Here is a 57,671-nt window from a genome sequence, read left to right as displayed (position 1 = left end):
AGCAACAAGCAGATCGGGCTGCATTACATCAGGGTCTTTGAAACCTTCTTTCCGGAAATGTACATCGAAAGGGGCATAAAATACCTTACATCCTTTCCCTTTGAGATACTCCTTGAATCCAACATATAAGTTTCCCGAGATTTCTTGATGGATAATGCTTGGCGAGCTTAATAGCACAATTTCACCGTTGATGAATTCCATGCGCATATCGCTTTTTTCGTAGATTTCCCTAAATTCCTCATAGGAGACTTTTTTTCCTCCATACTGGTAGTCCAAAGCCTTCTCCTTTATCAGAAAATAGCGATCGCTATCTGTGAGGTAAGGTGTGAGTCTCACCGCTTTTTTACCGTTTTTGGTAATTACCACTTCATTATTATCGATTACATAATCCAAATATGTCCCGAGATTGCTTTTAAGCTCCGTGGCTGTAATTATATTGTTCGATTTTTGATGACCTTCATTATCTATATCGTTCATAATTCTAATCACCTCGCACGATAATTATATAATATCGTGCGATAATTATCAATCTTTTAGCTCACTGCGACCTTTGGGGCAAGCTTAAGCATAGTCCTTTCTTTGATCCCAATCTCGATGATACTCTGCACTAAACAGATAAAACGTATGTGATAATTATTTTACAGTGCAAATTTTAAAGCTGTAATATATTCTTTTCGAGCTCGTTGGCTGATTTCAGCCGTAGGAATCATACAAAACAAAAACCTTCCCTAACAATTAAGTTCGGAAAGGTTATAAATATCACTATAAGAGTCCGCTCTCATCAGTTACAAGGTGGCAGGGTACATTCTCCACGATCTGTTGGAAAGCTTCAAGATACTTTTCTTTTGCTAAATGTGGGTTGCAACGGCGAACTCTTTCTAATACTGTCTTTTCAGTTTCATGGCTATCATTCTAAACCCTCTGCTTACTCACCTTCGGCGGGACAACAATGATGATGTTGATGTTTGTGGTGCCCATGACCTTGGTGCATACCTTTTTTCCGGCACGAACCATGATGCCCTGAGCCATGTCCGCGGTGCATCCCCCCTCCATGAGAATCCTCTGCCGCTTCCAAATTTGCGCACAATTTCTCCGTAAGGATAAGGAGTTGTTCTCGTTCATCCTCTGTTAAAGCCTTGAAAAAGGATTCTACGAAGGCATCTTTGCTTTCAGCAATTTTCTCAACCGCTTTTTTCCCCTCCTCGGTTAAATAGATGCGCATTACCCGCTGATCCTTATCATCTTGTTTTCTCAGAATCAGGCCACTCTGCTCCAGCTTTGTCAGCATCTCTGTCATTGAAGACGGACGTACATCCAGTTGCTCTGCCAAATCTCTTTGGCTGGCACCGTCATTTTGCAAGATTATGCGCAGCAAGTTTGCCTGTCCATGATAAAGTCCACCTTTTCCGTGTCCTTCTCGATGGTACGAGCGGTGCATCTGCCGATTTAAGCGATGCAAAGCCTGATATAACTTATTTGTATTTGTTTTTGACATATCTTTTCCTCCTAAAATTCCAAATAATACTTAGGTACCTAACTTATATTTAATATACTAGGATTTTTTATCAATGTCAACAGAAATATTTAGGTTCCTAATCATTCTCCTGTCCCCCCGTTTCTCACTCCTATGTAAAAAAACACTCTTCCTTTTTCAGTATAGTGTGTCGTACCCCAGGTCATAAAGCTGGGGCACTCACACAGGATTCATGGGAATGGGAATCTGTCCGCTTCCTCCTGCGTGAAAAGCTAAACGACGAATTCCCACTCTACTGTTCAAAGTATCCCTCGTCATGGAAAGTTTACTTGACACAAGTGCGTTTATATGCTATTTTATGTCTACGGAAAGCTCACTTTCCATTACAAGTATAAGAGGTGGTCATTTGAAAAACAAGCTTGAGGAAATACGCAAATCACATGGAATCAAACAGGAAGAGCTGGCAGCAGCTTTGGAGGTATCCAGGCAAACCATCGGCTCCTTGGAAAACGGAAGATACAATCCCTCAATTCTCTTAGCCTTTAAAATTGCCCGTTATTTCAACATGAGTATTGAAGACATTTTCATCTACGAAGAGGAGGTCAACAATGAACAAAAGCAAATCCGATAAGTATGCAGTGTTTTCAGTAATTGGCTTAATAATTTTTGTAACAGGCCTTGTACTGATAAAATCAATACCGGGCGCACAGGGTATGGTGCGTGTATTACCATATCTTTGTGTAGGGATTGGAACTGGCTTATTTGGGCAAAACTTAGGCGAAATACTGAAAAACGCCGCCTTAAAAAAGGAACCACAAGCCGCAAAGCAAATTGAAGTAGAGGCAAAAGACGAACGGAATATAGCCATAAGCAATAAAGCAAAAGCAAAATCCTATGACTTGATGCTAATGGTATTTGCAGCACTGATGCTGGCCTTTGCTTTAATGCAGGTGGATATGTCTATGATCCTGACCTTTGTAGCCGCCTATCTGTTTATTGTTTTCTCAAACATTTACTATCTGAATAAATACCAGAAAGAAATGTAGATTTATTCATGGTCGGGTCATCTTCAGTTAAAATATACACTTAAGACATTCGAAGGCAATACAGAAGGTGCGGCTCATCCCTCAGGATTGCCGCACCTTCTGTATTAACCCGATTTTTTTCAACAGCCCCTGCCCAGATTCACTGATCCCCAGCTCATTATGCACCCCGCCCCACCTCCTCGGTATCTCCGTCGATCAGCCGGGTCAGCTCGCCGGAGCAGGTCAATGTAGAGAAGGCTGCGGTCATAATTGCTGGCGTAAGTCTTGCTGTTGGCCGCAGGGATAATGACCTCGTCAAATTCCAGTCCCTTCGTCTTCATAACTTGTGAGTCTTGTCCCTAAAATTCATCTTACTTTTTTCCTGTTAATTCCTTCTGGTACGCTTTCCAGCCTGGGCACCATCGAGTATGCCAGCGCCAGAATTTCGCTAAAAATGAATTTGGCTTCTGTTCTGCTTTGATACGCATCTTACAATTTTCGCAGTTCGAACTCATTTCCGACCCTCCTATAAACTTCCCATGTTAACTTCCCCATAAACTACCGGATTCTCTTATTCCTATTAACCTATTCGTCTCAGTTGCTGTCCTCTGGCCGCGTGCTTAAACAGTTCCGGAATAGAATATATGGGCGAATTTTCAATGACTGCCGCATAACGATCATCAACGCTGGCACATAACTTGTTACTCATCCAACAATGATTTCATTTTTGTAGCAGTATCTGATTCCGATAAAGGTATATGAACAATCAATTTTAAGCCAGAATTGTCTGAAACGTCAAAATTACTAACCTCGAAATCTAATATTCCCGCAACAGGATGATTCAATTGCTTGTAAATTTCTTTATTACTCTCAATTTCATGTAAAGACCACCATAAATTAAATTCAGTGCTTTGCATTTTAAGATCATCGATAAACTGAGCAAGCCATGAATCTTCAATATATTGCCCACACATTGAACGGAATCGGCCCACCAGACCCTTGGCATACAGATTCCAGTCGGCATATAACTGTTTATATTTATTATCTGTGAACATCGCCCATACTATATTTCGTTCGCGAAGGTTCATTTCATTGAAATCACCAAAAATTAAACATGCTGCTTTATTCCAAGCAATAACATTCCACTTCTGATCCATGACAAGAGATGGGCAGAGTATTAAACTATCCAGAACATGCTGAAGTATCGGACTTACTGATCCTTGATAGCCCGGTATATCTGCCGGAAGGGGCTGATTCGCTAAAAGGTACAAATGAATGCGTTCTTGTTTATCAAGCAATAAAACTCTAGCTAAGCTTTCTATTACTTGAGTTGAAACATGAATAGGTCTTCCTTGTTCAAGCCATGTATACCAAGTCAACCCAATACCAGCTAACTGGGCGACTTCCTCTCTTCTCAAACCAGGAGTACGGCGGCGGGTTGCTGATGAAAGTCCCACTTGTGAGGGTAAAGTTCTGGCTCTTCGGGTTTTTAAAAAATCCCCTAGCTCTTTATATCGATGTTTCTCATTATTCAAACTCGTCATCAATCCTATCTAGTATAATTTATACCATTATAATCTCACTCCTAGTAACATTATAAGATTTGTATTACTGTAATTCATGAAGAATTTGTAAAACGAATAAAAATGCTTTTTAACTGCAGAAAGTCTAAAGATTTAAAGGAGGGCATCTAATGAAAATACAATCACTAAAGCTGGTTTGTTTTTCACCGACGGGGACAACAAAAGCGATTATTCAAGGTATTGCTCGCGGAATTAATCACAACACTGTAGAACTAATAGATATTACCCAACCAGCTGCGAGAAAACACCCATTACAAACATCAGAAAATGAATTACTTGTTGTTGCTGTGCCAGTTTATATGGGAAGAGTGCCTTTACTTTTAATTGAATGGCTACATGAGATTAAAGCTCGTAATACACCTGCTGTATGTGTCGTCGTTTATGGTAATCGTGCGTATGACGATGCCCTACTTGAGCTTAAAGATATTCTGACAGTACGCGGATGTATACCGATCGCCTGTGCAGCCTATATTGGAGAACACTCCTTTTCTAGTTCCGAAACACCGATAGCAGAAGCCAGTCCTGATGCAAGTGACTTAAATCACGCAGAATTATTCGGACGTAAAATAAAGGAAAAACTACTATCTGTTTCATCAGTCGATCACATTTCTGATCTAAATATACCTGGCAACTATCCCTATAGAGGAGATTCGAAGCTATGGAGTGTTGATTTCATCGCAATTAGTAATGAGTGTACGCAATGCGGAATTTGTGCAGAAGGGTGTCCTGTAGGAGCTATCGATTCAGAGAATAGTCATTTGGTTGATCAGGAAAAATGCATCACGTGTTGTGCCTGCATAAAGAACTGTCCTCAAAACGCCCGAACTATGAAAACCGGTCTAGTCAAAGACGCTGCAATCCGACTAAATAAACTGTATAAAGAGCGAAAGGAGCCGGTATTCTTTTTTTCCGACATTGAATCAGCATGATTAAATTGACGGGACAACAAATGACAGCAATTCATTTAAGCTGCTGATTGTTCCGGAAAAAATCGTTCCAAGGGTCATTACCACCGATCCTCCGGAGGGCCTCCGCCATATTGACACCATTAGGAGCCACTATGTCCAGTTCATCCCACCCAATGGGCATGGACACCCCGGCCCCGTTTCGCGCTCTCAGGGAATAGGGGGCAATGCTGGTAGCACCTCTGCCGTTGCGAATCCAGTCAATGAAGATCTTGTTGGTGCGCTTAGCCTTTCTCACATTGCTTGTATAGCGCTCAGGCCACTTCTGCTCCATTACTTGGGCGACGCGCCTGGCAAAATCGTGAAAAACATTCCAGGTAACGGCAGGTTTTAAAGGGACGACCACATGGTACCCTTTGCCGCCGCTGGTCTTGAGATAGGAGTTCAGGGAAAGCTCGGCAAGAATAGCTTTCACATCCCGCACCCCTTGGCGCACCCTGCTCAGATCCATTCCCTCATCCGGATCCAGATCAAAGACCATCAGATCAGGCTTTTCCAGCTCGTCGACACGGCTCCCCCAGATATGAAATTCCAGGGTGCCCATTTGTGCTTCGGCGATCAGTCCGGCTGGGTTCTCAATATAGAAGTAGTCTTCCTTTTCTCCGCCACCGGTGGAAATAGGGATAGTGACAATCCCAATGCTTCCCGGACCGGGATGCTTCTTATAGAAGCAGGTCTGGGAGATGCCCTTGGGACAGCGCACAATGCTGAGAACCCTGTGGCTCACATAGGGCAGCATGCGCTCTGCCACCTGGGCATAATACCGGATCACATCCCCTTTGGTGATTTCCGGGTCGGCAAAGATCACTTTGTCCGGGTTGCTGATCTTAATTCCTTCGATGATGATACCGTTGGTGTTTGTTTCCACGACGCTCACCGTTTCTTTAGCGGCTGATGGAGGCTGTACTTCCTCATCGGCTTTATCCTCAGCCGCTTTTTCCTTTTTAATATCCTTGGGATTCTTATCCCTCCGCAGGCCTTTGAAGCTGGCCTGCCTTAAGAGATGATCTGCGGTCCACTCGGCAAATTTGATTTCCGCTACCAGCTCAGGTTCAAGCCAAGTGATCTTTTCAGTGGATCTGGGCTTGGGCGCGAGTTGGAAAGGGGGCTCCCTTCTCAGTAGGCCCGCAAATTTTCCCTCCAGCTCTTTCATGTCGGCTTCGCTTAGGCCGGTACCGGCCCGGCCGGCATAGACTAATGTCCCGCCTGCATAGACACCCAGGAGCAGGGAACTTACCCCGCTGGTTTTTTTATCGGAAAGGGTATAACCTCCGATGACAAATTCCTGCCTTTGATCGCATTTAAGTTTGATCCAGTCACCGTTTCTTGCTCCACTGTAGACGGAATCGGCTTTTTTGCCGACGATCCCTTCCATACCTGCCTCACAGGCCGTGCGGAAACTTTCCTTGCCCTTTCCTTTCACATGCCGGCTGTAATGAAGGTTTTCTGGGGCATCCTTCAGCAAGGCTTCCAGGGTTTCTTTTCTGTCAATCAGGCGCTGGCCGCGGAGGTCCGCTCCATCTAAGGCCAGAAGATCAAAGACGATATAGGTTAGGCTTTTGGCCTGGGGATTTTTCAGATAGCTCTGAAGGGCCTGAAAATCCGTCTTACCTGCTGCATCCGTGATGGCCATTTCGCCGTCCAGAATCATCGCCCTACCAACCGCCAATTCAATGAGGGAAGCGGCGACATCTTGAAAGCGCTTTGTATAATCATGGCCGTTCCTGGTGATCAGCCGAAGGCTGTTGCCTTCAATATAGGCCAGTATCCTGTAACCGTCGTATTTCAACTCATAAAGCCAATCCTCACCCTTTGGAGCTGTATGGACTAATTGGGCCAGCTGTACGCCGGTAATATTGAAGGGGTTCTTCGTGATCCTTTCCTCTTCCCCTTCTTTAATTTCCGTCATGGTGCGTCCGGTTCGGATGCTGGTGGTAAATTTCGAAATCCCCTCGCCAGTTTTGGCATACTCATCTTTTTCTTTAAGTAACAGCCAATTTTCCTGCTTCTCCCCCACTTTCCCTTTCAAGCGCACCAGAGCCCACTTGCCCTTAAGCCTGCGTCCTTGAAGAACAAACTTCAGCATCCCTGCACGAAGTCCCTCAGCCACATCCCCAGAGGGTTCCCAGCACCCTTCGTCCCAGAGCATGACCACACCGCCGCCATATTCCCCTTGGGGAATCGTCCCCTCAAAGTTCCTGTATTCCAGGGGATGCTCCTCCACCCGTATGGCAAGTCTCTTGTCCCGAGTATCGTAGGAAGGGCCCTTGGGCACTGCCCAGCTCAATAGAGCTCCCTCCCATTCCAGGCGGAAATCGTAGTGATCTCTGCGGGCTATATGGTGTTGGACCACATACCTCAGGCCCTCTTGGGCCATTTCTGTTATCCCTTCCGGTTCTGCGGTTCTGGCAAAATTCCTTTTTTGGTTGTACTCCGTGAGTTTTGCAGTCATATAATCACGCTGGTTCCTTCTCTTTTTTATTTTCTCAATACGCTATTGTTTCCAATTGAATTATAAGTATCCAGTCGTTCAGGATAGTGAAAAAGGAGCATATCAATTCCCTTAATTTCGCTCCCTCTATTAGTTATCCGCTCTACTGAAACTCTCTTGAAAATTTCTATCTTCAATCTTTTTTAAACGTCATTTGCGTTGCGTTTAAATCCTCTTTAATTTCAACGATAAGCCTTTTATATTGTGCTCTTTTTTTCTTTGCTTGTCATATTCTCACTCATCCCTCACAATGCGTTCTCTCATAGACTTCTGCGCAAATTCGAATTGAATGAAGTCAATAGGAATCGGTTCTGCATTATCTTCGGCAATCCGATACGCCTTGAAATAATGCTCCTCAAGTAATCCTTTGACAGCTATGTCAATATCAGACTCCAATTCAAACCGATCTGTCGTCAGTGAGCCAAAGAGATAAACCTCAATATTAGGGAATGAATATCGTAAGGCATTTGCAACTTTCTCCGCTTTTTCGCGAGCTTCTTTATAAAAATCTAAACGTCTTCGTTCCTCTTGTTCAATTTTGAGTTTATTTCCTTCGACGTATGAGGATATATCCATAGCCTTTTCCCCCATGATTTCCATTCCCTATAAATTCCATATCACAAGTATCACTAACGGACAATAGGTTATTTAGCTACTTTCCTCTGTGGACAAGGTTAACTTCATCCAACTTCGCACGAACGATGGTTGACTAGCATGATCGCCTTACCCCTATTCCCACTCAAATTCGATCTGCCGTTTTTTGCGCAGCTCCTCTTCTAAAGGATCAATCTGATAGAACCCGCGCTCGATCTTCGAGGTCATATAGTCCTTGCCCATGAATGGTCGGAGACGCAAGCTGTAGACCGCTGGAAAGTACGAGAAAATCGTGTCTTCAGTGAGGGCGGTGAGACAAATCATCTGGATATTGTTACTTTCCGCCATCTGGAAAATGAGGTTCAAGACGTGTGGAGAGGAGGCGGCTCCAAAGGGATTATCCGCTAACATAACTTTATAGGGGTTATGGAGGCTACTTAGTTTGCTCCTCGTATAACTGAGAATTGCCATAAACATGGCCATATATCCTGCAAACCGTTCTCCCCCAGACCATTTTTGAACATCGTCCCAGCGATCAAAATATGGGCTCGTTGGGTGCTGTTCTGGCTTAAGGACTCGGATCGTAGCTTGCTCAAGGTTAGCTAGGACATTTAACAGCTGACGAGAAGCCATCTTTTTGTCAATAAACTTCTCTTGTTTCTCCTCCGGTTCCCCTTGTTCAGCCAGGCGCTTTAACTCCTTGATCAAATCGTCAATATAGGCATTCATCAGAGCATGAGCTTTATCAGGTTCCCACTCTTTAAGCTTGATCTGGACGGCATTAACTCGCTTGCCGGCATAGTCAACTTTCACGTAACGGTCGATCATCTGCATTTCTTGAGCGATTCTCTGCGCTTGATTGATCGACAGCTCTACGAGCTCTTGTTTGTTTCGCTCGGCTTCGATAAGCTCAAACGACACTTTTTCTTCAAATTTGGCAATCATCTCAAAGCTCTTGGTAAAGGCTTGTTCCATTACTTCAAGTTGAAAACGCCTCTCTTCATCGGCCAGCAGGTGACTCACAAAGCGGTCAACAACGCTGTTCCCTTGACGACGCAGGATGTCCGCATACCCCCGAAAGGACTTTTCACCAGCCTCGCGTAGCTTCTGTACTAATTTTTGTACCCGGCCTAACTCTTGAGTTAAGGTCTCGATCGAACTCGCGAGCTTAGCGCGGATCAGCTGCCATTCTTCCTGGGGCAGCGTTTCTTCGCTCGGTGGAACTTCGAAAAGGTTCAGACTGGTGGCCAAGCTCTTCTGTCCATCTGCCAGGATTCGTTCCTGCTCCACTGTATCTTTTTGGATCAAGGTCCATTCCAGTTCTTGGCGCTGAAGGGCGTGCTTCTCTCTTTCTAGTTTAGCGAGCGCGAGCTCTAAGTCATTAAACCCCGTTTCCGGTGGTCTTCCATAGATCTTGTTGATTTGAGTTTCTTTTTCCGTCAGTTGGCCCGAGAGTCGTTCGACTTCTTTGTCTTTGGAGTGCACCGTCTTTTGACTGGATTCAATTTTCGTTTTCCAAGCGAGGCTTTCCGCTTCCAACCGATCGAGTTCCTCCTCGGAGGTCTTATACTTAGCGTCTTCAACTTCGGCAAGTGACAATTTCAAATCCCGTTCAATCCGTTTTTGCAAGCGTTCGATTTCGTTCAGGTTCCGCTTAATGTTTTCCTCACAGTACTTTAATTCTGAATGAACCTCAGCAACCGCGTTTTCACTTTCCCGCCAGCACCTTTTCGCTTCCTCGTACTGGGCTTCACGAGGAGTTAAGTCTTGCCGATTGGGTAACGGAACGTCTCTGAGCTCAAGTCTTCGAGTATTCCTTAAACCTTCGACCTCTTTAAGCCTACTAGCTCCAGTGAGGCGGTCTCGATTAAGTTGCCCTTCCTCACCCTCACCTTGAAGTAGGCGGCGAGTAATCTCGGCCTGTTTCTCTCGTAGTCCCCTATGTTCTTCTAAATGCCGAGTGTGCGCGAGTGCTTCTTTCTGCCACTCTGTAAACGTTTCTACGTCCTTACCTCGCAAATGCTCTGCTTTGTTTAGATCTTCACTTAATAACCTAATCTCTTCAGCTTCAAGTTCTGCTTGAGTTTTCTCCGTTTCTAGACTTTCCTTTTCGCCTAGGTCCAACGACAACTGCTGCTCAACATTCTGGAGATGTTTTTCGAGGATGGGGAGATAATCCGAAGGATATCGACTGAAAAAAGAGCTTTCCAGATCACCAAGTTTTCTAAGCTGCTCTTCATTTGCGCTTAAGGTCTGAAGGTTTCTGGTCGCCCAATCCAGCTCAAGCTCCAATTCCGTTACCACATTTTCTAACGACTCAGGAGATAAGGCATAGTCATACCCTTTGTGCCAGAGAAGATACGCCGGACCTCCACTCACGGACATCAGCTTTTCGGGGGGCAATTCTTCCGGAGGGACAAGATCCGGTCGACGTACCAGCAACGGAACCGGGCAACTAAGTACTCCAGTTTGAAACGATTTGTTGGTTTGCAGGCGCTTAAAGTCTTCTTCGGCTAGGATCAAAGCATAGGGAAGCAAAGGGTTATGCCGTACATAGCCAAGACGTTCTTGTTCGCTTACCCCTTGCTCTTCCAGCCACTTGCTCCCAAGTTGGGCCGGAATCTGCAACTCGTCCAAAAGCTTTTGCACCTTCACAATTTCTCGGTTTGGGACATACGCTCCCGATTCACGGATGAGACTTAATTGATCCTTAAGTTGTTCTATTCTTACACTCTCGAACCGGATCTTATCTTGAAACTCCATTTTCTTAGCGCTGATTTCCGCCTTGATCCTACTTTCTTCAGTATAAGGGACAACACAGCGGATCGAATAACGCCCCAAAAACTCCTGCAGTTCCAACAACGCCTCCTCAGCTTGGCGTTTGTCCGACTGGTGCGCTTTGAGAGTCGTTTGATTTCCACTGAGCCGAACTGCTAAATCTTGAATTCTCTGGGCACGGGTTTTTTGCTCTGCGAATAACGCCAAGCGCCGTTCTTCCAGGGCCTTAATTTTTTCCTGGAGGCCAGTAAGTATCGCCGTCAGCTCACGTAACGCCAGGGCTGGATCTTCTAACCAAACCATATTTTGATAGATTTGGTACAATTCGTCCCACTTCGTTTGGTAATGGTCCAGGGTGGTTTCGAGGGTCGCCACCCTCGTTGCTAAGTTTTTATCCATTTGACGTAGCGTTGTTAACTCGGCCGAGAGGTCGCTTAAACGTTTGTCCATGGCCATATTTGCTTCACTGCACTGGGTATACTCTTCTTCGAGTTTTGAACATAATCGTGCGAGGATAGCTCGGAAGCTTACCCTAGAGAGATCTAATTCCAGGAGCTGTTCCTCCTGCCCTAGGCTAGCGAGTTCTCTCCTTTTATTCAGAGCGGCATTTTCCCCGAAGAGTTCTGCCCGCTCCAAATAGTCATTATACCCACGACTTTGGCGCCAGACGAAGTCTGCTTCTAAATACTGCTCAGTAGCTGAGTTGAGCTTCTCTTCTGCCTCTCGCTTCCCGTGTTCTGCAAACTCTTTTTGCTGCAACAAGCGTACATAGGGAATACTGTCCGCCTTGAAGGACAGCTCAATGCGCTGATTTTTCCAGATGACTAATTGTTCCTCAATCTTGGCTAAATCTTGCTTGATCTCCCCCATATCTCGATCAGCACTGTTATAAAGCTTCCTCAAACGGCTTTTCTCTCGAATTAGCTTACCTTGACTCTGCTCAAAACTCCGAACCGCTTCTAAAACACGCTCCCCTTCCGTGCGCAGCACCTGAAAATCGTGCAGATTCTTTTGTAATTCCGGCAGACGAACCAAGTTCTGATGGACTTGAGCAAAGGCCTGGGACAAACGTTTCGCATCCTGCTCTCCCGCGAATATGGCCTCTTCAACAGCTGGAATGAGGACAGTTTCTAAGAGTTGCTTAGAGGTCTTGGCCGCCGCAAAGAATTCCCCGACTCCACCTTCTACATTGTTGGTTACTTTAATGTTTTTCCAATCTTTTTCAAAGATGTTGTAGCTGGCAAGGTGGGCCAGATAGGCACGTTTTTTGTCATCTCGGTCAAAGATCGTGACACGGGAATCTTGATGACGAGCTCCACGCAACAGGAGCAGTAATTCCGTATAGTCCAGCGGAGTTTTCTGCTGGACTAACGGTAAATTCATGATATCAAACTCGTTTGGTTCCCGGTAATGGAGGGTGTACAGAAAGTACTTTAAGCGATCCCCCTCGTCATTGCCGCGCGTAAAACAAAAGCCAGTCGTCAGGAAGGTTGGCTCTGGGTTATCCAGTTTCCATTCGACTAAGATATGCCCGGTATACTTCTTGCTCCCGAGGAGATCGGCTAAAGGACGCTTGTTGAGAGTTTCATTGGGCAGCACTACTTGCAAAAGCAGCTGAATCAACAGCGTTTTCCCACCCCCATTGGCCAAATTAATGAGGGTATTTTGGCTATTGAAACGAAACAGCTCGTCCGCATAGACTTTCTTACCGGAATCATATTCAATATTGGTCAAACGCGCTCGCCAAATTTGTGGCATTTAGAGGGTCTCCTTTCGCGCACAGAGTAAGGTGAGCAATTTTTCCTGACGACCCCGGTCAGAATAATATTTTCGCACCATTTGTTCCGTTTTCTCTGTAGCATAAAGTTCCCTGTCCTGCTCGACATGGGCAAGCCCCTCAGCTTCTAGAAACATGGCCACTTTAAGAATAAAGCTGATCCTGTTTTTCGTACTGCGACGCAACGCTTTGAGGTCGGGATCATATTCCGGCATATCTTGCCAAAGTTCCACCGAACTCAGCAAATTAATCTCCAGTTCTTTTTCGAGGTCCGGAAGGTCCGGGTTGGCCCCTAAATCCTGAAGTCTCGTACTCACAAACTGTTCTAAGTCACTTACGGTAACGTAGGAACGGCTTACTTCACTCAAGCTGTCTTCACCGTAAAACATCGCTAACAGGGACAGAATCACGAAATAGGCCAGATAAAGTTCCCGGTTTGTAGCCAACTTCATTTTATCTCTGAGTTCCTCATTGGTATAGCCAAAGAAGCGGTTATCCACATTCGGGGAAAGGTAAAGCACGTATAACGACTCCAAGACCTTAACATCGGCTAGAGGTTCAATAATATTTGTGAACAGCCCCTGTACCTCTTGATCAGTTTTATACGCTTGAACCATTTCCGGATAATCTTCTTTGTGAAGCTGACCAAGCCGCGCCAGCTCCAAGAAGATCTTCAGAGCAGTTTCGACCGTCTCGACTTTGTAGGACTCAAACATCCTGACCCCTCCCCTCTAAGCTAACAGAGAATCGATAATCCGTGACTCTGCTGAGATTTTCAAAAACAAGCTCATCATTCCCGGCCTGCACCTCAAGGGCCATGTATTGACTCACCTCGGGATGGTCATCGAGGTATTTCAAGAGTAAAAACGGTAAATTGCCGCTTTCGGAATCGATAATCTTGGCACGCATTTCCTCATCCACCACCAGCGGTATCTCACCCATTTGGTGAAGTTGAACCAAGAAAGCGTAGAATTCCACTTCAGAAATAACTTGCACGTAGCTTTCTACAGGAAGTTCAGCAAGAATCTCCTGCAGAGTTTGTTCCGATTGAGACTTAAAGGAACCTAGAATAATGCCTAAATAGTTTAAGGTCCGTGAATCCCGTTGTTTTTTCAAGAGACGTTCACGTTCTACTGCTCTGGCAAGATCCTCTTCAGAAGGACCCCGGAACTCCTCTTGTTGCTCGGCTTCATCGCTTTTAACACTTTGCGCTTCCAGCACGCGCAGAATATTAAAGAAGGGATTTCGCTTAAATTTAAAGAGGGGGTTCAGTACTTGGCGCAAAGCATCTAACGGCGTGTTATTGTTAATCACTTGATCCACAAACTCATGCTCGAAATTGACTTTCACGCGAAAGGTATTGGCTAAGCTGTCCAACATCGCTTCCTCGAGTAAGGAGCCCAAGCTTAATTTACTGGTAAATAAACGGTTATGTTCATTAACGACTAAGTCAAGACGGGTGGATACCCTGATCAATTGGTCAAAGCTCTCCCGTTCTTTAACATTTAACTCACGGAACCGATAGGTGTCGACCGTTTCCCGAAGTAAGGTTTGTAGGGAGGCGAAAACTTCCTTTTCCCGACGAAGTTGCTCAGTCACTTCTTCCATCAGAGCAATATAGTTGGCCACGGAGACGTCCGAGACATTGCGCAAGACGAGTTTTCGGATTCTCTCGATTTTTCCATGCACATCTTGAACCTGCACATATAGATCATCAATCGTGCGCAGTGCTTCGTGAAAGACCCCTTTTTCGATCTGTTGGCGCAAATAAAGCTGCGAGATGCTGATGCGAAGTTCCTTATATATTTCCTTAGTTTTAAACAACAAATCCAACCCGGCATCAGTGAGCTTAAAGCGCATTTTCCCATGAATTTCGTAATTAGCCACTTCAATCAGGGCAAACTTACAGCGCACATCCCCACCAGTTTCCAAATCTTTAAATTCGAGATCAAACGGCCGACCGTTGTTACGCAGGGCATCGAGGAAGTAATAGGCCATCTCAGTGCTTTCATTCTCGCTGAGATTGACCTGATAACTTTCCGCCATCATTTGACGCACATAAACAGCGATTTCCTGGTGATCGCAATGCTCTCGTCCAATCAGCATATTTTCCAGCGTAAAGAGCAAGATTCCAAAGCCGATCGCCAAGGAATCATACTCGGGATACTTGCGACTTCTCTGTAAATCAAAAAGTGGTTGGAAGAGAGCCACATTGTGAATCCGTTCCGCAAACCCTCTTAGTTCCTCTCCCAATGGGGCACCTCCTTCCTAGGATTAAAGCACATCCAAGAAAATTACCAGTCAGTATGCCTGTGAGGTTCGGTAATGTAGCACTGCAGACATTATCTTGGAATTTTTTCCATTATGTAGATTTCTCTCTTCATTCTGTGCTAATATAAAAGTATTAAGAAATATTTTCAGGGGTGATACCATGCCTTTAATTTCACACTTTTATGGGATTTTAATAAGAATGTTTTTTAATGATCAAGAGCAGCACCATCTACCCCATTTTCATGCGATTTATGGAGAATATTCCGGGTCTTTTTCACTCGATGGTGAAATTATAACAGGAAATATCCCAAAGAAACAACTGAAGCTTATTGCTGCCTGGGCTACAATCCATATGGAGGAACTTGAGGCACTATGGAAGTCCGTTCAGGAGACTGGGGAGTATTTTACCATTAAGGGTTTGGAGTGATTAAGATGGTACCAAGACCAAAAGAAGTTAAGCCATTGAATAACTTCAGCTTGCAAGTGCTTTTTGATAACGGAGAGACGAAGATTTATGATATGTCAAAGCTAATTGAGGAACCGTTTTATCGGAAATTGAAAAACAAGCATATGTTTAATACTGTTAAAGTGAGTGATATCACTTTAGAATGGGCATCTGGCGAGGATATATGCCCCGATGAGTTATATAATAACAGTAAAAATGCATAAAATGTCAATGCTTATAGCCGCTATTATTGTCGAACAAGGTGCTCCGCGTCAACGCAGAACACCTTGTTCTTTTATGTCCAGCACTCTCAATGGGGCACCTCCTACCTAGGATTAACGATGGTGCGCAAAGAAAGCATAACTTAACCCTTCTTGTGGAATATACTTTTTAGAGTGGATTAATGCCTGAATTTCCTGGCCTAGCTCAGGAGTGAAATAGGATAAGAAGGTTTCTTCATACACCGCCCGTAATTTTTGGTCCTTCTCCCGTCGTAAGGGAGCGTTCCTTCCAAAGAGCTGAAGTAATGCCTGATAACAATACGTAAAAGGCTTGATTGAAATCAGGGGAAAAGCGGCTACCAAGGAGCCGAAGATATCAAGCCCTTCGGGATCCAAATCGCCGAAATAATATACTTGCATTTTTTCCGGTACCAAGTCCGGTATCTCCTGAGCAAAGGCAAAGCTACCCACAATTTTTCGCCCTTCACCATAGATTAAGAGATCAAAGAGTACTCCACCAATCGAACGGTTCCCTACTTGCCAAGCTCGTTTAATACTATAAAAGGTGTCCTTGTTTTCAACAATCAGCGCAGAGTAAGACAGATCAAGAAAGCCATCCGTGTTGTGCCTTTTCTCAGTTTGCGATGGCTCGGGAGATTGATTTATCTGGTTGTCGGCTGACCCCTTAGAGCGATAATCCATATAGAAAAAAGGCTCAGTCGTCATGTAACAGGCTAGATCCGTTAGTGTTCTGCCGATCCTCTGCAAAAAGATTCGTCCACGATCACTAAGCAGGAATTTTTCATCGTTAAAAATCTGAAAGGAACGTTCATTGACAGAAATAGCTTCCCCTAAACTCTCCCTCTGGTGAGGATCTTTCAGGAAAGCATCGAGGGCTAGAAGATAACGCTGATCTTCCGAATACGCTTGCGGGGATTTACTATACGCCCCACTTCGTAAGAGGGAGTGCAAATTGATCAGATTTAGCCGCTGTTCATGCTCCAAACCTTGCGCTATTTTTCGGTACCGATTATATAAAAGCGGATTGCGTCCGTTCGTTCCAGACGCCTTCACTGGCTCTAGCACTCCCTGATCACATAACTGTCTGAGTACGCGCTCGAAGCTGTCATACCCTCCCTGACTAGAATAACCCTCACCAAGCAGGTGCTCGAGCTGGTCTTCCAGCTTCGAACTAGAAAGACTTTTGAGCTTAGATTGGTTAATTAGTTTCTCGATCTCCTGGAGCAACTTGCTTCCCCCAATCTATTAAGTCTTGCTCTCTACAAGTTCTCTACGAATATCCCATCATCCTGCTATAGGGTTGCCAAAACGAGTTTTTTCTAAAATTTTTGCTTAAGCATAATAGCCTTGAGAAATCATGTCATTTAAGGACGGTACATTCTCAATTAAATTAGATGTTGGGAGGATGTCTCTATCCTTCTCAGCATGAACCTTTATTACCGCTTTATCCTGACTACTTAGAGTAAAGTGCTTTTTTACTACGCGTAAAAGCAGCTAATCTTTCACGAGAGATTAACTGCTTTTTTTGGCGTACGCGGTCATGCATCAAACACCCCGATTTTTGTTTGTTTCAAGAACTTGAAATATAATGGCTATAGATTATACGAGGTGGTGCAGGTATGGACAATTTAACAGTCAAAGACGCGGGTGTAAAGTGGGGTGTCACTGGACATATGGTCACACATTATTGTGTTGCTGGACGTATTAAAGGTGCAACGAAAAAGAGAAATCTTTGGCTTGTCCCCTGTAAATGTTGAAAAACCAGTTGCAGGTCGTAGAAAAAAGAATGAGAAAAGAGGTGTAGTATGAAGATCTTATTAATTGAGGACGATATTGAAATCAGCGAAATGTTACAAAGTTTTCTGCTAAGTGAATCATTTGAAGTAGACAGTGCGCGTGATGGTGAAGATGGCCTTCAAAAATTTGCGCAAGAAACTTTTGATTTAGTTTTGCTTGACATTATGATACCTAAATTAAATGGAATTGAAGTCATGCAAAATATTAGGTCAAAAAGCACTGTGCCGATTATTATTATTTCAGCAAAGGACACCGATTTGGATAAATCACTGGGGTTAGGTTTAGGCGCGGACGATTATATTACCAAGCCTTTTTCCATAACAGAGGTGCTGGCAAGAATAAAAGCAAATATTAGGCGTTCAACGCAATATTCACAGAATAAACCTCTCGAAGCACCGCATCTTTTAACGACCTATGATATTGCATTGAATGTAGATGACTATACCGTTAGCAAAGGAAACAAAAAGATTGAACTGACAGCCAAAGAATTTGATATTCTCAAACTTTTAATTCAAAACCCTAAAAAGGTTTATACAAAAGCTCAGCTTTATACTCAGATATGGAACGATGCCTATATAGGCGATGAAAATGCTGTTAATGTCCATATCAGCAGATTAAGAGCAAAAATCGAGGATGATTCGAGAAACCCCAAGTACATAGAAACGGTATGGGGAATCGGATATAAATTAGGTGAGGGTAATGATTGAATCAATCTATGGATTTCTATTGGCTTTCTGCTTCGCTGGGCTGTTAGTCGCACTTTGTTTTGTATTTTATTCCAAGAAGGCCATCAAAAGAGATTTATGGAAGGTGACTGAGGACCTCTCGCGTATACTGGATGAAAACACAGCTGAAAAGATTATGGTATTTACTGATGAAAAATCTATTATGGAACTGATTACGCAAGCAAACAGAATGCTTGAAGATCGACAAAAGGCAAAAACGGACTACAGAAAATCCGAATTCGCGTCAAAGCGAATGTTATCAAATATATCTCATGATCTAAAAACACCTTTAACTGTCATCTTAGGCTATCTTGAAATTATGCTGATGCGTCCAAGCAATGAAACGGAATCGCTTAAAAAGGTTGAGAACAAAGCGCATCAGGTGATGGAATTAATCAATAAGTTTTTCACCTTGGCGAAATTGGAGGCTGGAGATACCGATATCCCTATAACCCGAATAAATATCAATGAAATATGTAAGAAAAACATCTTGGACTTCTACGATATACTGACAAACAGAGACTTTTTGGTAGAGCTTAACATACCTGAAATTAATATCTATGTGCAGGGAAACGAGGATGCACTTGATCGCATTCTTTTTAACCTTATATCAAATGCCGTTCGTTACGGTTATGAGGGCAAATATTTAGGTATGACTCTGCGTTTTGATAATAATTATTCCTACATCGACATCATTGACAAAGGAAAAGGAATTGAAGAAAAATCCACTGCCCTTGTTTTTGATCGGCTTTATACGTTAGAAGATTCGAGGAATAAGGAAATACAAGGGAATGGTCTAGGGCTTACAATTGCAAAACGTCTTGCAGAAAAGCTAGGTGGCGAAATTATGCTAAAGAGTCAGCCCTTTATTGAAACGGTTTTTACAGTAAAACTAAAAAAGATGAACTATTAACTTACTTGATTTGCCGCTGATACTCAAGCGAAAGAAATTCGTAAGATTTATTCAAGAGTTTTGAAAAGGCAAAAAACTACAATAGCCTTAGGGTAAAAATAGAAAGAGGGCGGTTTTATGTCTTATGTTATCCGAACGCATGGAATTACAAAAGCATTTGATAACAACGAAGTAGTGTCTAATGTAGATATGAATGTCAAACGAAATGAAATCTATGGTTTCCTCGGCCCGAATGGCGCCGGTAAAACAACAATCATGAAAATGATTACCAATCTGCTCAAACCCACAAGTGGAGAAATTGAAATCTTCGGAGAACGGCTTACGCACTCTTCTTACAATGTATTAAAACGGATGGGAAGCATCATAGAATACCCAGCATTTTATGACCATCTAAGCGGTGCGGCAAATCTTGAACTACATTGTGAATATATGGGGTATTACAGTCCCAATAGCGTACAGAACGCGCTGGAAATGTTAGATTTAACTGAAACAGGTAATAAAGCTGTTCGCAGTTATTCATTGGGTATGAAGCAGCGCCTCGGACTTGCTAGGGCGGTGTTGACTAAGCCGGAGCTGCTTATCCTGGATGAACCAATGAACGGACTTGACCCGGCCGGTATTAAATACATCAGGGATCTTCTTAAAATGCTCTGCAAGGAATGCGGTATAACAATCTTGATTTCAAGCCATATTTTATCCGAAATAGAAAATATCGCGGATACAATCGGTATCATTAATCACGGGAAAATGTTGCGAGAACTTACCATGCAAGAAGTTCGCGATATGAATCTTTCGTATGTAGAATTAGTGGCTGGGAATTTAAAACAGGCTGCATATGTACTCTCTGAACATTTGCATATCAATAATTTTAAAATCATTGATGACAAGGTTATAAGAATTTACGATGTTGCCACGCCAACACCGGAATTATCAAAAAGTCTGGTGCAGAGCGACGTGGCTATTGAATCTATGAGCAAAAAAAGCGAATCTCTTGAAGATTATTTTATCAAGATGACCACGGAGGACAGGTAAATGTTGAAATTAATCAGACTGGAACTGTTAAAGAATAATGCGGCAAAGTACGCTTTGTATTCTGTGATAGTAATTTTATCTTTAACTGCGCTTTCTATTGGTTTCGTATTTTTTTTAGGATTTGAAGACCCGGAAATCGCAGAAGGAATTATAGGCGTTTCGTTTTTTGTTGAAATGTTAACAGGTATCGTATTCTTAATCTTTACAGCAATTATGCATTCTGCATTTACCATCAATGCCTACAAGAACAAAACAATGGATTTGATGTTCTCATATCCTATTAAAAGAGGAAAAATTTTAGCATCAAAAATTATAGCAGTCCTAGCTTTCAATTTTGTATCAATAATCGTAGCACAGGTAATTATTTATGGCAGTATTTATATTGCTTCCCGCTACCTGCAACCGTCAATAAAAATAGATTTTGATATCTTAAATATCACATTTTATGTCAGTGTAGTCTTAAAATCTGTTATGACCATTTGTATCAGCTTAATCGCATTATTTATTGGAATGATAAGCAAATCGCCTGTGGCAACAATTGTGGCATCGTTTTTCTTAGCTGTCCTGCTCAAAGGCAACATAGGCGGATTTTCCTTGGCAGGGAGTGTAGTATTTCCCATTGTATTAACATTCATTTCAATTGTCTTTGCGTATCTAACAATAAGAGATGTCGAGAAAAAAGATGTCGTTTAGCAGACTGCTGCGTAGTTTTTTATTCATGAGATTTTCCGGGGGAAATAAATTTGCAATAGTTTTTAAAGAATTTCGAAAAAGCAACGTACTGAAAATGTTCATAAAGGACTGAAAGGGAGGATAAGAACAATGATCACGAACATCTTTTTTGGGATAAATATGGTACTATGCGTGATTTTAATTTTCTTTGGTCTGAATCTGATTTCAGGGAAAAAGAATCCGTCAAGTCAATCAAAAGCGGTCGGCGGAACAATTTGTTTATTTTTAGGTATTATAGGAATCATTACGCGTATTATTCAGTTAACTCTCTAACGGAATTAACTAATGATGGTCGGTAACTACACCCCGCACATTACTCTTTCATCACCTAGTTCAACACAAAACAAAATGCGTTGGCGTGAGAATTTCTTTTGTACGGCGCTTCATCAAGCAATTTATTTCACATGACTTCTAACTTAACCTTTTACTGTATTTGAGAATCTTTTGTTAAACTTTCGCTTTTACCAGTTTTGAAACGTCTAATCCTTTGTGTACCAGCCTGTGACAGTTTTGTGTAATGATGCATTTTACAGGTCGATGTTTCGCCACCTTCACCGAGCTTCATACCATGAATCACTTTCACTTTTTATCACAGCATGTGGAGTATTAGCCTTTCTGCACAGCCAATCTTCTGTGCATTCGGGGATTTCACCCAATGATTCGGAAACACAGTTCAATAGGTTTGCACCTATTGTCTACTTTTAATTAGGCATTACTGCCTAGCATTGTGTAGAAACAACGCGCGCTCTCAACCAATGCATTAAATATGTCTTCCTCAAAAGACTCTTTGAAGAATATGGAGATAAACTATTCGCTTCCGGCGATGACTGCGGCAGCTCAAATTCGTCAGCGCGCTGACGAATTTGACCTACTACCAGGCTCTTCTCCTGCTGGGAATTCCTTTTCGACCCGCCGCAAGCTTAATCGGCTGCTTTTAAAACGTAAGCGTCATATAACAAAGTGTATAGGAATAGAGCAAAAACCAGTGTGAACTAGTCTTTGCTCTATTTGCAGGCTTCTTGGCTAATAGCTACACTTTGTTAATTTAGCTAACATAAAATCAGATCAAAATGGCGCAGATCATGGATGCTCCACAAAACCGATCCCTATTGCTCCCGGACCTGAATGCGCTCCTACTATAATGCCTAAAGTGCTTATAAATATTTGATAACCAAAATTTGTTTTTTCTCTTAGATAATTACACATATAGTCCGCATCTTCCTGGCATTCTGCATTTTGTATAATGATTTGGAACAGACCCGTTGCCAAGGGGCAACCGTAGTGGAAACCCTTTATTAGCCCTTAAACGCTTTCCGCCCTACACCCGCAAACGGTTTCCTGTGAAACAATCCTTTGGCATCGTCTAACAGAGTATAAATTACAGGTACAACTATGAGTGTTAAAAAAGTTGATGTAATTAACCCACCAATAATGGCATAAGCCATGGGTGAGCGTCCTTCAGATCCTAATCCTGTAGAGAGTGCTGTAGGAAGCATACCGAAGATCATCGCTAAAGTCGTCATAATGATAGGCCTCAGTCGTGTAGAAGCCGCCAGAAGTAACGCGGCGCTTAGTTCTTCTCCCTCGCCCAGCTTTTGCTTAGCATAGTCAACTAGCAAAATCGCATTTTTAGTGACCAGTCCCATCAACATGATAATGCCAATAAATGTCATCATGCTTAAACTGCTGCCGGTAAGAAACAGGGCTAACAGGGCTCCAATAATACCGAAGGGCAAAGCGAAGACAATCGCAAAGGGATCAATAAAACTTTCAAACAGGGCGGCAAGGATCAAGTATATGAACAGAATTCCTAAAAATAGTGCTTTCATTAAGCCAGGGATAGTTTCCTCTATCACTTCCTGATCTCCTCCGCTAACTTGGTTGACTCCAGTAGGCATTTTTGTTTCATTTTCCAACGCTGCTTTAATTTGAGTGTTAAAGTCACCCGTTGCAACTCCAAAGACATTGGCCGTCACTTGAATTTCTCTGGCCTTATCATACCTATTGATGGTCGTAGAGCCCGTGGCAAAAACTTGCTTTGTGACCTGATCAAGAGGAACCATACTGTTATTTGAACCAGGCACATAAATCCCTTTTAAGCTGTCAAAGTCCTTTCTTTGATCATCTTGGAGCAATAGTTTAACATCATAGCGATCTTTTTCTGTTTCATACTGGGTTACAAGAGAACCATTAAAGAGGGTTCCCAACGTATTGGCTACGACCAGTGGACTCACACCGAGATCAGCCGCCCGATCACGATCCACTTCAAGGGTTGCTTCTGCTTTGCCACTCTTATAGCTCATGCTTACATCAACTGCCCCAGGAATTCTCTTTATGGCGCTCTCCGCTTGTTGCGAGTAGTTTAAAAGTGTCTCAAAGTCATCGCCGGTAAAATGGTACTCAGCGTCCTTCGCTACTCCTCCCAGAGTTGAACCAGTCGTCATAGAAAGGGTAATCCCCGGAATCTGCTTTAAACTCTCCCGCATTTTATTGGCAGTTTCACTTAAGGTCTCTTTTCTGGCATTCTTATCTATAAGCTGTACGCTAATGTTGATGTTGCTGGGTGTAACCGTCGAGTACAGGCGCACTACTCCAGGATACTTATTAAGAATACTTTCCATTTTTTTAGTTGTTTCTGCAGCCCTCGTCAGGGTTGTCCCTCCATCTGTTGCCGCTACGATTGTGATCTTTCCGTTGTCTGAGGATTCTAGAAAACTAGGATTAATGACGTTAAGAAGGAGCAAACTGCCGAAGAACATTGCAGTTGCCATAGCTATGGTTTTAATCCTATGCTTCAGTGCTACACCGAGAAGTCTTGTATAGACTCTGGCAAGTTTAACAAACAAGTGATTGAACCATATTAAAAATTTACCCAGGGGACCGTGTTTTTTATCTTTATTATCATTTTCACTCTTTATATATTTAGACGCCATCAACGGCACTAAGGTAAAGGATACAAATAACGAAATCAAGACGCTGAAAGCAACCGTTAGACCAAATTCCGCGAAATAGGCCCCGATCGATCCCTCAACCATGGTAATGGGGAGAAAGACAGCAACTATGGTAAAGGTTGTAGCCGTCACCGCCAGTCCAATTTCGCTCGCACCGTCTTTCGCTGCTTGCATTGGAGATTTCCCCATATTTATGTGACGTACAATGTTCTCAACGACAACAATTGCATCATCAATGAGCAATCCAACCGCTAAGGAAAGGCCCATTAATGACACGCTGTTGAGCGAAAAGTTCATCAGTTTCATAGCGGCAAAGGTAGTGATAATCGAGGTGGGCAGTGAAATTGCACTGATAGCCGTGCTTGCCCCATTCCGCAGGAAGACGAAAACCACGAGAACCGCCAGAATACAACCTTCCAGCAAGGTTTTCTGAACTTCACTCACGGACGCTCGTATGACCAGCGAATTGTCATCGACAATATCTATTTTTACATCTTTAGACAGTGACGCTTGAATCTCTGCAAGCTTCACTTTAAGATCATCCACGACTTGGGTGGTGTTTTCTCCGGATTGTTTGACAATATCAATCCCAATCGATTCCTCACCTTTATAATAGGATAAACTGTCCCGATCCTTAATAGTATCTTCCACTTGGGCAATATCTTTGATTCTAAGTTCAGTACCGTTACGATTGGCGACTAAAATATTCAAGAAATCATTAACTTCTTTGACCGTACCATTCGTTCTGAGGGAAACTTCTTTATCACCGTTGGAAACTTTTCCACTGGATCTATCTATGTTGTCACTTTCCAGGCTCTGGGTGATTTCCGCAGTTGTCACATTCAGAGCCGCCATTTTTTCTTTATCGAGTTTGATATGTATCTCCCTGACTTGCGCACCATAGGTGGTAACCGATCCAACACCTTTCACCGTATTTAGTTTTTTAGTGATCTCATCTTCGACCACTTGAGATAAGTCCTTGTTGGAAAGAGGGCTAGTGACCACGAAAGATATAATGGGTACGGCAGCTAAGTCAAATTTTTGAACAATGGGTTCATTAATGTCCTGTGGTAAAGTACCCCGTATACTGCTTATTTTATCTTTAATTTCTTGAGCAGCCACATTGACTTGCGTTCCAGAACTAAACTGAATCATTGTCTGGGAGAAGGATTCCGTAATAGTGGAGGAAATGTGTTTCACTCCTGAAATTTGTCCGACAGCTTCCTCAACTTTTTTTGTCACTTTTGTTTCCAGCTGTTCTGCTGCAGTTCCAGGCAGGGAAATGGTAACGGTTATCATAGGAACATCGACCTCAGGATTTTCGTTGATGGGTAGACCTATGTAACTTAAAGCACCTAGGGCAAGCAAAGCGATAACTATTACAGTGGCAAATACAGGCCGTTTCAGGCTGATATCTGTTAAAAACATAATCTAGTCCTCCTATTCCTTTACAACTGAAACCGCATCGCCATCCTGCAGTGTATTCACATTGGTAATAATGACACTGTCCCCATTTTTTACGCCGTCTTTAATCTCCACTAAGCCTTTGGAAATTTTCCCGATACTGACAATACGTTTACGGGCCACCCCTTGATCAATCACAAACACTGTATAATTTCCTGGATTTCCACTCAAAGCATCCGTTGTCACTGCAATCACTTCTGAGGTCTGATCACTTACAATATCCACCTTGGCATAAATACCCGGTTTCAGTGCTTGATCAGGATTAGCCACCTCAACTTTGCATTTAAAAACTCTTGAAGCAGCATCTGCAGAGGCTTCAATACTTTTAATTATTCCGTCATAGTCTTTAACGACGTTACTGCCAACGGTTACTTTGGCACTCTGTCCTACTTGCAAAGAGCTTATATCGTTTTGGTCTACTTCTATCACAGCATAGATTGGGGATATAGCTTTAACTTTTACTAGGACAACTCCCATGTTCGCATATTGCCCCAAATCCACACTCTTCTCATCCATAATGCCGGTAATAGGCGCAGTGATTTTCGTGTCTTCCAGTGAATCGGTAAGGATTTTCAAATCAACCTGTGCTGTAGCAAGATTAGCTTTTGAGGTTTCGATATTAGATCTTGACAACTCAATATTGGCTTCTGCAGATTCTAGATCACTTTTTGCATTAGTTAGTGCTGTCTCTGAGTTTTCTAGCTCAACCTTGGAAATCGCTCCCCCATCAAAAAGCGCCTTCATTCTAGCGTAGGTACGCACAGCGTTATCCACATTCATCTGCACTTTCTGCAAACCCGTTTGAGACGCTACCAATTGACTTTCAGCAGATTTAACCTGACTCTCTGAAGCTTTCAGCTGAGCTTGAGAAGAAGCTATGTTGTTTCTGATTTCCTGATCATCCAATTTGATTAGCGGGTCTCCTTGGGTTACATATTGACCATTTTCAAACAGCACTTGAACTACCTTACCACTGACCTTGCCACTTACAATACCCTCTTCAGAGGCTTCTAATGATGCCTTATACGAAATGATTGCTTGCTCAATAACATTCTCGGCCACAGTGGCTTTGACACAAACTATATTTGGAGCAGTTTCGGCAATGGTATTTTCCGGCTTTCCCCTGAAGCTTCTAACTCCTGTACCAGCCAAAACAAATACGATAACAATCGTCAGAACTTTCTTCTTCGTAATTTTAAAGCCCCTGATAGCTAAACCGATTTTTTCTAACACGATTAATCCCCCTCATATACTTCATTTGTACTTCTTTAATAGGTCACCTATTTTTATCTGAGAGCGAACATCCTCCAAGGACGGTTCGTTCACCCACATTACCATAAGTGCGTCTGCAGTCCTTTAAAAATGTCCTATCGGAGTCGCAGTAGCTTACCTATTCTAAAAATGCCCATATCATCCACGATACATGATTCTTCATATTACATACCCCCTTATTCACATTTGTATAATAAGTTAAATAAATTCAAAGTATATACCGACCGGTCGGTATGTATGATAGAAAAAAATTTACCCTTTTAGTTCCATATAAAAACTATCCCATAACTCTAACAAGGTATCACTGGCATCCTCACTGCAGTCTTTCATTAAACTAATACGGATTGCAATTCCATCATTTGTATATATAAATACCTTAGCAATTTGTTCATCGTTCATGAATGACCTGATCTCTCCGTTTTTTCTAGCTGTAGAGATAACCCCTTTCCATGCTTTCAGTTCATTTTGTTCGTGTTCAAGCAATTTTTCCCGGAGGCTTGGAAAAACCTTCAAAGCATCAAAAACAAGTGAGTAATAGTTCACAGTTAAACCACGGTCCAGATCATCTCCATATAATTGAAGCGAATTGAGTATTCTATTTTGATAAACTGCATACTGGTGATAAAACTCATATAGAGAATTCTTGTCGAATATACTAAAATCAGGTGTTATGGAAGACATACAGTGTTTAAGTGCTTCCAGAAATAACTGCTCTTTGCTTTTAAAATAATGATAAAAAGCGCCTTTTGACATTCCTGTTTTTTCTACTAGCTCAGCCATGGTTACTTCCTTATAGCTCTTGAGTAAAAAAAGATTAAATGCAACTTTCAAAATATGTTCTCTTGTTTCATTCATGACTTATCTCCCTTTTCAAACCGACCATTTGGTATGTATTTATGTTAACATTAAAATAGGTGTCACGTCAATTCTATTATCTGCTATTCTATCTTACTTAGCCCCTCCGCCGCATGTATACAGCGCATTGTCCGCTAATTCCTTGAAACCTGTGTTGTCTGTAACCCCGTCCCTGCGACCTCCGTTCCACTATGCAAAGTGTTTTCGACAAATATCCTTATAGCCTATATATTAAGCTTATAGCGCAAAAGCTTCGGGAAGTAACTGACCAACTTCTAATAGATTATGGCTTGAATACTTCGCAAGCGATTCTTCTTTGGCATATTAATCAATCAATCGAGAAAAACATTGAAATAAACCGAAAATTTCTTGAGAAAACTATGGCTCTAAGTGGTCCCTCTGTGACAAACTTATTGAACGGTCTGGAGAAAGCTGGATTTATAACGCGCAATAATAACCCGGCCGACGGACGTAACCTCAGTATTGATGTAACAGCCAAAGCCAAACAATTGATTAATGAGAAGAGTACAGCATTATCGAAATCTGAAGAACTGGCAACTAGAGGTATGTCAGATGCCGAAAAAGCAATGTTTGTATCTCTGCTGACCCGTGCTTTTGAAAACGTTGAGAAGCAACTGTCATAAAACCATACAACTCGCATGAATACTGGGTTTTTAATCTGTAGGTGTTTTCAAACTTACCACGGTCTCTACGTGCCTTGAGGATACCAAAAAGATGCCGTTGCAGGCATCTTTTTGTGCGCTAGTCTCGATCCTTTTTAATATTCAAATTTGTCTTAATCCCAGGAGGATATTTTTTCAGCGTCTCCACCATGTTAGTCGCTATCTTTAAGGCCTCTTTCCTGTTTACTTCCTTCTTCACCGGGTCTACTCTGTTTAAATCAACAAGAGTTTTCAGCAGCTCCCCGTAGGCTCTGAGCATGTTGTCGCGGTGCATGGCGTATTGGGCGTCGTATTTCATGCTGTCGGTATTAGTATTCTCTGCTGGCAGTGCAGTTTGCAGAGTTTTCGGCTTGTTGATTTTTCGTTCCACCGGGATCAGTTCCATAGGTTTATCCAAAGGTATATCTATTACCTTTTCTTTTTCCACTGCCTCTTCCGCTGCACTTCCTTGCTTTTGCTTCATCAGATTTTCCGGTTCTTGAAGGTCTTCTTCCTGAGGCGTCCGGCCACTAATTGTCTGCCGCAGCTCCCGCTTGCTCATGTTCCCAACATCATTATCCGCTATAAATTGATCCCGGTCCTCTACCGGAATTCCAAAAAGGATGAGCCCTTGGGTGTAGTTCAAATGGTGCACCGGTGCACCATTTGGCCTCTCTTCTCCGACGGGGGAGGAGAGTATAGGTCCGTACTCCCGGAAGGTTTTCATCAGTCTGCTGGCTGTGCTTCGGGAGTAACTCACTGATTCAGTCAGCCATTTGAGCCACTCTCCATGGGGTACCAGCGCTTTGGCTTCCGTCAGATAACCTCCGATCTCAACGGCGTTGCTAAGCAGCATTTTGCCACTTTCCTCCTTGATAAAGTTAATCTCAGACGCGATTTGCTCAAGGGTCCTGTTGGAATTTTCCATTCTCATACCGGCTGCCATCCTTTTACGGAATGTCTTTTCAGATACCGCTATAGGATATGCCGAGTCCCAGACAAGTGTGAGGTCTATAGTGCCAATAAAAGAATGCGGTTTGGACAAGATGCTTCCCTACAGTAACCATAGTACAAGCATATCCATATTATATACAACCATGCCGAATCCATCGGCCTCTGGATAAAGGGGGGAGGGAAAAGAGATGCCTATCATTGATAAGCCGTTGACTTCAACCTTAGTGTTGAAATATGAAGACGGGTTGACACCTGCCGGTGGGCCCCAAATCAAGCAAAAGAGCTTAAACTACGTGAGGCCCGATGCTGATCATGGATCCCTCCACGAGGTTGCTGCCGCCCTATTCAGCCTTTCGGAAAAGCCGCTCACTGCCGTGATATTGCGTGATAGCACGGAGCTAGTGGAAGAACCGTAAGAATAATACCCTCTCACACTAGGATGGGGCTGTGTTGAAACTTAGTTTCACGCAGCCCTTTAGATCTCACCCTTTGTTAACTTAGATTCATGCCCTTTGATTTTATAAACAGCTAGAACGTGTGCTAAAATCAATCGTTACAACCCTCACTCGGGACTAGCGTTAGACTGCGCCCATGCCGGGCACACTATAAAAAACACCTGCCTTTATCCAGCAGATGCTTTGATAATTCAAACAAATTCGAACCAAAATATTACCCCCTGATCACTATTTTGAGCCCCATAGGAAAAGTGATATAGTTCCAGAATTGTACGGGAAATAGCTAAACCAAGACCTGTACCCTTTGTATTGCCGCGTGATGCATCCGCTTTTCGATAGGGCAGCCATATTTCCCTCAGCTTTTCTTCGGGAATATAGCTGCCGCTATTATAAAATTCAAATCTATTGTCAGCTATGCTTATCCGAATAGTTCCACCATCAGGTGTACTGTCAAGGGCATTGACAAAAAAATTGTCAATCACTCTGGCCATTAAAGAATGATCAGCTTTGATCACTGCATCACCTTCCAGATGGGGCAGGATGGATTTTTCTGCACTTACTTGCTTGTAACGCTCAATTATTTCAGCACACACTTCACCAAGAGATACCTCCTCAAATTTTATTGGCCATACATCACATTCTAATCTTGATAACTCCAGCATTTCCCGGATTATCTTATCCATCCGGTTTACATTAGTCTGGATACCAGCCGCATAGTGCTCCCTTTTCTCTGTCTGGACATTTTCCATAAGATTCTGGGCATACCCGGAAATAATGCTTAAAGGTGTTTTCAAATCATGGGCTAAAGCATTGGTTGTTTCCTTGCGAAATCTTTCAAGCTCTTCCCTCTTTTGGTAGGTTTTATAAGTCTGGGCTGCAAGTATAAGTCCTGCCATAACGAAGGTTATCCAGCAGCTGACCCATACGAAAATCAAAGTACCGGCACATTTATCCCATATATTGACCTCACGGGCAAAAACCGTCCAGAATTCACTGTAATTGTTCTGGTCATCGGTTACTTTTACAGTATTCTGATAAGGCTGGGGCAAGTAATAGCGATAGGTCAGCCAATTAACCCTTTCACATAAAACATTCCCCGGCTGTTTAACAGCCTCCTTTAACTTTTCTTGATCCGACACCAGATTACGCAGCTTGATTACTTTCTCCTTATCCCGAAAACCGTAATTAACCGGCTGGATGTGACCATGTTCAAAATAGGGCAAGTTTTTGGTATTTTCATAACCTGCCGTATAGACAATGTCATTTAAATGGGTTCCACTACTTCCCCTTACACTTCCTTCTTCATCAAAGGTATCTGCATACATGGACACAACACTTATTTTATCAGGAATAATCATTTCATTATCCACCCAGAACCCCTCCAAATGAAGGGAATACCCGGAAAGATCACCGGCCTTTTCTGCCTTGGGATTGGCATTTAAGTAATTTTCCAGCTCGGTTATTTCTTTTTCCTTAAACCAATCCTTAGGGTTTAGATATCCATAGCCTGTATAATTTTTACTTCCTTCACTATACTCCGTATAGCTGCATAACCAGTTGTCATTGGTATTAAAAATCAGGTTGTAATCCCCTGAGAATATGGCGACTTCCGTCCCTAAATAGGTGAAGAACGACTTTCCGACTAATTGCTTTTTAAGCTTGGCAATGTCCGCAAGCTGATTGTTGCTGTCAAGATTATCCTGGAGGATACCGCTGATGGTATTATTGACCTGTAAGGCTAAAGTGCGAAGTTCCCAGCTCCCCTCCTTCTTTTCCTGAGCTATCAGGAATAGGCTAAAGCCTGTCATAAGCACCAGGTAGGTGGCAAATAAGGCACCAAAGATACGGATATAGATTGTCTGCTTTATTTTGTTCCTTTTCAATTTCTACCCCTCCAATTTGTACCCTCTCTTGATCACGGTTTTAATTTGCTTCGAGGCATCCCCTAAGGCCTTCCGCAATTTTTTCACATGATTGTCCACCACTCTGTCATTCCCTTCAAAATCATATCCCCAAATTCGGATGAGCAAGCTTTCCCGGCTCACTAACCGGCCGGGATTTTCTATGAGTATTTTTAAAATGGCAAATTCCATGGGGGCAAGGGCTACTTCTGTGTCATTGACCATAACCGTATAACGGTATGGATTCAAACCTATGCTCCCTGCTCTCATTACTTCGTTTCTCACCGTGCCTTTGGCCCGTCTAATCAGAGCCGTAACCTTGGCATAAAGCTCTGCGAGGGAAAAAGGTTTAACTATGTAATCATCACACCCCAGATTATACCCATGCAATCTATCCTGCTCCTGGTGCCTTGCCGTGATAAAAACAATAGGCACATTGCTCCTTTTTCTAAGCTCCCGGCAAATTGTAAATCCATCGACCTCCGGCAGCATGACATCCAGCAGAACTAAATCATAGTCCTTCTCAAGACATTTTTGCTGACCTTCCTTCCCTGACTTGGCAGAATCTATCTTAAAAGTCCCCTCGCTTTTCGCGATAAAATAGTCTGTAATGATTTCTCTTATCTCTGGATCATCTTCAACCAATAAAAATTCAAAAGCCATTTTTTCACCTCTAGGTATAGGTTACCACACCAATATATCCTTCCTGTATCCTTGCGAAAATTTTCTATGATCTGCAAATACCTTCCTTAAAGCATAACCCAATAATAAGAAAAGAGGGGATACTGCACCCCTCAAATTTCACCCTATTAGAATACCTGTCCAGTAGATGACAACTCGGGTAGTTTCACAAGGCGCATATACGATAAATAATATGAAATTGGACAATACCTAAAAACAGTGTTCTGAAACCAAAATGAATCCTTAGAGAAGGGCCTGGCAATAGGTCAAATTCGTCGGCGCCGACGAATTTGACCTATTGCCGTCATCGCCGGAAGTAAACAGTTGCAGTATTCTATTGTCCGTCAACACATTATGGAATCATATGGTAAATCATTTTCTCTTAGATGTTAATTCAGCCTATCTCTTTTGAGAAGCTGTACATCGCTTACAGTATGGCGAAAGCCTTGATCTAAGGACAATAATATTTTGGGGACAGTGCGCCCAAGATTGAGTAATAAAAAAGAATCTGGATGTCATGATAATAGATAAAGCTAAAGAGGTGTTTATATGTTTGAACTTTCATTTTATCTTATATTTGCAGTGGCAACGGGGTTAGCTTCTTTTATAATAATTCCTAAAAACTTGTATAAAAAGTTCTTTCTCTATGGTCTATTATTTGGAGGAATAGGCGATACAGCAATTGCATCTTTAATTCATTCTATAGGTTTCATAAATTATAAGAACATGGGTGTGACTAACATTTTCGGTATATTTTCATTTTGGACTCCTATTACATGGGCTTTTGCCTATATGTTGTATTTCTATTTTCTACCAGTAAGAAAATATTTTCTAGTACCGTATATAATTTTATTTGCAACCTTAAATTACTCTGTGGGTATTGTAATGTCACAATCAGGCCTACTTGAAGTTATAGGCATATTTAAATATATCCAACCTTTAGTCTTTCTAGTTTGGTCTTCAATATCAGCTTGGATATTTCACAAAAGCGAACATAGGGTTATGGTTTAATTTGTAGGCATTCCAGGCTGAAACGAGAAATGGGAGAGTGGATTGAAAGTATTATTTCAAAAGCGATAGTATTTTGGGATAATTAGATCTAAAGGGCTGAGTGCGGCAAGCCCGCCCACTAGGGTTCTTAAAATATTTCCTAAGTAACGCTGTGCGGGCAAATCTGGTTACCAGTTATCACTTTGTTTTCTGGCCGTTGCTGATTGTTTTGCCAGTGCTGTTTGTCCTAGGAATTTTCGTTCCTTTGATTGCTTATCACACAACAGATAGGCAGAGTATTGTAGAACGATTGCGAGAAATTGAGTAATAAGTATTCAAATCAACCTTATAACTGTTTTTCAAGTTTTGATAAAAATACATCCAATGATTCACTGATATCAATATTCATCCGCTCTGCTAAAACAATCACCCACCATAGGCATTCGCTAAGCTTATGCTCCAGTTCAGATAGTGTATCTCCTCCTTTAGGCCAACGCTCCTGCTGAGACATCGTCAAACGACCCACCAAGCCAGCATCTGTCAAGAAAGCAAGCGCATCCTCTTCTACTGTCCATTCTTTTTCATGATACTGTCGTTCCAGCTGATGATATTGTTTTCTTATTTGAACGGAACGCTCAACTACCTCACTAAAATTCATATCTTTCATAGTTCCCTCTTCTTTCCTTGTGTTATGTTATTTAAATCAATTATAGCATTCTAGATATGACAACGCCCTGTCATATCTAGAATGCTATTTTTCACATTGACTTATTCCGATTATTCATCTGTTCGTAGAATGGTAAGGGCATGTTCTTAGGTGATCGTCCACCATACCGATTGCTTGCATAAATGAATAGATTATTACAGGCCCGACAAATTTAAAGCCTCTTTTCTTCAAATCTTTACTAATTTGTTCCGACAAGGGAGACTGAGCAGGCATTTGCCCCTCGGATACCCAATTGTTTATCACTGGATGATCATCAACGTAATTCCATAAGAAGGTTGAAAAGCTTCCGAATTCCTTCTGTATGTTGATGACAGCCAGGGCATTGCTTCTGACAGCATTTATCTTAGTTCTATTTTTTATAATATTATATTGTTCTTTGATTGTCTCCAATTCTTCATCCGTCAGTTTGGAGCAATATTCAATGTTAAAATGTTGAAAAGCCTTTTGATATCCTTCTCTTTTGGCAAGAACGATACTCCATGATAATCCGGATTGAGCCCCTTCTAAGGTAAGCATTTCAAATATATAAGCATCATCATGACTTGGTACACACCACTCGTTGTCATGATATTGTTGCATTGTTAGATTCCTTCCAGGCCATGAACAAGAACTCATAAAAGTCTCCCCCAGTCATTTTCATTTATCATCATACCTTTCAGCCATGGCATCCGTAAAAATTCCCTATGTCATCCCCTTTTTTGCTCATTATGGCTTTGATAGAATCCTTTTCTAGTTCCCTATTCTCTTCTCCATGACTTTGATTAAAAAACCATTCACCATTTAGTCACTGCTATTTATAGGTTTTAAATATATTGTTTACATGTTGGTCTTCCAACCTTTTGATCAACACAAAGGCAATTGCCAGGAACACTGTGGGATACAGAAAATTTATGGACCATAAAACGGTTTTTCCCATAAACACTCTAAATAACAGTACTACTGTCCACACTGCCGTAAAACCGATGATAAATATTATTTGGGTTTTGCGATTATGATTTGAAAGTTCGAAGGAATTTTTAGTGAAATAATTATAAACACTAAACGCAATAACCACGGCAAAAAAGGTCGAAACGAGGAATCCTGACGTGATTGGCATAGCGAATTGACCGAATTTAAATATATTGATGATTGTTGAGGAAAAAAGAATCTCGGCCAGATACAACGTCCCTATGCCATAAACAAGGACATACAATATTTCCAATGCTTTTTCATAGAGCGTTTTCTGTCTGCCGTTTTTCATCAGCTCGTCGCATAATGCTTTATAGTCATCCCCGGCAACGTCATTAAAGTTTTCGTTCCTCAATTGGGCTTCCAGTGCCATACCTGTAAGTTCCTTGCGGATGTTTTCGATATCATATTCACATAAGTCTGAAGATCTGAGATAGCACACCATATCCATTATAATGGTATTGTTTTCTTTTGATAATTGTTTATCCAACACATTATTTTCTTTGCGCAGCTTTTCTAACTGGTTAGCCATTACTTTACCTCCAACGTTAAAATCTTGCTTACCGCCACGGAAATGCTCTTCCAATAGGCTTCAAATGAATTCAATGCTTCTATGCCGCTTTTAGTAATAAAATAATATTTTCTGCTTGGTCCTAATGGTGAAGGTCTAAACTCCGCATAGATAAGGTCTTTCTTTTCCAGCCTCACAAGCAATGGATAAATTGTACCTTCACGTATGTCAGCAAAACCATAGCCCGTCAGTTTTATCATGATTTCATAACCGTAGGTTACCTCTAAACTGATAATTTTTAAGATACAGCCCTCTAACGTTCCGCGCATCAGTTGCGATTTATCAAACATAATTCCTCCTGCTTCCTTAGTGTCATCTACATTGCGATACATAGTAGATTAACTATATTGTAGTGCATGGTAGTACTAATGTCAAATATACTGGTCTACAAAACCCTGATATCAATTAAATTTCAAGGAGGTATTTCGCAAAATACCTCCTTGAAACAATTCTTTAATCTTCTATTAATTTTTTACTATAATATGCTCAAGTCAAACTTTCAATTAATTTGCTATCATAACCACATTCAAGAAGATACTCAACTAACTTTCCCTGTACTTCTGGGGACATTTCAGGCTGACAATAACTCGCCAGCAGCTTGTCTTTCTTAGTCTTAATATTATCCATTAGCTTAGCGGAAGGATCGCCGGCTACTGCCCCTCTTAAGCTGATATCAGGTAGAAATGGTTCTTTTCTGAAATGCTTCATAGTATGGTCCGAGGTTAAAAACTGCCCCGCTATGCCTACCTTAGTAATCTCATCGACTGCGAGTGTTTCGGCATCGACTTTTACCCCATCAATATAACGTTTGACCATTCCGATGATTTCTAAATCAGCTATAAACTTCTCATAGCACATCGAGTTATAGCTATCTATGATACCCGAACTTTGGAAAATAAGATTTGTTTTGGCCGAGTAGCTGGCTAGTAAGGTTAACATGCTTTCATACCCCGCTTGCACAGACAAGGTCTTGGCATCAGTCAGGGTACCTCCACCCCGGCAGGGAAGCCCATAGGACTTCGCCAAACGAGCTGCATATTGATAGGCTAAGGCTCCTTCAGGTGCACCTATGGCAATACTTCCTGTCCTCATGTCGGAGGTGGTTGACTGGGAACCGTAAATTACAGGCGTACCTTTATTTATCATTTGAGCGACAGCAATACCTGCCAGTACCTCCGCATTGGCCAAGGCAATTGTACCTGCAAGAGTCATCGGCGCTGTTGTCCCGGCCATTGAAGCGGCGGCAATGACTACAGGCTGCTTGTATTTATTAAACACCATCATTGTTTCCAACATGTTTGTATCAAACTGAAGCGGTGTATTTGTATTAACAATCGTCAGACATCTTGGCTTATCCGCCAGAGAGGTCTTACCACCAAACACTATTCCCAACATGTCCATCAATTGTTCGACTTCTTTAGCTGTACCCGTACCTGTGATGATAACCTTATCGGAAAAGACCATTGTTGCATAAAGCATCAAAGCAATCGTTGAGCGACCGATATCTGTAGGCTGAACGACGATGCCGCCATTTACCTTGTAATAGCTTGACTGATGGTAAAGTTTTAGAAAATTTATGTAATCACTCATTAAAGCGGCATGTTTTGTTCCATCAACTTCGCATACGAAGGAGGAGCCTGACCCTGGGCAAACTTCAACGTGGTCACCCCCAACTACAAAATCATAGTTCGGATTTCTGGCATGCATCTTAAAATGAGTCGGGGCCTTACTGACCCAATCAATAACCTGTTCCCGAGTAAAGAAAGCAGTCTGTCCTTCAATACGGATCCTATTTTGTCGCATAATTTCTAATACTTTAGGATGATGAAACCTCATGCCTGTTTGTTCCAATACAGCCATTGATGCTTCATGGATTTTCCTCAGATCATCATCCATTTCGTCCAATTCAATCATGTGAGAACCCTCCAGTCCATTTATTTGGTGCAACTCACTAACCTTATATTCTATAGCGCAAGATAGGAACCTCCCTAACAATGCACCAGTGTTACTCTAATTTTGCTGACCATTTTTCAAGTTCCATGAGAATAGATTTATTTAGTTGAGGAACCTGATGGCTCTCCATAATATTACTTATCTTTTCTTTCACTTTTTCCTTAATTTGAGATTCGTTAATGTTCTGCATATCCCGGCTAAATAAACTTGGATACCAAACCTTCTTTATATTAAGCAGGGTATGCAGGTTCGTCAGATAGTCCCCTCCAGGCCCTACTTCCTTTATCACATCTAAGGCCAGTTCCTCGGCATTTACCTGAACACCTTGGGTATAGTGTTTTAAGCCCTCGATAATCTCATCAGCCAAAACAACTAATTCTGGAGAGACACTGTTACAATGATCCATTACCCCAACATCATGGACGATATTGGCTTTACTAAGCATTGTGGAGAAAAGTTCCATGGTTGTTTCTGCTACCGCCTGTTCATCAAGCACTTTAGCATCTGTGCATCCGGCAGTTCCAAAGAATGGTATACCATAATACGCTGCTAAATCGGAAGACGCTGCGACTAACAAATGAAACTCAGGGGCTCCATAACTGCCAATTGTTGAGCGCATGTCAAAAACTGAAGGCATAGAACCATAGATAAATGGACTCCCTTCAGAAACCAACTGAGTAATAACCAAACCAGTTAATATATCGGCATTACACTGAGCTAACGTACCGGCAAGGCTCATGGGAGAGGTTCCGCCCATCATACAATAAGGCATATATACCACCGGAATACGATTTTCTGCACTAATATAGAGCTTCTCCGTACTCTCTTTAGGATGAGCAAGGGGTGGAATTGGATCACAAAGGTAAAAAATAAAGGGTCTTTCTTGAAGGTTGTTTAATCCACCAGCCACAATGGCAGCGATCTCGATGATATCTTTTAAGGCACCAATATCATTGGTGGAAAAGTTAATGGTTTTACTGAAATGCTTCACTGTCTCCAAAAAAGTGATTTGAGACTGCACTTCAGGCCTCAAATCCGCTGACATTCCTACTGACAAAATAAAGTGGATGTTCGTCAGGTAGTCGGCCAATTTGCACATCATTGCAGTGTCTTTCCTGAGGAATTTCCGAACCCTTCCCGATGACGGATCAACGAGTTCCAATTGATCAGCATGGGTTCCAAAGTAAACTGCATTAACATTATTAATTTTAATAGAAGGTTCACCATCGCGTTTATAAAGTACCAGTTCCTTTGGAACACTCTTAAGGGCTCTTTCCACAAGTTCTCTGGGGATCAATGTAAATCCTTCGTTGGTCGTTACAGCGCCGTTGTCATGCAACAGCTTAAATGCCCTTGTCCCTTCAATTTTCATCCCCACGTTTTCCATCAGATATAGACTTGCCTCATGAATTTGCTCCGACTTCTCTTGATCGAGGATGGTTAGAGACAAGTTCCGTGTCGATGTACTCATTTAATTTCCTCCCTTTAGGTGGTTGCCGATCGACTGCCGATCAAGGAGTATGAGTCAATTCGACAACCACACCCACCCACGACATTAGTAAAAACAGGTTTATAAACAGAGTATTTTTTTACACAGATCAGCAGCAGATCCAGCGTCTGGTGCATACCCATCAGCACCAATTTGGTCAGCAAAGTCCATGGAGACGGGTGCGCCGCCAACAATAATTTTCAGTTTATCTTTTAGGCCTTCTTCCTGGAGGAGCTCAATCGTCTCTTTCATCGCAGTCATCGTCGTTGTAAGCAACGCAGATAAAGCTACAATGTCTGGGTTATGCTCTTTTACGGCCTGAACAAATTGTTCAGGTGAAATATCCACACCGAGATTAATGACCTTGAAGCCGGAACTTTCTAACAGCATTCCTACTAAATTTTTGCCGATATCATGAAGGTCACCTTTCACAGTACCTAATACTACTTTTCCAAAGCTAGGCATATCAGTTTCAGCAATCAAAGGTCTGACGATTTCGATTCCTGCGCTCATGGCCCGCGCTGACATCAGCACTTCAGGAACAAACATATCCCCAGCTTTGAAACGAGTTCCAACAACACTCATGCCTGCAATTAAGCCCTGGTTAATGATTTCTAACGGGTTTACACCCTGAGCAGTTAAAGACTTGACTTGCTCCCGAACTTGACTTTCCGCGCCTTCAATTACATATTGAGCGAGATCCGCAAAACTTGACATAAAGAGTACCTCCTAAATTATTAATCCGTTATTCTAATTTCATTGGGCAGTTGGTTGATACGTTTCCAATTTTACATTCCATTTTTCGAGTTCCATGAGAATAGTTGCATCTAGTTGAGGGACCAGATGGCTCTCCATAATACTTCTGATCTTTTCTCTCACTTTTCCCTTAACTTGAGATTCGTTACTGTTCTGCATATCCCGGCTAAATAAACTTGGATACCAAACTTTTTTGAAATTATTCAGAGTATGTATATTCGTCAGAAAATGACCTCCAGGTCCTACTTCCTTTATCACATCTAAGGCAAGTTCCTCTGCATTCACCTGAACACCTTGGGTGTAGTGTTTTAAGCCCTCGATAATCTCATCAGCCAAAACAACTAATTCTGGAGAGACACTGTTACAATGATCCATTACTCCAACATCATGGACGATATTGGCTTTACTGAGCATTGTGGAGAAAAGTTCCATAGTCGTTTCTACTACTGCCTGTTCATCAAGCACTTTAGCATCTGTGCATCCGGCAGTTCCAAAGAAGGGTATACCATAATACGCTGCCAAATCGGAGGACGCCGCAACTAACAAGTGAAACTCAGGTGCCCCATAACTTCCGATTGTTGTCCGCATATCAAAAACTGAAGGCATAGAACCATAGATGAATGGAGCACCTTCAGAAACCAACTGCGTAATAACTAACCCAGTTAACATATCAGCGTTACACTGAGCTAGGGTCCCCGCAAAGCTCATAGGAGAGGTCCCGCCCATCATACAATAGGGCATATAGACCACTGGAATACGATTTTCTGCGCTAATATAAAGCTTTTCCGTACTCTCATTGGGATGCGCAAGAGGTGGAATTGGCTCACAATAGTTGAAAATAAAGGGTTTTTCTTGAAGGTTTTTTAATCCCCCAGCCACAATAGCGGCGATCTCAATAATATCCTTTAGCCCTTCAATATCATTGGTAGAAAAGTTAATAGTTTTACTGAAATGCTTAACTGTCTCCAAAAACGTGATTTGGGACTGCACTACAGGTCTTACATCCGACGACATACCCACAGACAAAACAAAGTGGATGTTCGGCAAGTAGTCGGCCAACTTGCACATCATGGCAGTATCTTTTCTAAGGAATTTCCGAACAATTCCAGACAATGGATCAACTAGTTCCAATTGATCAGCATGTGTGCCAAAATATACAGGATTATCATTATTAATCTTCATAGAAGGTTCACCATCGCGTGTATAAAGTACCAGCTCCTTTGGTACACTTTTCAACGCTCTCTCTACAAGACCCCTGGGAATTATAGTAAGGCCATCGCCGGTCGTTACAGCGCCGTTGTCGTGTAACAACTTAAGCGCCCGTGTGCCTCCAATCTTCATGCCCACATTTTCCATCAGATGCAAACTTGCCTCATGAATTTGCTCAAACTTCTCTTGATCGAGGATGGTAAGCGACAAGTTGCGTTTCGTTGATGTGCTCATTTATTTGCCTCCCCATGAGATTGATTTATTACAAGTTGTATTATGAGTACTATTTAGACATGTCCATAGTAGTCACGATGTACCGTCACAGAGTAAGCATAGTCCAATAATGTTCCCCAACTAAAAACCGGTAGTTCTACCTCTCTTTGAATTGCTCGGGCAAAAGGCTGCATACCTGTACACTCTAAGACGATTGCCCCTATATCCACATGTTTGTCCTTAAACTTTTTGGTAGCCTCAATCATTTGCTGCTCTGCCTTATCGTAATAGGCGTTGGGACATGCAGGCCGTTTGTCAGGGTTCCATAAATTGTCGAACTCAGTACAACCATACTCATCCTGAGCCCCTCCAATAACATAATTGCTGTCACTTCTAATTCCGACATTCTCTAAATGTTCCACATCTAGGAACTTCTTCTGGGCGCATATTATGCCGACTTGTTTTTTGGGTCCAATAACTAATTGCGCAAACGGAACTTGCAGCAAGCTTGACATAAACACCGGAATGTCAATTGCTGCTGCCACATCCTTCTGGAAAAAGGCAAAGTATCCACATTCAGCCGCAATTGCCCTGCAACCCATTCGTTCTAACTTTTTTGCAGCATCTATAACAGCTGCTCGACATTTACCTGGATCCTTATCATAAACGAGTGTCTTGTTAGTCACACCTTCTGCAATTTGATACTGTATAGGGTAAGGAAAAGCACTGGCATTGCGATTGTCCCCTGGAAATCCCGGATAGGCATCATTTAATAGAATCATTCCAAGCCCCATACCATAACAAACATGACTTTTCCGTGTTTTAATATGGTTAATACCCATATCCCGATTTTGTCCGAGAATCATTTTTGATACCTCCACTGTTGATTTAAACACAGCACAATAGTCAATATGGTTCCTCTTGTAGTGAAATAAGTAACAAAAGAGTTCAGGCTATACCCATGTACATTTTTCTTATGTGATCATCCCCTTGGAGCTGACTGCTTGAACCCTCCATGACGATTCTCCCCTGTTCCATTACATAGGCACGATCTGCAACTGTCAAAGTTGTGTTTACATTCTGCTCGACGATTAAGACCGTAACCTTCTCTGCACTCAATTTCTTGATCGTCTCAAAGACCGCGAGTACATTCTGAGGAGCTAACCCCATAGAAGGTTCATCCAAAATCAACATTTTAGGGTTTGACATAATCCCCCGAGCGATGGCAAGCATTTGTCTTTCGCCGCCACTCATGGTGCCGGCATATTGTTTCTTTCTTTCAGCTAAACGTGGAAATAGTTCAAAGACGCGATTAAATGTTTCCTTAATGATTTTTTTATTTCGGATTGTATACGCCCCTAATAAGAGATTTTCCATCACTGTCATTGCCGGAAATAAATGTCGTTCCTCAGGAACGAAGGCTAATCCCAGTCTGGTCAATTCATGTATGGGTTTGCCTGTTATGTCTTGTCCAAGAAACATAATCTTTCCTCTTTTAACTGAGACTAGGTTCATAATGCTTTTCAGCATTGTCGTTTTCCCTGATCCATTAGGCCCTAACACTGCAACAATTTCTCCTTCTCCAATATTCAGCGAGACATCCCACAATACTTGAAGGTTGCCATACGAAGTATCAATCCCACTAATTTCCAGCATTCCCTTACCTCCAATCAAGCTTAATCAAGGGAAGGACATAATATTTTAGAGAACATATTTTGCCCCCAAGTAAGCCTCTAAAACTTTTTCGTTCTCCATAATTTCCTTGGGCGTACCTTCAGCAATCTTCTCACCAAAACAAAGAACAGCAATCCTGTCACATACATCCATAATTAGCTTCATCAAGTGCTCAACCATGATAATGGTGGTTCCGTTCTCCCGTATTTTTCTAATCAATATGGTCAGATCTATCAATTCTCCAGGAGTTAAACCTGCTGCTACTTCGTCTAACAAGAGAAGTTTACAGTTTGTTGCTAAAGCCCGCGCTAACTCTAACCTCTTGAGTTGTATAGTGTTTAAATTCCCAGCTAATGTATCGTGAGACAGAGGAAACTCGACAAAGTTCAGCATCTCTGCCGCCATTTCTGCAGGCTTAGAATAGGGCCGTCGATTTCCAAACACAGAACCTACCATTACATTTTCCAAGACGCTCATGTTCTGGAACGAATGGACAATTTGAAATGTTCTAGCCATCCCGGTATGACAAATTTTATCTGCTCTAAACCCTGTAATATCTTGACCCCTGAAAAAAACCTTTCCGGCTTCCGGCGGATGCACTCCCGCGATGGTATTTAGCAAGGTTGTCTTTCCAGCCCCGTTAGGACCAATTAATCCGTAGATTTGCCCCTCTTCAACCTGTAAGCTAACGTTATTAACTGCCTTTAAGCCACCAAATCTTTTGCAAACGTCCTTCGTTTCCAATATCATAGCTACCACCAGCTTCTTTATAATTTTCCATACTTTTGAGTGAGAATGGAGGAGCGTTCGGTAAGTAGCATGTTACGCTCCGCCCATTCTAAATGGTAATTATTTGAGATTATCGGGAATTTTCAAGTCTGCATCTTTAAAAGCTGCAGGCCAAATTACATTGGGCTTTCCTCCAAAATATTGAACCACAGGAAACATGTAATGGTCTCCATCGATTACCGGATCAGGGAAGGTTTCCGGTGTATATTTATATTCTTTCATTAGGATTCCATCCTTGTAACTCAATTGGCCTGTCATAACTTTTTCTTTGCCCGCTTTAAATAAATTTTCTGTGGTGATCGCTCCGTAGTCTTTTTCAGTTGCTTCCAATACTTTAATCAAGAATTTAGTGTAATCATAGGACATACCCGCTACAGCGGCACCCGGTTCATAATTATACTTAGCCACAAAATCAGCTTGGAACTTTTTAGCTTCGGGTGTCGTCCATTGTGGTATTTGATCGATCACATAATCTGAGGCGTCACCGGTCAGCTTATACCATTCTCCTACCCAGCCTAAGCCGTCACTGGCTATCAAGCTTTTTAGTCCAACTTCTCTTGATTGTTTAATGAGTGAGGAAACCGAGGAAGGATCAGACATGGTACCGGCTACCAGGGAAACATTTAAGCCTTTTAATTTATTTAACAAAGGATAAAATTCCGTCTCCCCGAGGCCCACCCATTCGGTAGCAACAACCTCCCAGCCAGCCGCTTTATACTGCTCTCCCAAAGCTGCACAAAATCCTCTGCCCCAATCATTATCAACCCCAAATAAGGCAACTTTCTTATTCTCCGGTTTCCAAATACCTTTAGTAATTGCTTCCTCCACGGCACTAACATAGCCGATACTTAACTTTTCCGGGGTAGGCCAGGCCTTGCCCATCCAATAGGCATATTTTTCCGGATCAGATTTGTACTTTTGATTGACTACATCCGTCGCTCCATAGGAGAAAAAGTGAGGCATTTTATACTTAGCCGCTACTTCCATGCAGGAAACAGAAACCCAACTGTGCCAATCCATAAAGCCTACAGTAATCTTGTCATTAACAATGGCACTTTCGTAAGCCCGGGCTCCCTTTTCTGCATCTGATTCACTGTCAATCCATTTGAATTCAATGGGATGTTCTCCTACTTTATTATTAATTTCGCTAAAGGCCATATTTATCGAATCCTTGAATTCTTGCCCTGTCCGAGCCGCAGGTCCGGTTAAAGGTATAATTACACCAATTTTAATAACACTGTTTGGCGCGGCTGATGCCGCTGGTGTAGTCTCACTCGCCGGCTTTGCACCACCGCATCCTGTTAGAGTAAGACTAAGGACTAATGCTGTCGTCAAGGCAACCACAAATTTACGTGATTTTTTGAACAAAAATGAATTCAATTTTAAAGCCTCCCCTTGTTTTTAATTCAGATTGGTTCACAATCCTAACTCATTTGCTACAGGCCTGCCCTCCTTACATCCTTTTCTTCCTTTTTGCCCTTTGTCAGAGATGCATTTTTCCTAATTAATTGGACGACTTTGTAATAAAGACCGGCCAAGCCACTAGGGAAAAATATCATAACAACTATCATTAGTACCCCATAGATTAATAAGCGCAATTCCATAAGACCTTTTAAATATTCCATACTTGGAATCATGACTAAACCCGCAATCAATCCTCCCCAAATGGTTCCTCTGCCACCGACGAAAGAGAGTACCATGACTTCAACTGTATGACTGGTGTTCATAACAGTTGGAGTAATAATGCCGACGAAATGAGCGTAAAACCCGCCCAGTACCCCCGCAATGGCACATGAGATGGTGAAATTCATGATCTTATATTTAGTTACATTGATCCCCGAGGCCTGGGCAGCCTGCAAATCTTGTCCAATAGCCCTAAATGCTGTTCCTATATGGGATTTGATAATAACTTTTAATCCCACATAGGTTAAAACTGTCATTATTAGGATTGTGTAAAAATACCCGATATTTCCGGTCGTGTTGAAAAGGGGCGGAACACTGAGCCCGGATGTTCCTCGTGTTAACTCAACCCAGTTAGCCGTCACCGCAAACATTGCTAAGGCAACAAACCAGGTCATACAAGAGGCAAAGATTCCTGCCAGCCGCAGCGTAAGAAAACCTAAACCAAGACCCAGTAGTCCGGCCAAAATCCCTCCGGCTAACATGCCAAGCCATGGCGAGATTCCTAATTTAACCGCTAGAAGTGCCGAAGTATAGGCACCTACACCCCAAAAAGCCGCGTACCCGAAATTGTTAATATTTATAAAGCCCGCGGTGAAGTCAAAAGCCATAGCCAGTGCTCCCAGCATAAGCGCTGAAATCAGGAGACGGGTAATCACTTCATCCTGTAGAACCAGTGGGAAAATAGCAAGCACAAAAAGCATAGCTATGCTTAAAGGGGTAAATCCAAACTTCCCTATGAATCGCCCACCTTTTGTCAAGCTACTCTCTGCCTTTTCCACGCTCATCCCTCCAATCATCGATAATATGCATTATTCCGAAACACTCTTGACTCCTTTTTTGGCGAATAATCCCCGTGGCTTAAATATTAAAATCATGATGATTATGGCTAGACTCACCACATCCTGCCAGCCGGAACCGAATTTCATGTAGGCGAAGGTTTCCAGCAACCCAACCAGCAATCCACCATAGATACTCGCCCCTATGTTCCCCATGCCAACCAATATCAGTACAAACCATGACTTGTAGAGCGGTTGCACGCCCATAAACGGATAAGCGGGTGAAATAGAAAGCAATATTGCTCCTGCCAATCCGGCAAGCAGGCAACTTAAGGCAAAGGTCAGGGTATGTATAACGTTTAAATTAACACCAACTATACTCGCTCCAGTTTCATCCTGAGAAACGGCGCGGATGGCCCGTCCCATAGTAGTTTTATTTAGGAAAAGCCAGAAGATAGCAATCGTAACCATGGCTATACAAAACCCTGCAATACGATCATTTGAAATATTGAAACTGGCGATACTTACTTTTCCAGGCCAATACTGAGTAATCCCTCGATAAGTGTTTCCCCAAAGCATTTTGGCACCGTTTTGCAGGACAATTGAGATACCTAAGGTCAAAAGAAAGGTGTTCATTATCCAGTTTTTCTTGGACCTTTTACGTAACGGATAGAATAACGTCTTTTCTGCGATGGCTCCCAAAATAAAGGTTCCTACTGCAGCCAATAGAATACTGGAGATCGGGCCGAAGTGAAAATATGTGTAGGTAAAATAGGAGAAATAAGCACCTAACATGTAGAACTCTCCATGGGCAAAGTTTGGGATATTCATGACCCCGAAAACTAAGGAAAGCCCCACTGCCATTAGCGCGTATAATCCCCCTCTTAGGACTCCGGTCAATACAATGTTGAATAATTGCATTGAATCCATATCCATTATTAGTGCACCTCCTCGATCTATCGACATAGATCATATTAGGCCTTACCATTCTCTCAACTAGTGAATTAAGTGGAGAGAATGGTAAGAAATTTTAATGCTTATACCTTTTCTTTATATACCCCTTCATGGAGATACTCTAACATTTCATCCTTATCCAAATGGCCGATGCCCAGATACTCTAAACTGTAACCTGATTCGTAGAAATCCGTTTCCAGCATGGCATTGGCCAGGTTGATCATCGAATCGACAACCGGAGTTTTCACTCCGAATTTCTTGCCAAGTTCATGATAGACATGGCATCCTACCGGGATATCCTCAGTGATATAGCGATTGTTAATGGTATGCGGGCCTGTTCCAAACTGTATATAATCCTGCTGGTCAAAGGGAATCTCATAATCAGGCCCCATATATTCAGGCCCTAAGATATTTTCTCTGGAGAAGAATTGTCTCTTGTCAAAGGCCTGAATGCCGACGCCCATTGCTGCTGCCAATTTACATTGTTCTTGATACAATGTGTACTGAACTTGAGATATTGATGGACAATAGGCATGGGAGTAGATGGAGAAGTCATATTTGTTCTCTCCGTAAATCACGCCCCAGTTTTCCATGACTCCGACTCCTAAGATGGTGCCAGGGCAATGCAGAACTGGATTTACATTGCTAAATCCGGTGTCCATGACGGTTTCTCCTCCAACAACGCCATCACCCTTTGTAATTCCATCCATGCTCGGAATATATTTCGTGCTTTCCAGGAAATCAGCCTGATCGATTGTTGGCAGGGCTGCTCCCCTTAGAGTGATCGCCCGATAGTAAGCTCGAACCCTCGGTAAGACGACTCCACCTTTAATTTCAACTCTCGAGCCAAAGGGTGCACTGGACCATCCGCCAATAATTACCTTCTTAGTACAGCCCGCTTCACGCATCATTTTTCTTAACAATAAAGAACCGTAGTTATCCGGGAAGATATGAATGACCATGCCATCTTCTAAGGCAGGAACTAACTGTTCAAAAAAGGGTCTGTGTCCGATGGACGGGGTTGTAACGATGACAATTCCTGCACCTTTGACAGCCTCAGCAACGTCAGTTGTAACTTTATCAAACTGAGCAACCCCCGAGCGTTCGAACCCGTAGAGGTTCAGCTGCTCCCCAAAGAATTTTAAGCCCTGTTCTTTAATGCCAAACAAGGTTTTCTCTGCAAAGGGGGGCAAGTCACAAATGCGAGTCGTCGCACCGCCTAAGGCGCAATCTCCGGCTTGGGCCTTACCGCAGGCTCCGGCTCCAAGGATAGCAATCGGTTTGTTTTTTAAATACTCCATGTTACTCATTATTTTTCGTCCTCCAATATTTAAATTTGATTTGTAATCAGCCTAGTAGCAATTTTTGGTTATTGATGCACCTATCTATGAGATGTTTTCAGTTATTTAACGAGAGGAAAAGTCAAACTCCTTAAAAAGGTTTTCGAATTCCTCCTTGCCATCCAAAATATGATAAACATGCTCATCAGTCGGAAATTGTCCACTTTTTACATCATTGATATACTGCTTAAAGGCATTAACTTCAATTTCAGCAATATTTGCATATTTCTTAACAAACTTTGGCGTAAAGGTCTCAAACATGCCCAGCATATCTCCACATATTAACAGCTGACCATCACAGGGTTGTCCTGCACCGATGGAATAAACAGGAATCCTTAGCTTCCGGGCAATAAATCCAGTAAGTTCGGGTGGTACTGCTTCTAACAAAAGGGCATATGCTCCAGCCTCTTGAATTGCCATTGCATCGATAATGAGCTCCTTAGCACTTTTAACGTCTCTACCCTGGGCCTTAAATCCACCTAATTGTCCTGAACTCTGAGGAGTCAGACCAATATGGCCCATGACCAACATGCCTGCATCTGTAATCGCCTTAATTTTGCTGCAAACTCGTCTTCCGCCTTCAAGCTTAATACAATCAACACTTGCCTCTTTATGGAAGCGTCCTGCATTTTCTACTGCATCTTGATCCGATATTTGGTAGGATAAAAATGGCATATCCCCGACAATCCAAGTATTCGGAGCCCCCCTGCGAACAGCCTGACAGTGGGAAAGACAATCCGCCATTGTTACTGGAATCGTGCTCTCGTAACCGAGAACTACCATCCCTAAGGAATCTCCCACAAGTATTAAATCCATACCCGCCTGCTCCGCAAAGGAAGCCGTTGGATAGTCATAAGCAGTTACCCATGCGGCTTGTTCCCCATCTTTCTTCATTTTCATAAAATCAAGAATACCTTTTTTACGAGCCAACTTGAAAACCTCCTTTATTTATTGCAATTCTATATATTTGCAATCCTTGTGCCATTCTTCATAATTTTCAAATTTATCTCTTGTTCTTTATTTAGTGAGTCTATAAATGCTGTAATAGAGCCATCTTTATTAGAAAGTATCCATCTCCAAAGCCGGCAATCAACGGATTGTGACTAATATGATTTTAATAAATAAAAGAATTTCAAATATTAGTAATTATCTTGGGGGAATTTTTGTACAAATTTTTGTACAACACCTATTAAAACAACCTGAATTATTCAATACCAATCAAATATTTCTCAAAAGTAAAGGATTTTTGCATGCAAAAATCCTTTACTTTTGAGAAATTAATACCGCTCTCCAAACAGGGTCTACCATTTAAGACCTCAAGAGCGTTATTGTTAATAATTCCAGAACACCTGTCATTTCTATTAGGGAAGCCCTAAGCAAAATAAAAAGAATGAGAAACAACTTTTATCATGTCGTCCTCATTCCTGATTAACTTTTTGGGTTTGTTATTTAGCTACGTCAGACACTTAGACTGTCAATCCTCAATCCTCAATCCTCAAGCCTCGGATATATTATTACAGTCTAAAATATTTAAAGCTTTTAAGCGATACTGAAGATTTTGTCTTGAGATACTTAAGTTTTTGGCTGCTCTGCTAAAATTACCATTATTATTTTTAATTTCTTTCATTATTATTTCTCGCTCAACCTCTTTTAATGTTTCTTTTAAACTATTATATTTGAGAACTCTATGATTTCCTTTAATATTAGAATCATTTAATATATATTTCGGCAGATGTTTTGGAGTTATTAGAAGATCGTCTCTTTCAGTCATATTCATTGCATAATCAATACAATGCTTTAGCTGGCGTATATTTCCGGGCCAGTTAAAATTTTTCAGGATAATAATTACTTCATCTGAAATACCATGGATATTTTTCCTCATGATTTTATTGTTCGTTTTAATGAAACTAGTTACCAACTCATCTATATCATCAAGTCGCATGCTCAAAGTGGGGATTTCTAATGTCACAGCCGAAAGTCTATAGTAAAGATCTAACCTTAATTGGTTTTTTCTAATTGCTTCAACAGGATTAATATTCGTTGCACTTATTATTCGACCATTGACTGGGATCTCTTTATTACCCCCAACTTTACGGATCTTATTTGTTTCCAATACTCTAAGAAGCGATGCTTGGAATGCTAAACTAGTAGAATTCAGTTCATCCAAAAATAATGTCCCATCTTTAGCTTGTTCAAAAAGACCAATGGTATCGTTAGCGCCGGTGAAAGCACCTTTAGTTATGCCAAAGAGTATGCTTTCAAGCAATGTCTCAGGAATAGAACTACAGTTAATAGCCACGAAGGGTCCATTAGATACAGGACCATAGTTGTGTATGCTTTGAGCAAATAATTCTTTACCAGTTCCGGTGGCACCGACAATAAGTATTGAAGAAGAACAAACTGAAATCTTTTTAGCCAAGGCAATGGTCGATTTAATAACAGCGCTTGATCCAATGATATCGTCAAAATGAAATTGAGTTCCGTTTTTGGATTGTATCTTCCTCAGCGAGAGCAGATCATCCTGTAATTGTGTTATAGCAGATGACATTTCAATTATTTGAGATAAATCTTTAAATACGGCAATAGCACCCAATAGTTTATTGTTTGTAAATATTGGGTAGGCACTAGTAACAACATTTACGAGTTTGCCTTTTAGGGTTATAAATCTCATTACTTTATTTATAACTGGCTTTCCTGTATGTAATACTCCGAGTATAACGCTGTTATCAGCATTTAGTTCAGTATTTTCATCTATCCTATAAGTTTCACATATATTCTTGCCTAATATATCTTCCCTCTTATATTGCTCTATTTTTTCACACCCCTTTGAGTAATAAATAGTGCAGCCTCTTATATCCACAACTTGAATACAAATATCTTCCAATACTTCAATTATTCTAAGTGGTAATTCAATTAGATTGTTCTCATACTCCCCCATAAAGACAATACCACCTTTTGATATAGATGTTCATTAAGACTTCTCAAGTAGAATTAATGCCAATCTAGCCCATAGGTGTTCGATTATGTTGGAAGTCGCGGGAAGACAGAATTTTCTCTACTTTCCTCGATAATAGCACACCTTTCCTCATGAGAAAAGACTTCTTTGTGAACACAAGACAATGACATTAGCTTCGACCAGCTTCATGAAGCGGACTACCAGCGCATCCGCTACAAAAAAATCAGCGAGCATTGCGGTGCAGAAGTTTCGTGCAAGTCCATTCTTCAAGGATATGAATATGACAAAGATAAATATGTCATTGTGACCGATAATAACATGCAAATAAATCCAATTTGGGCACAGAAAAGCAGGAGGCCAGTGAACCTGTCCCCTGCTTTCACTGCTTTCTTCTTGGTTTAATTTTCCAAGAGCAAATCACATCGGTCATATTCTTCTGTGCTCTCACCTTAATTGAACCTTTTTAGTCTTTTGCTAAATCTAACAAGCCATTACCTTCCAAACACTTTGGATTACCAAGAGCATTTGTTCTCTTAATTAATTGAGCATAAATTTCATTTTCTGATAATGGTCTTTCAAATTCTTTTTCACAATGCTTAATAATTAATGCAGATCCTCCCGAAACGTGTGGAGTCGCCATTGAAGTCCCTCTCAATGTTGCGTATCCTCCACCTATATAAGTTGACAAAATTCCATCTCCTGGTGCAACCAAATCTACATTTTTATTTGAATTACTAAAACAAGCTATTTTTTTGTTTAAATCAACTGCACCAACTTCTACAACTTCTTGATATGCTCCTGGATAATCTAACTCCTCTGTTTGGGGGCTACAATCTCCACCATTACCAGCTGCACAAACGACTAATATATCGTTATTCACAGCATTTTTTATAGCCTGGTGTAGTTCTGGAACATCTTGAGGTCCTCCTAAAGACATTGAGATTACTCGTGCTTTTTCTCCACTAGGACCTCTCCAGTTTACCGCATAATTAATCCCATTTATAATCCACTCATATGCCCCCGATCCATTACCTGCAAGCACTTTTACAATGAGTAGCTTGGCTAATGGTGCTACTCCTAAAACACCTATATTGTTTTCTGATGCCGCAATTGTACCTGCTACATGAGTACCATGCCCCACATTATCAGAAAAGTTATTAGGATCACTATTATAATCGGTTGTAAAATTGCGTCCATCAATAATACGATCTTTTAAATCCACATGATCGGTTTGGCATCCTGTATCTAATACAGCAACTACAATGTCCTTACCCTTTTCACACTTATCCCATGATGTTGGAGCGTTAACAAGTTTCACACCGGCAGGTATTTCAGTAAAAGTAAACCCAGCAGCAATCGATAATACTTCATAAGGAATTAATTTTACTTCATTATTGTTTAATTCATTTGAATAGTTATGACTCATCTTTCTTCACCTCAAAATCATTTTATTTTAAAACTCCTAAGCTAAATAAGTAGCGTTCCGCATCAACTTATTTTGGCGATCCACTTCCTCCCAATCGATCTAGTTTCCTAAGTTAACGGTATTAATTCCCCTCCTTTTCTGTAGTGTCGTCTTGATATGGGACCATACGTCAGATACTTCAATGTGGCGAGTGAAAATGCTCATTTGACGTATTCGTATTCGCAATGATTACGTTACTAAACTGTTATCCTAGGGTCATTCCTGTGCTTTTGATGGCTGTCAGTTTCAGCCCCTAGGTAGATAATATCTAGGGGAACTCCATAAAGATCAATAAGTTTCGATAATAAATTATAATCTATCTGACCAGAATCAATCTCCAATTCATTTATCGTCTCAGTTGATACTCCACAATATCTGGCAACCTCATCTTCCGCATACCCGCAGGAAACTCTAACAGCGCGCATGGTAAATTGCATAATTTCAAACCTCCGCTCGTACCACTAGGACTTTAGTCCCAAATTGTGCGATTCATTCGGACAATTCCAGCATATACCAGCTCTATTGTCGAAATCGTCAAAATATTGTAACCAAAACACAATTTCTTGGACGATCGGTACAGTAGCCGCCTAATGTGTAATAACAGGAATTTCGCCTTATAAAGGATTTCCCACGGGGCATGGGAATTGGATCTCATTACTATTATTTTTAATTTTGTAATACCAATGGAACAGGTGACATAATTTTGATATTGCAAGCAAAAAAAGATAAGGAAATATCCTTATCTGTGCGGGCAAGGCAACCTTACCGGTTGGTGAGAAGTAGCTCGGTTTGGCGCTGGCTACTTTTTACCTGTCAAGAAAAATAGATTATCTACTAATTGCTTTTATCACCTCCACGATTAAAACTAGTAAACTTACTAGTAATGAACAGGATCCGATCGCAATCATCATCGTTTCATATGTTTTCATGAGCCCCAGTTCCCCCTTTCAGAGAGAAATTGGTTGCTTACCCACAAAACGCGATATTTAGTTCTAATACAATATATACGGTTTATAATACCGTTAGTCATTTTTCCGGAAATAAAGTCATCCATAAGGGGTGGATTAATTTAGCGATCATCCGGAACAATAATAACTCATCAACTAACTTAAAACTGCAAATCAAAAATAATATAAAGTGACATTACTAGTAAAAAGCATATACTTTTAAGTTTTCCTTAGGTGTCCTCTATTCACCCTTGCTAATCGCCATGTAATCTTGAACCTCTGGTTCAACTTGTTTGCCTTAATAGTATTCCGATTTAATCGGATAGTCAACATATATTTTGATCTAACCTACTATTTATTATTCATAAAATCGGATATACTCGGAATAGAATATTTTTTGACTTTGGAGGGAATTATGTGGCACGCAGTAAGTATACCGAGGTTGAGCTTGGCATGATCGCGGACATTTCTGGTAACCTTAAACGGATCCTACATCTTAAAGGTGTTAGTCAAACCGATCTAAGCAATAAAACTGAATTACCAACAAGCACAATATCAGACTACGTGAATGGAAAAACATTAATTCCCCCTGGTAATCTACAAAAGATTGCCGACGCATTAAATGTCTTAAAGTCTGACATAAATTCATCATTTAAGAAAACTCAGTCATATAAGTCTATCCCCCTTATCGACAGAATCTGCGCTGGTGAAGGATTACTGGCTGAGCAGAATGTTGAGGGCTATATCCATTATCCATTCCAAGATAGTCGTCAACCAGACTATGCCTTGAGGGTGAAGCATGACAGCATGATCGGTGCCGGTATCGAGTCTGGAGATATTGTCTTCATGCGTTATGCGCAGTGGGCAGATTATAATGGTCAAATCGTGGCCACACTCATCAATAACGATGAAGAGGGAACCCTGAAGCGTATAAAATGGTCGGAAGGATCTCCACTAATAAAGTTAATGTCTGGAAATAGCAAGCATAAAGTTATTGAAGTTCTGCCAAATCAAGTGCGTGTATTCGGGGTTTATATGGGTCACTTCAGACCAGAAAATCATCAAGAAACCAGCTAAGGGCATGGCAGCTATAAAAAAGATGCCGCCATGGCCCGTAGACCTTGGCGGTAAGATATCAATTCTTATGGCTTATTGCCCAGCCAGCTTCCTCAGCTGCTGTTCGATGTCATTCCCCACTACGCTCTCTTCGCCGAAAATAGCGGCTTTACTTAACTCACCGGATTCAAGGTAATGGATGACCTGTTCAGACAGACTGTAATCCACGAGAATGATCGGCGCCTTATGTTTTGCGGCATAGATACTGTCGGCTAAAGCATCTGGGTAATTATTGCCGGTAGCGATACAGACAGCCTGATCCCTTGAAGGAGAACCGGCACCAAAGCTGGAGTACGCGCTTAAGCTTGGGACGAAATATTGCGCGATGGCCAGCGAGGTGTCATAGCGGTCTTCTCCACCGATCCTTATTAAATCTTCCGCCGCCAATCCGGTGAGTCGCCCGGCCTCATTTTCCACTTCGCGCTGACTGCTCACCGACAAAGCGTCGGGATAGTTCTCCCCGCTGACCAAGACCACCGGGGTGCCGGTCTCAACTTGCAGCTGTTCCGCTATTTTTACGGAGGTATCATAGCAGTCGCTTCCGGCCAGCCGAACAGTCTGTTTGATGCCAACATCCCTGAGTCTGTCTTCGAAGCTTTGTCCAATAACGGCGGTGCCGCCGAGGATATAGACCCTTCCGTCTGCTTCCAGATTGGCTGTGAGATAATCCAAGATTTTCTTTTGAGCAGCTTCCGAATCTCCGACTAAAAGAATGGGGGCAAACGACAGCCAGGCCCAAGGCAGGCCGCATTTGCCCAGCCATTCCAGGACGGCGGTGGTTTTTCCATATCCTGCAGGGGCGATAACCAGCGTCAAATTACATTCCCGGACGCGCCGAAATTTCCTTTGAAGCTTTTCTCTGCTGATGATATTTTGATTCACGGCCGGTGCCTGAAGTTTGGCTTTCAGCAATCCTCGGTCCCCTTTCCTCCCATGCCTTTGGACTCCTGCTTTTCAAGAAGTTTACGCAGTTTTTCAATCTCCGGTATTTAAGTCTGTTCCTGCTGCTCAAGCGCAACGATTTGGCTTAGAACTCATTTTCATATCTTTTGAAAGATTCATAATATGTTCGCGCGTTTTCCAGCTTTGTCCACTTCTTCACATCAACTGGATTCTCATCAAGATCATAGATTTTTGCTCCACGCAGAGCAAGCGGAAATGGATAAAACACATCATAGCACGTTTAATAAGCCTAGGCCCCTCAAACTCAAAAACATCGCTATGAAAGTTTAAGAGCTAGTTCTCTTTATAATCCAATAAATTAATTTTTTTTATATTCGTATCACTAAGCTCTACGACTAATTCAGCATTATATAAACTATCCTTGATCTTTTCCAAAATCTCTGGGGAAGGTGGAAGAACATTAACATTATGTCCTTCCGGGTCAATGGATCCAATTATATATGTAAGTGTTATTTCTGTCTCGTTACCACCACCAGTAAATCCATATCCATCTGGTTGCTTAAAGATGTCCTCCGCAAACAGACTTCGCAACTCTTCTTTAGGTTGAATCTTTATCTTGAGATCATTATCAGATTGGCTAATAGATCTGATAGGGGTAGGCATATTCTCGAATTTCAAACGGTAATTGATCTCTGTTTGTATATAGTAAACTGTATCCTTTCCATCGTTTACTAAATATCCAGATTCGTGATCATTTTTCACGATATCCGCTTGAACATCCACAAGCTTCATAGGATGAATGAATCCACTCAAAGAACTATAAAGTAAAGAAGACCCTAATATAAGCAGGACAAAGATTTTGGCAATTCGCGACTTAACAACCGGGACATTGTCCGAGGCCATCTCTTTTTTGGCGATCGAATTCAATAACGAGTATCCGCAAGCTACTCCAATTAAAGTGGTTCCCATCATATTATACTTGACGTATACCCATCTAAATAATGAATTCAGCTGTAATGGAACGAAGTAATAAGTTAGGATACCGGAAGCGCTGATTAACAACGTAGGTATTCCAATAATCAAGATCTTTAACCAGTTAACGGATAACTCGCCTTTCGTTTTCAGTCTGCTTATAAATTTAGGCAAGGCAATATATATACCTATCATAAGGGAATAACCATAACTAAATAGCATTGGTGGCAACGGGTTGTAGTTTCTGCCAGCTACGATGCGCAGTTCTTCCTGATAATTTACACCATAATAAACAAGAAGCATGAGTCCCAATACATAACATAGATAGGCAATAGTTTTTCTCATCCAACTCCTCCTTCCAAATCATCATCCAGTTTCTCAAATGGAATTGGCCCTCTGGGCAATGGAGATAAACTGGTTCATCGTCTTTTGTGCGTACTAACTCTCTTGTTGCTTCCCTCTCATCATCAAATGCCTTCACAACTGCCAGATCATCAATGTACCGTACATTATCTTCAACGTGAGCCTTTAGTATCTGAATTTTTACAAATCTGTCAGATATATTTTTCTAACTTCCTCCCATTTCATTAAATACATCGCCCATTAATTCAATATAATTCCATTATACCATGTTGCTTACAATCAAAGAATCAACATGCAAAGCAAATCCAAATATTTAGCGCATGGATGCGCGTCCCTTGCACGATATGTCGTAGAACGAAAAAGTGATAGAACGATTGGATTGGGTGATTTCTTAATGTCGGTCCAGCGGCATGAGTAAATCAATTCATTAAGATCAGGTCTCGTGAAAATACGAGACCTGATCTTTTATTGTCTACCTACTTGCAAATCCACTTACGCATAGGGGTGCGTTAGCAATGTCAGTAAGCTATAGTGCCAATAATTTACAACATATTTCCTTCACTCTAATCGAAAACTCATCTTTGAAAGATTGCTTAAAGTATAAAGGGTAGTCAATCAAACATCTTTTAAAAAATGGTATAACATACTCGGGACTAGTAGCCTAAATTTTTACAAGTCCTTGAATGCTGGCCCTTGATATCAGCGTCTAATCAAAATGGGTTATTATTTTCGGAAAGTGAGTTACAAACATCTCTTTTGATTTAGGGAATGCTTAGGAGCTTTACGCCCCATATTACGGGGTTTACTTCTACCGGGACGAATAGGCACCATGTTTTTC

The 57,671-nt window shown here is 41.7% G+C and carries 56 protein-coding genes and 1 pseudogene (1 of these 57 running past the window's edge); 17 read left to right on the top strand and 40 right to left on the bottom strand.

The features are described from left to right. Both BUB11_RS15410 and BUB11_RS15405 read right to left on the bottom strand, forming a co-directional pair. Nucleotides 1-477, bottom strand: partial view of a type II toxin-antitoxin system Phd/YefM family antitoxin gene (locus BUB11_RS15410; protein ID WP_073030651.1) — the 5' portion only. 294 nt of this gene lie to the left of the window's left edge; the window shows 477 of its 771 coding nt (coding positions 1-477); its start codon is at nucleotides 475-477; the stop codon falls past the left edge of the window. A gap of 448 nt (nucleotides 478-925) precedes the next feature. After that, a complete protein-coding gene (locus BUB11_RS15405) occupies nucleotides 926-1,495 on the bottom strand; it encodes a MarR family winged helix-turn-helix transcriptional regulator (protein WP_073030650.1) in 570 nt (189 codons plus the stop codon). Nucleotides 1,496-1,880: 385 nt separating this feature from the next. Here BUB11_RS15405 and BUB11_RS15400 point away from each other — a divergent pair, with 385 nt between their 5' ends. Then, nucleotides 1,881-2,105, top strand: coding sequence for a helix-turn-helix transcriptional regulator (locus BUB11_RS15400; RefSeq protein WP_073030649.1), 225 nt, complete (start codon nucleotides 1,881-1,883; stop codon nucleotides 2,103-2,105). Then, nucleotides 2,083-2,520, top strand: coding sequence for a hypothetical protein (locus BUB11_RS15395; RefSeq protein WP_073030648.1), 438 nt, complete (start codon nucleotides 2,083-2,085; stop codon nucleotides 2,518-2,520). Before BUB11_RS15400 ends, BUB11_RS15395 begins: the two co-directional genes overlap by 23 nt. A 350-nt stretch (nucleotides 2,521-2,870) precedes the next feature. Here the strand turns inward: BUB11_RS15395 and BUB11_RS27830 are convergent, their stop codons facing one another. The 3 genes from BUB11_RS27830 to BUB11_RS15390 form a co-directional block, all read right to left on the bottom strand. Next, nucleotides 2,871-3,014 carry a hypothetical protein gene (locus tag BUB11_RS27830; protein ID WP_169315199.1) on the bottom strand — a complete coding sequence of 48 codons (144 nt, stop codon included), beginning with the start codon at nucleotides 3,012-3,014 and terminating at the stop codon, nucleotides 2,871-2,873. A gap of 65 nt (nucleotides 3,015-3,079) precedes the next feature. Then, nucleotides 3,080-3,208, bottom strand: a complete 129-nt coding sequence (locus BUB11_RS28810) for a hypothetical protein (protein WP_282434008.1) — start codon at nucleotides 3,206-3,208, stop codon at nucleotides 3,080-3,082. Continuing rightward, the gene (locus tag BUB11_RS15390; protein WP_084110332.1) at nucleotides 3,201-4,043 is read right to left on the bottom strand and encodes a helix-turn-helix transcriptional regulator; all 843 of its coding nucleotides are present in this window, start codon (nucleotides 4,041-4,043) and stop codon (nucleotides 3,201-3,203) included. Before BUB11_RS15390 ends, BUB11_RS28810 begins: the two co-directional genes overlap by 8 nt. Before the next feature lie 149 nt (nucleotides 4,044-4,192). Between BUB11_RS15390 and BUB11_RS15385 the strand changes: the two genes are divergently transcribed. Next, nucleotides 4,193-5,011: an EFR1 family ferrodoxin gene (locus BUB11_RS15385; protein ID WP_073030647.1), complete on the top strand. Its 819-nt coding sequence runs from the start codon at nucleotides 4,193-4,195 to the stop codon at nucleotides 5,009-5,011. A 31-nt stretch (nucleotides 5,012-5,042) separates the two neighbouring features. Here BUB11_RS15385 and ligD read toward each other — a convergent pair whose 3' ends face one another. The 5 genes from ligD to BUB11_RS15360 all read right to left on the bottom strand — a co-directional run bounded on the left by ligD (nucleotide 5,043) and on the right by BUB11_RS15360 (nucleotide 14,940). Continuing rightward, nucleotides 5,043-7,499 (bottom strand): DNA ligase D, encoded by a 2,457-nt coding sequence (gene ligD / locus BUB11_RS15380; protein WP_073030646.1) that lies wholly within the window; start codon nucleotides 7,497-7,499, stop codon nucleotides 5,043-5,045. A gap of 273 nt (nucleotides 7,500-7,772) precedes the next feature. Further along, nucleotides 7,773-8,114, bottom strand: coding sequence for a nucleotidyltransferase family protein (locus BUB11_RS15375; protein WP_073030735.1), 342 nt, complete (start codon nucleotides 8,112-8,114; stop codon nucleotides 7,773-7,775). 153 nt (nucleotides 8,115-8,267) lie between these two features. After that, nucleotides 8,268-12,668 (bottom strand): coiled-coil domain-containing protein, encoded by a 4,401-nt coding sequence (locus tag BUB11_RS15370; protein WP_073030645.1) that lies wholly within the window; start codon nucleotides 12,666-12,668, stop codon nucleotides 8,268-8,270. Beyond that, a complete protein-coding gene (locus BUB11_RS15365; RefSeq protein ID WP_073030644.1) occupies nucleotides 12,669-13,403 on the bottom strand; it encodes a DUF6063 family protein in 735 nt (244 codons plus the stop codon). It lies immediately after the preceding gene. After that, nucleotides 13,396-14,940 (bottom strand): hypothetical protein, encoded by a 1,545-nt coding sequence (locus tag BUB11_RS15360; RefSeq protein WP_073030643.1) that lies wholly within the window; start codon nucleotides 14,938-14,940, stop codon nucleotides 13,396-13,398. Before BUB11_RS15360 ends, BUB11_RS15365 begins: the two co-directional genes overlap by 8 nt. Nucleotides 14,941-15,118: 178 nt before the next feature. On the opposite strand from BUB11_RS15360, the gene BUB11_RS15355 reads away from it, so the two are divergent. Continuing rightward, nucleotides 15,119-15,385 carry a DUF4160 domain-containing protein gene (locus tag BUB11_RS15355; RefSeq protein WP_073030642.1) on the top strand — a complete coding sequence of 89 codons (267 nt, stop codon included), beginning with the start codon at nucleotides 15,119-15,121 and terminating at the stop codon, nucleotides 15,383-15,385. 5 nt (nucleotides 15,386-15,390) lie between these two features. After that, the gene (locus BUB11_RS15350) at nucleotides 15,391-15,627 is read left to right on the top strand and encodes a DUF2442 domain-containing protein (RefSeq protein WP_073030641.1); all 237 of its coding nucleotides are present in this window, start codon (nucleotides 15,391-15,393) and stop codon (nucleotides 15,625-15,627) included. 111 nt (nucleotides 15,628-15,738) lie between these two features. On the opposite strand, the gene BUB11_RS15345 is transcribed toward BUB11_RS15350, so the two are convergent. Next, nucleotides 15,739-16,872 carry a Wadjet anti-phage system protein JetD domain-containing protein gene (locus BUB11_RS15345; RefSeq protein ID WP_073030640.1) on the bottom strand — a complete coding sequence of 378 codons (1,134 nt, stop codon included), beginning with the start codon at nucleotides 16,870-16,872 and terminating at the stop codon, nucleotides 15,739-15,741. Nucleotides 16,873-17,264: 392 nt separating this feature from the next. Here BUB11_RS15345 and BUB11_RS15340 point away from each other — a divergent pair, with 392 nt between their 5' ends. The 7 genes from BUB11_RS15340 to BUB11_RS27585 all read left to right on the top strand — a co-directional run bounded on the left by BUB11_RS15340 (nucleotide 17,265) and on the right by BUB11_RS27585 (nucleotide 21,835). After that, on the top strand, nucleotides 17,265-17,402 hold the full coding sequence (locus BUB11_RS15340) for a DNA-binding protein (protein ID WP_200797931.1): 138 nt from the start codon (nucleotides 17,265-17,267) through the stop codon (nucleotides 17,400-17,402). A gap of 48 nt (nucleotides 17,403-17,450) precedes the next feature. Continuing rightward, nucleotides 17,451-18,149, top strand: a complete 699-nt coding sequence (locus BUB11_RS15335) for a response regulator transcription factor (protein ID WP_073030639.1) — start codon at nucleotides 17,451-17,453, stop codon at nucleotides 18,147-18,149. Next, a complete protein-coding gene (locus BUB11_RS15330) occupies nucleotides 18,142-19,080 on the top strand; it encodes a sensor histidine kinase (protein WP_073030638.1) in 939 nt (312 codons plus the stop codon). The genes BUB11_RS15335 and BUB11_RS15330 overlap by 8 nt, the downstream gene beginning before the upstream one ends. A 117-nt stretch (nucleotides 19,081-19,197) precedes the next feature. Continuing rightward, nucleotides 19,198-20,112 carry an ABC transporter ATP-binding protein gene (locus BUB11_RS15325; RefSeq protein ID WP_073030637.1) on the top strand — a complete coding sequence of 305 codons (915 nt, stop codon included), beginning with the start codon at nucleotides 19,198-19,200 and terminating at the stop codon, nucleotides 20,110-20,112. Then, the gene (locus BUB11_RS15320) at nucleotides 20,113-20,805 is read left to right on the top strand and encodes an ABC transporter permease subunit (protein ID WP_073030636.1); all 693 of its coding nucleotides are present in this window, start codon (nucleotides 20,113-20,115) and stop codon (nucleotides 20,803-20,805) included. Between the two features lie 129 nt (nucleotides 20,806-20,934). After that, nucleotides 20,935-21,117 (top strand): hypothetical protein, encoded by a 183-nt coding sequence (locus tag BUB11_RS15315; protein WP_073030635.1) that lies wholly within the window; start codon nucleotides 20,935-20,937, stop codon nucleotides 21,115-21,117. A gap of 493 nt (nucleotides 21,118-21,610) precedes the next feature. Then, nucleotides 21,611-21,835, top strand: coding sequence for a hypothetical protein (locus BUB11_RS27585; protein WP_159436942.1), 225 nt, complete (start codon nucleotides 21,611-21,613; stop codon nucleotides 21,833-21,835). A gap of 89 nt (nucleotides 21,836-21,924) precedes the next feature. Here BUB11_RS27585 and BUB11_RS15310 read toward each other — a convergent pair whose 3' ends face one another. The 4 genes from BUB11_RS15310 to BUB11_RS15295 all read right to left on the bottom strand — a co-directional run bounded on the left by BUB11_RS15310 (nucleotide 21,925) and on the right by BUB11_RS15295 (nucleotide 27,386). After that, complete coding sequence (locus BUB11_RS15310; protein ID WP_282434007.1) at nucleotides 21,925-22,113, bottom strand: DegV family protein; 189 nt, start codon at nucleotides 22,111-22,113, stop codon at nucleotides 21,925-21,927. 26 nt (nucleotides 22,114-22,139) lie between these two features. Next, a complete protein-coding gene (locus BUB11_RS15305) occupies nucleotides 22,140-25,223 on the bottom strand; it encodes an efflux RND transporter permease subunit (protein WP_073030634.1) in 3,084 nt (1,027 codons plus the stop codon). Between the two features lie 12 nt (nucleotides 25,224-25,235). Then, nucleotides 25,236-26,492 (bottom strand): efflux RND transporter periplasmic adaptor subunit, encoded by a 1,257-nt coding sequence (locus BUB11_RS15300; protein WP_084110312.1) that lies wholly within the window; start codon nucleotides 26,490-26,492, stop codon nucleotides 25,236-25,238. 291 nt (nucleotides 26,493-26,783) lie between these two features. Then, on the bottom strand, nucleotides 26,784-27,386 hold the full coding sequence (locus BUB11_RS15295; protein ID WP_073030633.1) for a TetR/AcrR family transcriptional regulator: 603 nt from the start codon (nucleotides 27,384-27,386) through the stop codon (nucleotides 26,784-26,786). A 191-nt stretch (nucleotides 27,387-27,577) separates the two neighbouring features. On the opposite strand from BUB11_RS15295, the gene BUB11_RS15290 reads away from it, so the two are divergent. After that, the gene (locus tag BUB11_RS15290; RefSeq protein WP_073030632.1) at nucleotides 27,578-28,030 is read left to right on the top strand and encodes a MarR family winged helix-turn-helix transcriptional regulator; all 453 of its coding nucleotides are present in this window, start codon (nucleotides 27,578-27,580) and stop codon (nucleotides 28,028-28,030) included. A 118-nt stretch (nucleotides 28,031-28,148) separates the two neighbouring features. Here BUB11_RS15290 and BUB11_RS15285 read toward each other — a convergent pair whose 3' ends face one another. After that, nucleotides 28,149-28,982, bottom strand: a complete 834-nt coding sequence (locus tag BUB11_RS15285) for a DUF3102 domain-containing protein (protein WP_073030631.1) — start codon at nucleotides 28,980-28,982, stop codon at nucleotides 28,149-28,151. A 208-nt stretch (nucleotides 28,983-29,190) separates the two neighbouring features. Between BUB11_RS15285 and BUB11_RS15280 the strand changes: the two genes are divergently transcribed. After that, nucleotides 29,191-29,418: a DUF1659 domain-containing protein gene (locus BUB11_RS15280; protein ID WP_073030630.1), complete on the top strand. Its 228-nt coding sequence runs from the start codon at nucleotides 29,191-29,193 to the stop codon at nucleotides 29,416-29,418. Nucleotides 29,419-29,648: 230 nt separating this feature from the next. Here BUB11_RS15280 and BUB11_RS15275 read toward each other — a convergent pair whose 3' ends face one another. After that, nucleotides 29,649-31,340 carry a sensor histidine kinase gene (locus BUB11_RS15275; protein ID WP_084110311.1) on the bottom strand — a complete coding sequence of 564 codons (1,692 nt, stop codon included), beginning with the start codon at nucleotides 31,338-31,340 and terminating at the stop codon, nucleotides 29,649-29,651. Between the two features lie 3 nt (nucleotides 31,341-31,343). Beyond that, the gene (locus tag BUB11_RS15270; protein ID WP_073030629.1) at nucleotides 31,344-32,021 is read right to left on the bottom strand and encodes a response regulator transcription factor; all 678 of its coding nucleotides are present in this window, start codon (nucleotides 32,019-32,021) and stop codon (nucleotides 31,344-31,346) included. Between the two features lie 567 nt (nucleotides 32,022-32,588). On the opposite strand from BUB11_RS15270, the gene BUB11_RS15265 reads away from it, so the two are divergent. Next, a complete protein-coding gene (locus BUB11_RS15265; RefSeq protein WP_073030628.1) occupies nucleotides 32,589-33,050 on the top strand; it encodes a hypothetical protein in 462 nt (153 codons plus the stop codon). Between the two features lie 325 nt (nucleotides 33,051-33,375). Here the strand turns inward: BUB11_RS15265 and BUB11_RS15255 are convergent, their stop codons facing one another. The 17 genes from BUB11_RS15255 to BUB11_RS15175 all read right to left on the bottom strand — a co-directional run bounded on the left by BUB11_RS15255 (nucleotide 33,376) and on the right by BUB11_RS15175 (nucleotide 51,049). Then, nucleotides 33,376-33,696, bottom strand: coding sequence for a MazG-like protein (locus BUB11_RS15255; protein ID WP_073030626.1), 321 nt, complete (start codon nucleotides 33,694-33,696; stop codon nucleotides 33,376-33,378). A gap of 114 nt (nucleotides 33,697-33,810) precedes the next feature. Next, on the bottom strand, nucleotides 33,811-34,371 hold the full coding sequence (locus BUB11_RS15250; protein ID WP_073030625.1) for a DNA-3-methyladenine glycosylase I: 561 nt from the start codon (nucleotides 34,369-34,371) through the stop codon (nucleotides 33,811-33,813). Nucleotides 34,372-34,546: 175 nt separating this feature from the next. After that, entirely contained in the window at nucleotides 34,547-35,236 is a 690-nt protein-coding gene (locus BUB11_RS15245; RefSeq protein ID WP_073030624.1) for a DUF1129 domain-containing protein, read from the bottom strand. After that, nucleotides 35,236-35,565 carry a PadR family transcriptional regulator gene (locus BUB11_RS15240; RefSeq protein WP_073030623.1) on the bottom strand — a complete coding sequence of 110 codons (330 nt, stop codon included), beginning with the start codon at nucleotides 35,563-35,565 and terminating at the stop codon, nucleotides 35,236-35,238. Before BUB11_RS15240 ends, BUB11_RS15245 begins: the two co-directional genes overlap by 1 nt. Before the next feature lie 196 nt (nucleotides 35,566-35,761). After that, on the bottom strand, nucleotides 35,762-37,189 hold the full coding sequence (locus BUB11_RS15235; protein WP_073030622.1) for a trimethylamine methyltransferase family protein: 1,428 nt from the start codon (nucleotides 37,187-37,189) through the stop codon (nucleotides 35,762-35,764). Between the two features lie 91 nt (nucleotides 37,190-37,280). After that, nucleotides 37,281-38,699 carry a trimethylamine methyltransferase family protein gene (locus tag BUB11_RS15230; RefSeq protein ID WP_073030621.1) on the bottom strand — a complete coding sequence of 473 codons (1,419 nt, stop codon included), beginning with the start codon at nucleotides 38,697-38,699 and terminating at the stop codon, nucleotides 37,281-37,283. 99 nt (nucleotides 38,700-38,798) lie between these two features. Continuing rightward, entirely contained in the window at nucleotides 38,799-39,434 is a 636-nt protein-coding gene (locus BUB11_RS15225; RefSeq protein WP_073030620.1) for a cobalamin B12-binding domain-containing protein, read from the bottom strand. A 39-nt stretch (nucleotides 39,435-39,473) separates the two neighbouring features. After that, nucleotides 39,474-40,916, bottom strand: coding sequence for a trimethylamine methyltransferase family protein (locus BUB11_RS15220; RefSeq protein ID WP_073030619.1), 1,443 nt, complete (start codon nucleotides 40,914-40,916; stop codon nucleotides 39,474-39,476). Nucleotides 40,917-40,969: 53 nt separating this feature from the next. After that, nucleotides 40,970-41,761 carry an aspartate/glutamate racemase family protein gene (locus BUB11_RS15215; protein ID WP_073030618.1) on the bottom strand — a complete coding sequence of 264 codons (792 nt, stop codon included), beginning with the start codon at nucleotides 41,759-41,761 and terminating at the stop codon, nucleotides 40,970-40,972. Nucleotides 41,762-41,843: 82 nt separating this feature from the next. Then, nucleotides 41,844-42,551 (bottom strand): ABC transporter ATP-binding protein, encoded by a 708-nt coding sequence (locus BUB11_RS15210; RefSeq protein WP_073030617.1) that lies wholly within the window; start codon nucleotides 42,549-42,551, stop codon nucleotides 41,844-41,846. Nucleotides 42,552-42,596: 45 nt separating this feature from the next. Then, complete coding sequence (locus BUB11_RS15205) at nucleotides 42,597-43,319, bottom strand: ABC transporter ATP-binding protein (RefSeq protein ID WP_073030616.1); 723 nt, start codon at nucleotides 43,317-43,319, stop codon at nucleotides 42,597-42,599. A gap of 99 nt (nucleotides 43,320-43,418) precedes the next feature. After that, entirely contained in the window at nucleotides 43,419-44,738 is a 1,320-nt protein-coding gene (locus BUB11_RS15200; RefSeq protein WP_084110306.1) for an ABC transporter substrate-binding protein, read from the bottom strand. Nucleotides 44,739-44,794: 56 nt separating this feature from the next. Next, nucleotides 44,795-45,820 (bottom strand): branched-chain amino acid ABC transporter permease, encoded by a 1,026-nt coding sequence (locus tag BUB11_RS15195; protein WP_073030615.1) that lies wholly within the window; start codon nucleotides 45,818-45,820, stop codon nucleotides 44,795-44,797. 30 nt (nucleotides 45,821-45,850) lie between these two features. Continuing rightward, nucleotides 45,851-46,753, bottom strand: coding sequence for a branched-chain amino acid ABC transporter permease (locus BUB11_RS15190; RefSeq protein WP_073030614.1), 903 nt, complete (start codon nucleotides 46,751-46,753; stop codon nucleotides 45,851-45,853). A 101-nt stretch (nucleotides 46,754-46,854) separates the two neighbouring features. Continuing rightward, a complete protein-coding gene (locus BUB11_RS15185; RefSeq protein ID WP_073030613.1) occupies nucleotides 46,855-48,081 on the bottom strand; it encodes an NAD/NADP octopine/nopaline dehydrogenase family protein in 1,227 nt (408 codons plus the stop codon). A 96-nt stretch (nucleotides 48,082-48,177) separates the two neighbouring features. Beyond that, the gene (gene panB / locus BUB11_RS15180; RefSeq protein WP_200797930.1) at nucleotides 48,178-49,041 is read right to left on the bottom strand and encodes a 3-methyl-2-oxobutanoate hydroxymethyltransferase; all 864 of its coding nucleotides are present in this window, start codon (nucleotides 49,039-49,041) and stop codon (nucleotides 48,178-48,180) included. A 565-nt stretch (nucleotides 49,042-49,606) separates the two neighbouring features. Beyond that, the gene (locus BUB11_RS15175) at nucleotides 49,607-51,049 is read right to left on the bottom strand and encodes a sigma-54 interaction domain-containing protein (RefSeq protein WP_073030612.1); all 1,443 of its coding nucleotides are present in this window, start codon (nucleotides 51,047-51,049) and stop codon (nucleotides 49,607-49,609) included. 186 nt (nucleotides 51,050-51,235) lie between these two features. Between BUB11_RS15175 and BUB11_RS28945 the strand changes: the two genes are divergently transcribed. Then, nucleotides 51,236-51,469 carry a Ku protein gene (locus BUB11_RS28945; RefSeq protein ID WP_143187632.1) on the top strand — a complete coding sequence of 78 codons (234 nt, stop codon included), beginning with the start codon at nucleotides 51,236-51,238 and terminating at the stop codon, nucleotides 51,467-51,469. Between the two features lie 61 nt (nucleotides 51,470-51,530). Here the strand turns inward: BUB11_RS28945 and BUB11_RS15165 are convergent, their stop codons facing one another. Both BUB11_RS15165 and BUB11_RS15160 read right to left on the bottom strand, forming a co-directional pair. Further along, on the bottom strand, nucleotides 51,531-52,493 hold the full coding sequence (locus BUB11_RS15165) for a S8 family peptidase (RefSeq protein ID WP_073030611.1): 963 nt from the start codon (nucleotides 52,491-52,493) through the stop codon (nucleotides 51,531-51,533). A gap of 236 nt (nucleotides 52,494-52,729) precedes the next feature. Then, a complete protein-coding gene (locus BUB11_RS15160; protein ID WP_073030610.1) occupies nucleotides 52,730-52,969 on the bottom strand; it encodes a helix-turn-helix domain-containing protein in 240 nt (79 codons plus the stop codon). A gap of 927 nt (nucleotides 52,970-53,896) precedes the next feature. Here BUB11_RS15160 and BUB11_RS27580 point away from each other — a divergent pair. After that, the gene (locus tag BUB11_RS27580; protein WP_073030609.1) at nucleotides 53,897-54,556 is read left to right on the top strand and encodes a LexA family protein; all 660 of its coding nucleotides are present in this window, start codon (nucleotides 53,897-53,899) and stop codon (nucleotides 54,554-54,556) included. Nucleotides 54,557-54,628: 72 nt separating this feature from the next. Here the strand turns inward: BUB11_RS27580 and BUB11_RS15150 are convergent, their stop codons facing one another. The 3 genes and pseudogenes from BUB11_RS15150 to BUB11_RS15140 form a co-directional block, all read right to left on the bottom strand. Then, nucleotides 54,629-55,507, bottom strand: a complete 879-nt coding sequence (locus BUB11_RS15150) for a cell wall-binding repeat-containing protein (RefSeq protein WP_073030608.1) — start codon at nucleotides 55,505-55,507, stop codon at nucleotides 54,629-54,631. Between the two features lie 115 nt (nucleotides 55,508-55,622). Beyond that, a pseudogene (locus tag BUB11_RS28290) lies at nucleotides 55,623-55,757 on the bottom strand (AAA family ATPase); the annotation flags it as partial. A 74-nt stretch (nucleotides 55,758-55,831) separates the two neighbouring features. After that, complete coding sequence (locus tag BUB11_RS15140; protein ID WP_073030607.1) at nucleotides 55,832-56,815, bottom strand: hypothetical protein; 984 nt, start codon at nucleotides 56,813-56,815, stop codon at nucleotides 55,832-55,834. Between the last annotated feature and the right edge of the window lie 856 nt (nucleotides 56,816-57,671).

The sequence above is a fragment of the Desulfosporosinus lacus DSM 15449 genome (assembly GCF_900129935.1).
GTDB lineage: Bacteria > Bacillota > Desulfitobacteriia > Desulfitobacteriales > Desulfitobacteriaceae > Desulfosporosinus > Desulfosporosinus lacus.
Note: the sequence above shows the minus strand (reverse complement) of the source record. Positions and strands in the feature narration are given on the sequence as shown.

Bases quoted from the DNA above. Each gene is read 5' to 3' on its own strand.
- BUB11_RS15185 (WP_073030613.1), bottom strand. From the start codon at position 48,081: ATGAGTAACATGGAGTATTTAAAAAACAAACCGATTGCTATCCTTGGA.
- BUB11_RS15375 (WP_073030735.1), bottom strand. From the start codon at position 8,114: ATGGATATATCCTCATACGTCGAAGGAAATAAACTCAAAATTGAACAA.
- BUB11_RS15285 (WP_073030631.1), bottom strand. From the start codon at position 28,982: ATGAGAATGGAAAATTCCAACAGGACCCTTGAGCAAATCGCGTCTGAG.
- BUB11_RS15235 (WP_073030622.1), bottom strand. From the start codon at position 37,189: ATGATTGAATTGGACGAAATGGATGATGATCTGAGGAAAATCCATGAA.
- BUB11_RS15340 (WP_200797931.1), top strand. From the start codon at position 17,265: ATGGACAATTTAACAGTCAAAGACGCGGGTGTAAAGTGGGGTGTCACT.
- BUB11_RS15210 (WP_073030617.1), bottom strand. From the start codon at position 42,551: ATGCTGGAAATTAGTGGGATTGATACTTCGTATGGCAACCTTCAAGTA.
- BUB11_RS27585 (WP_159436942.1), top strand. From the start codon at position 21,611: ATGTCTTCCTCAAAAGACTCTTTGAAGAATATGGAGATAAACTATTCG.
- BUB11_RS28810 (WP_282434008.1), bottom strand. From the start codon at position 3,208: ATGAGTAACAAGTTATGTGCCAGCGTTGATGATCGTTATGCGGCAGTC.
- BUB11_RS15140 (WP_073030607.1), bottom strand. From the start codon at position 56,815: ATGAGAAAAACTATTGCCTATCTATGTTATGTATTGGGACTCATGCTT.
- BUB11_RS15330 (WP_073030638.1), top strand. From the start codon at position 18,142: ATGATTGAATCAATCTATGGATTTCTATTGGCTTTCTGCTTCGCTGGG.
- BUB11_RS15225 (WP_073030620.1), bottom strand. From the start codon at position 39,434: ATGTCAAGTTTTGCGGATCTCGCTCAATATGTAATTGAAGGCGCGGAA.
- BUB11_RS15385 (WP_073030647.1), top strand. From the start codon at position 4,193: ATGAAAATACAATCACTAAAGCTGGTTTGTTTTTCACCGACGGGGACA.
- BUB11_RS15240 (WP_073030623.1), bottom strand. From the start codon at position 35,565: ATGTTTGATAAATCGCAACTGATGCGCGGAACGTTAGAGGGCTGTATC.
- BUB11_RS15335 (WP_073030639.1), top strand. From the start codon at position 17,451: ATGAAGATCTTATTAATTGAGGACGATATTGAAATCAGCGAAATGTTA.
- BUB11_RS15270 (WP_073030629.1), bottom strand. From the start codon at position 32,021: ATGGCTTTTGAATTTTTATTGGTTGAAGATGATCCAGAGATAAGAGAA.
- BUB11_RS15325 (WP_073030637.1), top strand. From the start codon at position 19,198: ATGTCTTATGTTATCCGAACGCATGGAATTACAAAAGCATTTGATAAC.
- BUB11_RS15190 (WP_073030614.1), bottom strand. From the start codon at position 46,753: ATGGATATGGATTCAATGCAATTATTCAACATTGTATTGACCGGAGTC.
- BUB11_RS15205 (WP_073030616.1), bottom strand. From the start codon at position 43,319: ATGATATTGGAAACGAAGGACGTTTGCAAAAGATTTGGTGGCTTAAAG.
- ligD (WP_073030646.1), bottom strand. From the start codon at position 7,499: ATGACTGCAAAACTCACGGAGTACAACCAAAAAAGGAATTTTGCCAGA.
- BUB11_RS15250 (WP_073030625.1), bottom strand. From the start codon at position 34,371: ATGAGTTCTTGTTCATGGCCTGGAAGGAATCTAACAATGCAACAATAT.
- BUB11_RS15390 (WP_084110332.1), bottom strand. From the start codon at position 4,043: ATGACGAGTTTGAATAATGAGAAACATCGATATAAAGAGCTAGGGGAT.
- BUB11_RS15295 (WP_073030633.1), bottom strand. From the start codon at position 27,386: ATGAATGAAACAAGAGAACATATTTTGAAAGTTGCATTTAATCTTTTT.
- BUB11_RS15315 (WP_073030635.1), top strand. From the start codon at position 20,935: ATGATCACGAACATCTTTTTTGGGATAAATATGGTACTATGCGTGATT.
- BUB11_RS15245 (WP_073030624.1), bottom strand. From the start codon at position 35,236: ATGGCTAACCAGTTAGAAAAGCTGCGCAAAGAAAATAATGTGTTGGAT.
- BUB11_RS15370 (WP_073030645.1), bottom strand. From the start codon at position 12,668: ATGCCACAAATTTGGCGAGCGCGTTTGACCAATATTGAATATGATTCC.
- BUB11_RS15220 (WP_073030619.1), bottom strand. From the start codon at position 40,916: ATGAGCACATCAACGAAACGCAACTTGTCGCTTACCATCCTCGATCAA.
- BUB11_RS15265 (WP_073030628.1), top strand. From the start codon at position 32,589: ATGTTTGAACTTTCATTTTATCTTATATTTGCAGTGGCAACGGGGTTA.
- BUB11_RS15365 (WP_073030644.1), bottom strand. From the start codon at position 13,403: ATGTTTGAGTCCTACAAAGTCGAGACGGTCGAAACTGCTCTGAAGATC.
- BUB11_RS15160 (WP_073030610.1), bottom strand. From the start codon at position 52,969: ATGCAATTTACCATGCGCGCTGTTAGAGTTTCCTGCGGGTATGCGGAA.
- BUB11_RS15350 (WP_073030641.1), top strand. From the start codon at position 15,391: ATGGTACCAAGACCAAAAGAAGTTAAGCCATTGAATAACTTCAGCTTG.
- BUB11_RS15395 (WP_073030648.1), top strand. From the start codon at position 2,083: ATGAACAAAAGCAAATCCGATAAGTATGCAGTGTTTTCAGTAATTGGC.
- BUB11_RS15290 (WP_073030632.1), top strand. From the start codon at position 27,578: ATGCAAAGTGTTTTCGACAAATATCCTTATAGCCTATATATTAAGCTT.
- BUB11_RS15320 (WP_073030636.1), top strand. From the start codon at position 20,113: ATGTTGAAATTAATCAGACTGGAACTGTTAAAGAATAATGCGGCAAAG.
- BUB11_RS15175 (WP_073030612.1), bottom strand. From the start codon at position 51,049: ATGGGGGAGTATGAGAACAATCTAATTGAATTACCACTTAGAATAATT.
- BUB11_RS15255 (WP_073030626.1), bottom strand. From the start codon at position 33,696: ATGAAAGATATGAATTTTAGTGAGGTAGTTGAGCGTTCCGTTCAAATA.
- BUB11_RS15405 (WP_073030650.1), bottom strand. From the start codon at position 1,495: ATGTCAAAAACAAATACAAATAAGTTATATCAGGCTTTGCATCGCTTA.
- BUB11_RS27830 (WP_169315199.1), bottom strand. From the start codon at position 3,014: ATGAGTTCGAACTGCGAAAATTGTAAGATGCGTATCAAAGCAGAACAG.
- BUB11_RS15165 (WP_073030611.1), bottom strand. From the start codon at position 52,493: ATGAGTCATAACTATTCAAATGAATTAAACAATAATGAAGTAAAATTA.
- BUB11_RS15230 (WP_073030621.1), bottom strand. From the start codon at position 38,699: ATGAGTACATCGACACGGAACTTGTCTCTAACCATCCTCGATCAAGAG.
- BUB11_RS15305 (WP_073030634.1), bottom strand. From the start codon at position 25,223: ATGTTTTTAACAGATATCAGCCTGAAACGGCCTGTATTTGCCACTGTA.
- BUB11_RS15355 (WP_073030642.1), top strand. From the start codon at position 15,119: ATGCCTTTAATTTCACACTTTTATGGGATTTTAATAAGAATGTTTTTT.
- BUB11_RS15215 (WP_073030618.1), bottom strand. From the start codon at position 41,761: ATGATTCTCGGACAAAATCGGGATATGGGTATTAACCATATTAAAACA.
- BUB11_RS15280 (WP_073030630.1), top strand. From the start codon at position 29,191: ATGCCTATCATTGATAAGCCGTTGACTTCAACCTTAGTGTTGAAATAT.